Genomic DNA, 57,671 nt, shown 5'->3' with positions numbered 1-57,671 from the left:
CTTCTCACTGGCGGCCGCCCAGATGGCCATCGAAGATTCCGACCTCGACCTCGAACGCGAGGACCGTCTCGGCATCGGCGTGGCATTCGGCACCAGCGGCGCGGGGAACGGGAACATTGCCGACGACCATTATGTACGCTGGGTGGAGAGCGAATTCCAACGCGTGGACCCCACCGGGATCAACGAGATCCCAGCCCACGCCGCGAGCAGCCACATCTCAATCGAACTAGGGCTGAAGGGGCCCCAGTACTCGCTCTCAACCGGTTGTGTCACATCGGTGCTCACGGTGGGGCAGGCGATGGAGACGATTCGGCGCGGCCAGGCGACCTGCATGATTGCGGGTGGGTCTGAAGCGTGCCTTTCCAGGCCGATCTACCACATGCTCGCACGCCAGAGGGTGCTGTCAACTCGGAACGATGACCCAAAGGGCGCTTGCCGGCCTTTTGACAAGGACCGCGACGGCCTTGTGCTGGGCGAGGGAGCGGCGGCGGTTGTGCTGGAGTCCGCAGAGCACGCCATGAAGCGCGGCGCCCGCATCTATGGCGAGTTGCTGGGATACGGTGTGAACACGGAAGCATACCACATGGTCATCTCCATCCCCACGGGAGATGAGCTTGCACGTTGCCTGCGCGATGCGATGCGCATGGGCAAGCTCGCACCGAACGATATCGACTATGTCTGCGCACACGGGATCGGCAACAAAGAGTACGACATCGGCGACACCCTGGGCATCAAGAAGGCGCTGGGGCAGCATGCGTACCACATTCCGGTGACTTCCATCAAACCCGTGCCCGGCCAGTGCTTCGGGGCTGGCGCGGCGATGCAATTGGTGGCGGCCTGCATGGTTCTTCAGACGGAGACCGTGCCTCCGACGCTCAACCTGGTTGAGCCTGACGAAGAGTGCGATCTCGACTACGTCCCGGGCACTGCACGGCGGGGACGCATTGACACGATCGCGCTGAATGCCCACAGTTTCGGAGGTACACACGCGGCCCTGATCGTGCGCCGTTTCGATGAGCGGACAATGGGATAGCGTCCCGAACGAACCGGACGACTGGTGTGTAGTGAGAGCCGGATGGACCTCAACGCCGTCGCATTGATCGCAGTGGGCGTCGCTTCCGCGGCGCTCGGGCTGGTCATCTACCTGCGGGCACCTTCACGGCCGGCAAACCGTCTCTGGTGCCTGCATGCACTGCTGGTCACCGGGTGGGCTCTGCTGAACTACGGGATCGTCGTCGCCAAGGACCCCGTGGTGGTCGTCGCCTACCTGCGCCTGGTCCACCTGCTCTCCGCCTTCGTCCTGGTTACCTTCGTGGACTTCTGCTCGTTCTTCCCCGATCGTCTTGTCTCCTCCTGGTCTCTTCAGCGGGTCTTGCTGTACGGTTCGGCCCTGGTCTTCGGCGGGATAGCCTGCCTGCCGGGCATCGTGCGCAGCATCGAGATGACCCCCGAGGGCCCCAATGTGGAGTTTGGCTGGCCGCTGGCTCTCCTGGGACTGTACGCCATTGGGTTGCTGTCAGTGGCCAATGGCCTGCTGTGGACCAAGTCGCGCCAACTGCACGGCGTCGCCCGGGTCCAGACGGTCTACGTCCTCGCAGCCGCCATCGGCTTCCAGGTCATGGTGTTGATCACCAACGTGATCCTGCCGGTCATCACCGGCAATACCACGTACTCGCGCTGGGGCGTGGTCACGTACTTCTTCACAATCGCCACCGTTACTGCGGCGATGGCCAAGCATAGCCTGTGGGACCTTGGCTCAGCAGGCCGGCGCGCAGCAGCGGGAGTCCTCGCTGTCGGCAGTCTCGGTATCGCGGCCGGGCTCGCAGTCAGCGTGCTCCTGGGCAGAATGCGGCTCTATGTGGATGACCCCGCGCGGCTGACCGCCTTCTGGCTGGTTATCGGAACCGCTCTCGGTTTCACTTTTACCCCCGCGTACCAGTACTTCCGGGGACTGCTCGGACGCAATGCCGATGAGGACCGAGAGCGGACCGCCAAGCTCCTGCGCAGGCTCGAAGCTGCGGTGGTCCGGTCACCGGGAAACGAGACGTTACTCATGCCGATGCTGGAGGCTGCCGAGGAGTTCTTCGGGACCGCTTTCGTCGCGGCCTACCTGCGCCGGTCAGGGAGCGTGTACGAATGCGTTGGGCTCGTGGACCCGCACTCTTATGTGGCGACACAAGCGCCCTTCCTGGCGGCCGGAAACCTGAGCGGACCGGCGCTGCGGCTGCTCAACGTTGAGGGCTTGCAGGAGCCCCTGTACGCGGGCGATGTCCTGCGGTTTGATGCATCGCCGCACGCTGCCGAGCGCCTGAGCGCCATGGAGAGCCTGCACGCGAGCGTTGTCATCCCCATGGTCTGGCAGGAGCGGCCCCTGGGTTTCTTCATTCTTGGTCCGAAGCTGTCCAGGGACATCTTCACGGCCTTTGAGGCATCAATGTTTGCAGCGCTGGGCGCCCATGCGGCTGTTGCGCTGAAAAACCACGAACTGCGGGCCCAGATACTCGCTGAGAAGGAGCGCACCGAGAAGATTATCTCCCAGATGGCCAGCGGGCTGGTCGCTGTCGACTCACGCGGGATCATAAGCGTGGTCAACGCATCCGCCTGCGAATTGCTTCACCGCAAATCCTCCGACCTGGTGGGCAGGCACCTGCACATACTGCCGGCCTCGCTTCAAGCCAGCTTGTCGGACGCACTGCAGACCGGCCGCGGAAGCAACAACCCGGGGCTGCCACTTTTCTCGGACGGGGAATTGCGGGTTGCACTGAGCACTTTTGCCCTCACGAACCCCGAGGGGGGCAATGACGGAGCGGCAGTGCTCTTCCATGACTTGAGTACCGAAGATGCGCTGCGCAGGGCCCAGCAAGAGGCCGAGCGGCTGCGATTCATCCGGGCGATTTCCGCCGGCATGGCCCACGAGATCCGCAATCCGCTGGTGGCGATCCGGACATTCGCCGAACTGGCTCCGCGGCGTCTGGACGACCCTGAGTTCCGCGAGTCATTCCTGGATGTGGCGAGGTCCGAGGTGGGTCGCCTGGAGGATCTCGTGGAACAGTTCATGACCCTGGCGCGGCCTACCAGCTATGCCTGGGAGAACGTGAACCTGCGCCAGCTTGCTGAAGGGGCCGCGGCGGCGGTGAGCGCCAGTGCAGAATCGCGAGGGATAGGAATCAGCGTGGTGCTGCCCGAGGAACTGCCTGAGCTGCGCGGGAACGAGACGCGCCTGCACCAGGCTCTCTTGAACCTTCTGCTCAATGCACTAGACGCAACGCCGGCTGGTGGCCGCGTCGAGGTCCGGGTCCAGCCGCGAATTGCGGGTGGACAGGAGCGCCTTGGGATCGGCGTGTGGAATTCTCACAGTTACATTCCGCCCGAGCAGATGGTATCCTTGTTTGAGCCATTCTTCACGACGAAGGCTTCCGGCACCGGTCTGGGCCTCACCATCTGTCACACCATTGCCGAGGAGCACGGGGGGGAAGTCGCCGTGCGTTCCGACGAGCAGACGGGCACTGAGTTCACCTTGCTGCTGCCACTTACACCGGACCATCAAAGGCACCCAGTGACTACAGCATGACCACAGCACTCTTCATCACAGGTAGCGGGTCGCACTACGCCCGGGTGCGCGAGCTGGTGTCGAGCAGGCTAACCACCTTCGACGCCGACCCGGGAATGATGCCGCCGGGCGCGGCGCCATCCCGGGTGGATGTGGTCTTCCTGGACGCGGAGCATCTCACAGACGATCTGGTCTCCGACCTGCGTTTTGTGCGCGCGAACTTCAGGGATGCTACGGTTGTCGCGGTGGCGTCTGAGCACGTGGCACGCCAGGTGCAGGTCGAGCGTATTGAAGCGCCGGACCAGTGGATCCTCATCCCCGCCAGCGATGTACGTCTCCAGGCAGCGGTGGACAGTCTGCTGGCCTACCTGTCGGCCAAGGCCGTGCGCGCTCCTGAGCCTCCAGTTACCGGCGCGACCCATTTTGGCGGCGTCCTGGACATGGACAGCGCCCACCGGCCACGCGGCGAGAATACCATCTCCCGTGCGGTCTCGCGCATGGCGGGTTCGCTGGACATCCACAAACTCTATGATGCCTGCTGCGACGCCCTGTTGGAGCTCACCGGATGCGTGAGCTTCTGTCTCCTGCGATACGACCCCACCTGTCGGGGCTTCAAGATCGTCCGGGCGGAAGGCTTGCACCCGTCGGTGGAGAGCAGCTGTGTACTGTCGGTGACCGGGCCGTTGGCCAATCACCTGCAGCGGGTGCGAGGTCTTGTCACCATGGATGCCCTCGCCGGGGTGCCCGAGGGCTCCGAGGCGATCCGCGAACTCGAGCTATGTGGAGGCGTGCTGGCCGTGCCGGTCTTGAGCCGAGGGGTCTTGCAGGGGCTCATCGTCCTCGGACCCAAGGCCATTGGTGGCCCGTACCGTATGGATGAGGTGGAGTCCCTGCTCATGCTGGCGGCCAGCTTCGCATCGGCCGTTCGCGTCAGCGAGCTCCACAGTGAGCTGCAGTCGCGCAACAACTACATCGATCAGGTCCTGTCCACAATGGCCAGCGGGGTCATTACCCTCCAGCTGGACGGGACCATCGTGGTCTGCAATCCGAGTGCGGCGGAGGTGCTCGGCCTGGGCGCCGACAATGTGGTCGGGCGAGACATGCGGGTGCTGCCGGCACCCTTGGGAGACCACCTGTATGCCTGCCTGCGCTATGGGGAGGAACGGTCCCGCGAGGAGGTCACTATTCTCGCAGGCACCCGGGAGTTGCGCATCTGGACCCGGCGCCTGCTGGATGAGAACAGCCAGCTCATCGGAAGCATGATGCTGGTCGAGGACATCTCGGCGGAGAAAGCTCTGGCCCAGGAGAAGCGCGAGGCGGAGCGCAACGAAGTCATCAGCCAGATCGTTGCGCGGTTCGCCCATGAGCTGAAGAACCCACTGGCCACAATCCGCACTTTCACAGAACTTCTGCCCAGCCGCTATGAGGACCCCGAGTTCCGCGAGTTCTGGGCCGAGCACGTGCGGCGCGATGTGCATCGTCTGGATGACCTCGTGAACAAGCTGGTCTCCATTGCGGACCCGCCCGAGACGAAGCGCGAATTGACGGACGTCCCCGAGCTACTGCAACTTGCGGTGGAGCGTGTATTGCTCCTGGATGAACAGGCGGCCCAGCGGATTCAGACACTGGCGAATGGCGCCCTGCCGCCAGTCAAAGTGGACATCAACGCGATGGCCGCGGCGATAGCTCACCTTCTCAGATACAGCGTGGGCCCGAACCACCAGAACGTGACGGTGAAAGCGGAACTACAGGACGGCCCCGAGGGTGAGCAACCGGTGGCCATCTACATCCGCACACCCATGGAAGATATCGAGGGAATGGACCCGAGATCGGTGCTGGAGCCTTCCTACGTCATCGACCACCCAGATATCGACCTGGGACCATCGGCAAGCCAGAGGCTCATTGAGAGCCAGGGAGGGGCCCTGGACGCGTACCGTGACAAGAACGAGATGGTCTTCCGCATCTCTCTGATCCCGGTCGCTCAGGGCAGCGACCTAATGCTATACAAGAGGCCTGGTTGAAATGCGGGGTAAGATACTGATCGTCGATGACGAGCCGGGACCGCGCGAGTCATTGCGCCAGATCCTCAAGCAGGATCATGATGTGCGCACGGCGTCGTGTGGAGAAGAGGGGTTGCGCGAAGTTGAGCGAGAGCTTCCCGACCTCGTGTTTCTTGATCTGCGGATGCCGGGCATGGAAGGCACCGAGGTCATGAAGCGGATAAAGGCTGCACATCCCGAGGTCGAGGTGGCCATCATCACCGCTTACGCGGCGGTGGAATCCGCGCGCCTTGCTCTGCGGCTGGGGGCCGTGGACTATCTGATCAAGCCTTACTCCGTGTCAGACGTTGAGAAGATCGTTGAGAAGGCTCTGAGTCTGCGCCGACGCGATCACGACGCCCAGGTCCTGGCCGCACAGCTTGAGACAATGACGAAGAACCTGGTTGCGCAGGCGGGCGCAATCGCGGGCTCCCAGGACAATGGCGTCGGGGAAGCGATCGCGACACTTCAGCGCTTCCAACAGTCCTTCGGTGACGACATCGCCTCGTTCCAGCAACTATGCGAGCTGGGTGAGGTGACGGCGGAAGTCAGCCACGACCTGAACAATCTGATCACCGTCATCCTCACCAGCGCCCAGTTCCTCCTTGAGCGCGTTCGCACCCAGGAGCAGACCAACCGCGAGGACGTGGACCACTGGGCCTCCAACATCGTGCGCGCTGCCCAGGACTGTACGTCCACGCTCCAGCAGATCCGCAACTACGTTCGGGCCAACATCAACAAAGAGCCTCAGGACGTGCGGGTCAACGACATCGTCCTGGCAGTGGCGGACCTCGTCCGGGACAAGGTCGAGGCGCACCCGGGCAAAGTAGAGTTGGTCACAAGCCTGCGCTCGCTGCCGGTGGTCAAAGGCGACGAGATCGCGATTCGCAATGTGCTCATGAATCTCGTGCAGAACAGCCTGGATGCTCTCCAGGGATCCGGGCGCATTGAGATACAGACCGAGGCCACCCAGGACCATGTGTGGATCCGGGTCAAGGACGATGGGCCCGGCATGCCCGAGGAGGTGCTGGCACAGGCCACTCAGGCCTTCTACTCCACAAAGAGCGAACGCGGGACGGGCCTGGGCCTGAGTATCGCCCAGAAGGTGGCCCGCAAGCACGAAGGCGAGCTTGTGATTGACAGCGAGCCCGGCCGAGGCACCACTGTCAGCCTGAGCATCCCCCTTGTACCACCAACGCCGGCGCAGACCACGGCTTCTCCTGAGCCCAAGGTCCAGGGGGGCATCGTTGTGGTTGCCGATGACCAGGAGGCTATGCGCGACATCATCGTGCGGCTGCTGGAGACTGAGGGATTGCGTGTTCTCCCGGCGCGGGACGGGACCGAAGCTTGGGAGATCATCGATCGCGCGCTGCGAGAGCAGAACGGCGAACCGCTGATGGTCGTGACGGACCACGAGATGCCCGGGATGACCGGTCGGGCGCTCGCTGAAAAGGTCAAGCACAGGGACCCACGGGTGCCGGTTGTCTTGGTGTCGGGATACAGTGTCCCTGGAAAGGGCCCCGAGGACGTGCTGGTGCCCAAGCCCTTCAATATCAGCGACTTGCTGGATCCCGTGAGACGGTTGATGTCCGAAGCACGTCGAACCTGCGCACAGCAGGGCCCTGGCGAGTGACCCGCAGAATCTGCCGTACAGCCTGTCAGACGGTCGCCGCCCGGTTGTAAGTGCTGATGAACTGCTGCATGGCGTCAGCCTGACCGGTGCTGCACCACAGTCGCGCCATGTCTCTAAACTGACGCGGCGCAATGCCCGCCAGCTCCGCCATCAGCAGCATCTCATCCGGCACTCCGGTGAGGATCCCCTCGGCCTCAAGCTGCCCAACGAACCGCGCCGTGATTGCCGTGAACTCCTGGAAGCTCATCCCATTGACCGTGTAGCCGGGCGCCTTCCAGAAGGCTGGTGGGAAGAGCATCTTGAACTTGTAGTCCAGGTGCTGTTCGATGAAGTGCTCCTTGTCCACCGCGAACCCGAAGCTTTGGGGTTCATCAAACCAGCGGGTGCCCGGCAGGAGGCCCGGGAACTGGATCGGCACGGAGTCAGGGCGCAGGTCCAGAAGCAGGCGCAGGCTCTCGGCGAGGGTCTCTTCGGTCTCGAAGGGCATCGGCACGATCATGCTGCAAACCGTCTTGATGCCGGCTTCCTTCGCAAGGGCCACAGCACGGCGCACGTCCTCAACTCGCACGGCCTTCCCACACGCACGTCTCAGCAGTTCCGGCGACCCCGTCTCAAGCCCAAAGAACAAAGCGCGCAGCCCCGATGCTCGCATGCGTCGGTAGTGGTCCGGCTCAGCGGTACTGAAATGCGCGAAGCTGGTGTATGCAATATCGATTCCCCGACGACTGATTTCATCGGAGACTTCGCCCATCAAGCGACCGGGGGTGGATGATCCCGCGAACCGGAAGGCGCGAACGCCTGTGGAGGACATGAGTTGCTCGATGTCATCCACGATCCGCGCGGCCGGCCGGATCCTTAGCGTGCGACCGCTCTCATACGAATGCATGCAAAACGCGCAGTTGAAGGGACAGCCGCGGCTGTCGTCCAGCACCAGCATTTTCAGCTTCTGGTCGCCCGCCATGGCCGGGTACACGTCGGGGTCGTACAGCGCCACCGGTGTCTCGCCGATGTCCACGGATGTGGTAGGGGCAGCGGGCACATCCTTCCCGGTGGACACCCCGGCGGACGGGTCGATCCTTCCACGGCTCGCAGCCTGCTCCACAAGCTGCACGATCTTGTCCTCTGCCTCGCCAGTGACAATTGCGTCGAAAACGTCGGTATAACGGAAGATAACATTCCCCGCCCAGGTTGCCTGTGGTCCGCCAGCGATGATGGGCACACCGGGGAGAGCCTTCCGCACCTCCTCAGCGATGACGACCGAACCCGTAAAACCGTCCCCGTTCCAGAGCTTGAACCCCACGATTGCGGGGGAGAGAGACCTGATCTCCGCTGCGATCTGTCTCGCCATCTCCCCGGTCACATTTGCCTGGACGGACTCGAGTTCAGCATCCAGCGTCGCCAGCTCGCGCACGAGAGACGGTGACGGCTGGCCCGATGCGGAGGCGAGCTCCATGACGATGGGCACCGCGCGTTGTGAAAGCTCCGGCGGGTAGAGGCGGCGCATGGTGTCCACGGTGCCAAAGTCCAGCACGCGAACATCATGGCCCGAGTCGCGCAGGATCGCAGCCAGCACGCCCAGCCCGTTGTCCGGGCAAAGGCTGCTGGGCGTATAGGGGTAACCGGCGAAACTCACGAACACACAACTGGCCATGGAGACGGCCCCCCGGAAGTTGCCCGTGCGGCCGGTGCGTTGCCCCGCACATCAGCCGCGGCGGCAGAATGTTCAACAGCCATCACGCATTTGCGAGTACGGAAAGGAGGCGAATTGCCGCGTCCACAAGGGCCCTTTCGGCGCCCACGCCGGCCGGACTCCATTCGGGCTCATAGCCGCCCTCATCATGGGCCTTGTCGGTGGACACGTAACCGATGGAGTCGTACGCGCAACTGATCACGGCGGTGGACACGAAGGGCGAGTGCTGCTTGATCTGCAGGCCGATCTCAACCATGATTTCGCCGGGCAGCGCGACAGCCGCCCAGTCGCCAATCCGGCAGGCCCAGACCTGGGTCTCGATGCCCGACGCCCCCTGGTATTTCTCGGCCATGGCGACCTGCTGACGGTGCCCGCAGGCAGCCGGGCTTTCAGGGTCCTCGCAGGCAGCGAGAGCGGCCCGCGCCTCCTCCAGATCCGGCAAGGGCTTGAGCGGGAGCGTCACGTTCTCGACTGCTGTAGCGACGGGTGCATCCCTGGTGCAATCACGAATCTGATACCACGCCCGGGTCAGCGCCGCCCCGAGTGATCTGCCCACTCGCTCGCGGCTGTCGCCCCCGCGCCATGCTGGGACCTGATTGCCCGCGCAACCCAGCGAGAAGACCAAAGGAGCGCCCACCACCGGTTCGAAAGCGCGACGGGCCTCACCGGGGTAGTCCGGAGAGATCGCGTAGAAATTGCCCTCGCCGCCCACAACCGGGTGGCAGGCGAAATTCGCCAATCCCGCGAGGGGCTTCGCGTCCGGCCCCACCACCTTGAGCAGCGGGGCCTCGGGGTCGGAGACACCGGCGCGCAGCCCGTCAAGTTCCTTCAGTGGCGGACTCAGGCGCGGGCCCCCGTCGCCTCCTTTGCGCCAGGCGCGCCACAGGGTGAGCCCCTCCCGCGCCGCGACCGCCGCCTGCTGGGGCTGAAGGACGAGACTCATCACGACCTTGCCGTCGGTGCCCACCGGGCGGCGGCTGAAGCTGATTCCGTCTGCGAGTGCCGCTCCCGCGCCGGCCCAGGCGGGTTGTCGCCTGCGCCACGCCTCCACCGCGCAGCCCGCGAGGGTGCGCGCCAGGCAGTCCAGATAGGGCTGGGGGATCGCCTCGCGCAAGGCGCGGGGCATGTAACCGGAGGGCCGGATCTCCGGGCCCCAGTGGGTGTGGCTCCCGCAGACGATGATCGCCTCGGCCGGGATATCCGTCTGTTCAGCGACCGACTCGCGAATCGAGGTAGTCAGTTCGCGGTGGGTGCTGATCAAATCGGCGCAGATGAGCGCCGCGTAACTCCCGGAGTTCTCGAGCACCAGCGCCCGCGCAATCAACGGGGTCTCCACAGACTCGCACCCGTGGTCCCGTGCGCCGTAACCTGCCATGGGGCTGCCCACGGGCGGGGTGATGTCGCAGGAAGCCAGACCTGCAGTGAGCTCAGACATGGCAGCACCTTCGTCTTGCGGGGTGTATAGGACCGGCGCCTGCGGTCAGTCGTCCACGGCAGGCCGGCTCACGATGCCCCCGCAGTCCGGGCAAATGGTGACCTGCGCATGGATCGTGGGGCGCCGGCCGCAGAAGCCGCAGTCGGAAACCTCGGGCTCGTCCATCAGCGGGATCTCGCCTGACTGTCGCGGCTGAATGTGCGGTTCGCTCTTGGCACGCAGCGATCTCGCGGGCTGGTGTTTCCGCGTGGAGACCAGCGGGACCTCCAGGTCCAGCTCGAGTTGCCTTTCATTGCGTTTCACAGCAGGCGCCCGCAGTTCCGGCCCGAAGCGGTCAAGGCCTGTTGTTGCCCGACGATCAGATCAATTCGGCGTCGGTAATGATGAAGCGGAGCCCCGGCGTGATCGGATAGCTGTCGCGTATGGCGTGCAGGGTATCCACCAGCGGCTGGACGCGCTCGGGCTCCAGCGCCAGCAGGAAGACCTCGTTCAGGCCCGGCCATATTGGTGATCCCTGGCGCGGCCCGGTGCGTCCCACACCCTCGACGCCCGACCAGCGCGTGTAGTGTTGGATGTCGAGTTCCTTCAGGGCGCTCACCACATCATCCGACAGGCCATCGTCGGCGATCAGATAGACCAGTTTGACTTTCTGCATGGCCCTCACATTCCTGTCTGTACGAGCCGGAGCCCGATTAGCGGAAATGCTTGTCGCCTGCCTTTCGGGATTTGCGGACCTTCGGACGAGCCCTCCGCGCAGTGATCGTCGGTCGCGCCGGGGGTGGCGGCGGCATCTCAGACGGCCCGTCTGTTGGCGGCAATTCGGGCTCGTCGGGCGGTCCCGGCAGTGCGGGTGGCTCGGGCGGCTCGCCCTCGCCTCCGTCCTTGCGCCGGCCGTTGCGGAAGCTGGCTATCAGGCTGCCGAGACCCCTGGCGAACCGGCCCGCGAAAACCTCCACCTGGTCCCAGATGCAGTAAGACGCGGGAACCACCAGCAACGAAAGCATGGTGGACAGGAGCAGGCCACCGATGACCGCCCAGGCCATGGGTGAACGCCATTCGCTGCCCTCGTTCTTTGCAAGAGCGGTGGGCAGGATCCCCAGCACCGTCGAGGCTGTAGTCATGAGAATCGGGCGCATGCGCGTCGGGCCCGCTTCGGTGAGCGCCTCGAACCGCGACATCCCCCTGGCCCGTAGTGTGTTGGCAAAGTCGATGAGCAGGATCGCGTTCTTGCCCACAATTCCCATGAGCATGATGATGCCGATCATCGCGACGATGCTGATCACGTTGCCGGTGAGCTTCAAGGCAATCAGCGCGCCCACCAGAGCGATCGGCAGGTTGAGCATGACGTTGAGCGGCTGCAGCAACGAGTTATAGAGCATCGCCATGACCACGTAGACCAATATCACGGCCAGCATGAGCGCCTGGCCCATGAAGCCGAAGGACTCGCCCTGCATCTTCAGCGACCCGGTCCATGCAACATCTACACCCGGCTCCTTCCACTCCTTCACAACGGCGTCAACGGCCTGCTGTGCCGGACCGGACCGTAGAATCTCTTGGTCGAGGCTCGCGCTGAGAGTCACCTTGCGCTGCCGGTTGTAGCGCTCGATCCGGCTAGGGCCGGTGCTGAGGTACACGTCCGCAACATCCCTCAGCCGCAGCGGCTGGTGGTCTTTCGTCAAACCGATGAACAGGTTCTCGACATCCGACACGCTCTTGCGGTCGAAGTCGATGAGCTGCAAGCGGATATCGTACTCGTCGCCTTCTTCGCGGAACTTGGTGGAGTTGTCCCCTTCGAAAGCCGTGCGAACTACCGCGCCGATCTGGGCTACGGACATGCCCAGGTCGGCCGCACGCCAGCGGTCGATGCGCGCGTGCACCTCCGGCCGTCCGGGTTTTGCAGACAGGTCCACGTAGCGCAGGCCGGGTATCTGAGCAACCCGATGCATCAGGTCGGTGGAGGCGCGTGCCAGCTGTTCGCTGTCCTCGCAGAGAATGTTGAGTTGAAGATCTGCGCCGCCGGGACGAAGCCCTCCGCCGGCGGTGACCTTGATGATCACCCCGGGCAGGTCGGCCAGGTCCTTGCGCAGCCGGGCGGCAAGTTCCTGATCTGAGTCCAGGCCGGCTTTGCGACGCTCGCGCAGGCGCTTCATGGTAATCTGCATCTGGGCGTACTGGCCGCCAACGCTGCCGGCGCCGAACAGGCCCGAACCCTGTGACCCGACCACCGAGATAACGTGCTCGATTGCCGGATAGCGGCTCTCGTCCAGAAGACGGCGTTCGATCTCCCGCACCAGGCTGTCGGTCTCCTCAAGCCTGGTGCCCACTCCGGTCTCGAGAGTAATCGAGACCTCGCCTTCGTCGGTGACGGGGAAGAACTCAAAGGGCAGGCGCACCGCCCCGAGCACCAAAATCATCGCGGCGTAGGCCACAGCCACAGTAATGTAAGGGTGACTTACCGCACGGCGCAGAAGGGCGCCGTAGAAGATTTCGAAGCGTCCATAAATTGCTTCAGTCAGGTTGAAGAATGCCGCCCACAGTCCGCGGCCTGAGGGAGCGCCGGGGTCCACGCGCTGGTACCACCAGGACGCGAGCATGGGCGTGAGTGTGAAGGACATGAGGAGGGAGAAGGAAACCACGGTGGCCGCGGTGATCCCGAAGGAGAAGAAGACCTGACCCACTACGCCACCCATCAGGGCCACGGGAACATAGACCACCACGTCCACCATGGTGACCGCCACAGCCGCGCTGGCGATCTCACTGCGTCCATTGAGTGCGGCCACCTTGGGTGGCTCACCACGGTTGCGGTGACGGTCGATGTTTTCGATGATGACGATGGAATCGTCTACCAGCGTTCCGACCGCGAGGGACAGCGCGAGAAGAACCATCTGGTTGAGCGTGAAGCCGAAACCGATGCTCACCGGCAAGAACGCGGAGATGATCGCGGTGGGAATGGCCAGGGCGACGATGATCGTGCCCCGGAAGTTGTGCAGTGTCAGGAAGACTACGAGCGCCGCGAGCAGAGCGCCGAAGACGATGGCGTCGCGTACGTCCAGGATCGCCTCAATAACGCGTTCCGAGTCGTCGTCTGCCACGACTACTCGGATGTCCGCAGGCAGCTCGCCGGCCCCCTGTTCGCCTTCCAGGTCGCCGACCAGCTCCGTCAGCACCTTGCGCGCCTGGCGGACTACCTGCACTGTGTTCGCGTCCGACTGTTTGATCACGGCGACCCGAACGGTGGGCTGCCCGTCGATGCGCGCGTATTCGTCGGGCTCGACGACGGTATCGTAGACCTCCGCGAGGCTGCTGAGCCGAACTAGACCGCCGTTGGGCACTGCAATCTCCAGGTCGCGGATCTCCTGAAGATCCTCGAACTGGCCGATGACCCGGATGGCGTAGTCCCGTGCACCTTCCTTGATATTGCCGCTGGGGACGTCGATGCTCTCGGAGCGCAGGAGTGATGCGAGCTGCGCGATGGACAGGCCGACAGCGTCGAGCCGGTCCTTGTGGGCCAGGACTTGGATCTCACGTTCTTGGCCACCGGAAATAGTCACGGATGCCACGCCGTTGATCTGACCCAGACGCGGGCGCACCACATCTTCCACGAGCTTGCGCAGATCGCGCGGTTCCCGGTCGCCGCTGATCCCTACTGTCAGAACAGGCAGCGCGCCGATGTCGATCTTATAAACTGATGGGTCTTCCACATCGCTGGGGAAGGAAGCGCGTGCCCTCGCCAACGCGTCGCGCACATCAGCGGCGGCTACATCAACATCGATCTCGTAGTTGAAGCGAACGACGCACACGCCCAAGTTCTCATAGGCGGTGGCGTCGACTTCGTCCACGCCGTTGATGACACTGACCTCATCTTCGAGAGGCCGCAGAACTCGCTGCTCAATCTCCTCAGGACCGGCCCCGGGGTAGGGGAGGATGATGGAGACGCTAGGGATCTCCACATCGGGGTTCATTTCCCACGGCATCCGCGACAGCCCGACCAGGCCGAGAACCATGATGGCGAAAATCGCCATCGCAATCGTGACCCGGCGGTTGATTGCCAGTCTGGTTAACCACATAGGGCGAGTGCTCTCACATTGCGCGCGGCCTGTGGGCTGCGCCGGGAGTATGCGCCCGGGAGCTCAAATAGAGGGGCTTCCCGGGTGGGATTCTGACTCAGCGTGCACCGCGTTCCCCTCAGCGAGCGCGCGGCGCAGAACCGTCGGACTGCGGCTGTTTCCCATCCTGCGCGGGCATTGGGCCGATTATCTCCTCCCGGTCTGCACCGGGTCTGCTCCTTCCCGCTTCGCGCGGGGGCTTGGTGCCCTTTGCTGCACCGTCACCTTGGGCGCCTTCGCTGGTCGCAGAACTCTTGCCCGAACTTTTTCGGACAGCTTTGACCTTCTGGCCATCGGCCAGGATGGACTGGCTCGCGCAAACCACTTGATCACCCGCCCGCAAACCACTCACCACCTCCACCACGTCTCGGTTGGTGACCCCCACCTTTACCCTACGGATTTTCACCACCCCGTTCTCCACCACGTAGGCATTCTTCCTCGTGCCGCGTTCCACTAGGCAGTCACGGCTCACCACGATGACGTCCTGCTTCTCGGAGACGACCAGCACCACGCGCGCGAACATTCCAGCGCGGATCAGCCCTTCCGGATTGTCGATCTCCACCCGTGCGATGTAGCTGCGCCGGCCTTCGCGCGCCTGTGGGGCCACGTCAACCACTCTGCCGAAGAATTCCAGGCCCGGCAATCCATCGACGGTGGCCACGCCGCCGTCGCCCACACGCACCTTGGAGATATCAAGCTCGCTGACCTCGCAGTTCACGCGGATCGGATCGTTGTCCACAATGCGCAAAGCGGCCATGCCCGGGGATGCGCCTTCACCCGGATCAATGTTGCGCTGGGCGATGCGTCCTGAGATGGGTGCCCGGATGGTGTGCTTTTCCACGGTAGTGGCGGCAAGGTCGGCTCCCGCGGCTGCCTGGCCGATTCCCGCCCGCGCAGCCTTGACGTCGGCCACGGCCACGTCATATCGCCGCCTGGCCGCCCGGGCCATACGCAGGTTCTCCTCTGCCTGTCGCAAGCCGACCCGCGCGGCCTCAACGTCACGGGCCGCGATGTCCACTTCGCGCTTGCCCGATTGCGCCATGTTCAGCTGCTCCCGTGCCTGCTGCACCGAGAGCTCCGCGAGGCGCTTCTGCTCCTGTCGTGCGCCCTCGCGGGCGAGGCTCAGGGCCTCGCGAGCCTGGCTGAGAGATTGCTGGGCCACCTCGTACTGGGTGCGGTACTGGTCCAGCGTGGCCTCCGCCACAGCGCCCTGCTCATAGAGGCGACGGTAACGCTCATAGGTGGTTTTCTTGAGGGACAGGTCAGATTCGGCCTGACGCACGGCGGCCTCGGCCTGGGTGATCTCCTGGCTACGCGCGCCGGCGAGAACGTCGCGCTGCTGCGCCTGGGCGCTTGCAAGGCCGACTTTGGCCTGCTCGATGGCGCTTTCTGTTCGCTCCCGGGCTAGCTCGTAGGCCTGCTTGGCCTTGGAGAGCTGTTCGGCTGCCGCGGCCACTCCCTGCTCAGCCTGACGGATGGCGATCTGGGTCTCGTGGTCGGTCAGCTCTGAACTCTTCGCCGCCTGGGTGTACCGGGCCTGGGCTGACACCACGCCCTTTTCGGCCTGCACCCTCTGCTTTGAGGCGAGCTGGGAATCCAGGCGCGCCAGCACCTGGCCCTTCGTCACGGCGTCGCCCACGTCCGCGAAAACCGAGACGACCTTACCGGAGACCTCGGGCACCACGTCCACTTCCTGGTAAGCCTCACAACTGCCCGTCAGTTCAAGTTCCTCCGTGATGGAGCCTCGCTTGGCCACGACCACCGAAACAGGGGTCTCGGCAGAGGATTCCTGCTGGGCCTGAGCAGCCCCGAGCGGCTCCTTCCGGCCCTTGGGGCAGCCGCTCAACAGCAGGCTCGTGACTATCGCAGCGACTGCCAGCAGCCCGAGAGCAGTCTGCCCCCGCGGCAATAGACGTGCGGCTACAGAGGATGAGAACCGCATCTTTGCTCTCCTCACTCGTTTCCACTCCACAGGCCCAGGGACGACCTGAGCCTTACGATAGCCGAGTACAGAGCGTACTGGGCGTTGACGACCTCGGCCTGCGCCGCAGTGAGCGCCGTCTGTGCGTCCAATACTTCGACGCCGAGTGCCAGGCCGTTCTCGTAGCGAACCTGCGATATGCGCAGGCGCTCCTGGGCCTCGATTACCCCCTGCTGGGCCACTGCCAGGCGCTGCTGCCCGTCATCGAGAGCCAGATGCGACTGGGTGACCTCCAGCGCCACCTCCTGCTTCTGCTTCTCCAGTTCCAGCCTTGCGGCATCGAGTTGCGCCTTGGCCTGCTCAACCTGGGTCTTTTCCTGCTTGGCGTCGAGGATCGGCTTCTCGGCGCTGATCGCGATTTGCCAGCCGAATGGTTCGGAGCCGAAACTGGCCTGGGTCGCCGTCAGCCCCCCCACGAGATTGACCGACACGTTACGCGACGCGAAGGCCAGCCGCAGACTCGCCTCCGCCAGAGCCACGGCGGCCTCACTGGCGCGGATCTCCGGCCTGTTTTCCCACGCCTGCTGGATCAGATCGGTGATCGCGCCCGGCGGCGTGCGGGGGGGCTCGCCAATGTCAACTCCCACCGGCGTGTCCTGGGGAAGCGTCAGGACCCGGCGCAAGCTGGACTTGGCTTGCTCAACGCTGGTGCGCGCCGAGATCACCTCGCCCCGCGCCCGGGCAAGTTCGGTTTCCGCCTGGACCACCTCGAACTTCGGCACCACGCCGCCGGCCATCAGCTTCTTGCTCAGGTCTACGTGGGCCGCCACCGCATTGGCACGCTCCTGAGCAACAGTGGCCAGTTGTTCCAGCCGCAGTATCTCGTACACGACCTGCCGCGCAGACAGGTCCAGCGCCCGCTCGATCACGGCCTTGGACAGCTTGCGGGTTTCCAGGGCCTTGAGCGCTACCTGTTGGGTCCGCTCGATGCGCCCGTTGGTGTACAGGGGTTTCACGAGTTCGATGCTGCCCGTGCGGATGTCGGGGTCTCCCAGCTTGATCGTGGTGTCCTTGCCGCCCTCGCCGGCGGGGAAAGTTGCCGTCGCGATGGGCCCACGCCTGCCGATGGTCGCGGATGCGGTGACCCGGAAGTCGTCCAGGCCGAAGGTCTGGCGTACCTGGGCCTCGGCATCCGCGATGTTCGCGGCGGTGATCTGCAGGTCAATGCTGTTCGCGGCGGCGACAGAGGCTGCCGACGACGGGGTGAAACGCTGGGCGGCTCCCGCCGCCGTCGCCTGACCCGGTTTCGCATCATTGGGCTGCATTGGAGCGGGCTTCAGGAGATCGGTCACGGTTGGCGGCAGCGACTGGACGCCCGTGGGCGCGGCAGGCTGGACCGGAGCTTGTACGGGTTCCGCGGGCGACTGGGTAGAGGGCTCGATGCGAGTGCGGGGAGCGCCAGGCTGGGGTTGGGGTGCGGCAACGGGTGCCTGGGCCGGCACGGTCTGCTCGGACGCGGCGTACAGCGCCCTCGCGGCCACGCGCGCCTTCATGTCCGGGGCGGGCTCCACGGTACCGACCGTGGTGATGCCACTGGCAGTGCTGGCGGTTGCGGTTTCGGTTGAAGTCGTTGCGCCCCTTGGCGCGCCGATGACGAAGCGCTGTCCGGGGGCCATTACCGGGCCGGGCGCCGCGCTAATGCTTGCAGCCGGTCGGGGGGGCTGGGCGGGCTGGGGCTGAACCGTCTCCGTCGGGGAAACAACGACCGGTCCGAGAGCCGGCCTCGGCAGGCCCGACAGCATGGCGGGGACCGTGGTGCCCGGTGCGATGATGCGCACTCTCTCATCAGCTTTGATCAAGGCGCCCGTGGAACGGACCTGGGACGGCGCGCCCGCGGGCTCTGTTGGCTTGGCTTCTGCCTGACCGCGGCTCGCGCGGCTCAATCCGGCCGCATTCGCCGCCGGCGGAAGCGCCAGGGCAAGAAGTGCACAGAGCAATGCTGCGCGGAGTTTTACGACAGAAGATGCCCGAAGCACAGTGTGCCTCCTCAGCCTTTCCTTCGAATGTACCCTTATTCGCTTGCCTGCCGAGGTGACGAAACATCGTCCTCCGTCGCGACAGTCGTGGCCGCAAGCGACTCCACGAACGGCGCCAGGTCCTGGGCGAACCGCTGAAGATCCGCAAGTTTGACGAAGAACACACCGGACCCGGATGGGTGCACGAAAACCAGCAGCTTATCGCCCGCGGAAATCCGCAGCTCTTCGCGAGCACTTGCCGGTATCACCACCTGCCCGCGCTCCCCCACCGTGGCGGCGCCGTGGAAGGCTTTCTCGATGCCTGGGATGTGCATGAGCAGATGCCTCCGGAAATTACGGATCATCATGGAAGGATGATTTATATGATTCACCCGCCGATTCTATCGTTTCCCGCTGCATAGTCAAGTCAAGAGAAGACGTCCAGCTGCCATAAGAGGGAACGATAGCCTGCTGAATCCCCCCTGGCTCTCTCAGCGCAAGTTTCGGCGGACAGGCGCTCAGATTACGCTCATATTTCACGCAATACCATTGTACAGGTCGGACCTATCCTTATACTTACCATGGCTGACGCGGATGAGGGAGGAAACACCAAGCGCACCCCCCTGCGAGCGAAACGCTTGGGCTGCGGGTCGAGAAGTGAGAGCCGAAGCATGATAATTCGCGTGCTCGAGAAATGTTGCGACACGAAACACGAGATTCGCCCTGACATTACTCTGACAGCTGCTGTTCTGGCGGTCGGGACTGTCTGTGGAATAATCGGCATTGCCGAGACCATCACCGTGGCAGTCATCCAGTACCTGACCTGAGCGCCACGCGAATTCACCGATATCCGATTTTGCCGCCCGGAATGCCTTATCCGTGGCGGCATTTGCGTTTCTGCGGCCGCGCGGTTCAGTCGAAATCCAGCTTGCCCTGGACATCGGAAACCCGGGGCTTGCCCTCCTCCAGCAGCGCCACGAACCCCGCCTCATCCAGTGTCGGGATCCCAAGTTCCACCGCTTTGTCGTATTTGGAGCCGGGGTTCTCGCCCACCACCACAAAGTCGGTGTTCTTCGATACGCTCGATGTCACGCGTCCCCCTCGCTCCTGGATCGCACGGGCGGCCTCTTCGCGACTGAAACCTTCCAGCGTGCCCGTTACCACGAACTTCTTGCCCTCCAGCGTGTTGCCGCCAGTGCTCGGTGCGCGTTCGGCAAACCTGATGCCGTGATCCAGCAGGGCCTGAACGATCTCCCTGTTGTGAGGCTCGGCGAAGAACCGGTGGACACTCCGCGCGATCTCGGGACCGATCTCGTGGACCGCCTGGAGTTGCTCCTCGGAAGCATTCATGATCGCGTCGAGGCTGCCGAAATTGGATGCCAGCACATCGGCTATATGCTCGCCCACATGCGGGATGTTCAGGCCCACAAGGAGCCGTTCCAGCGTGGTTTCCCGGCTCTTGTCGATGGCCTCCAGCAGATTCTGCGCGGAGCGCTCGCCCATCCGCTCCAGTTCCACAAGCTGGTCTGCCGTGAGGTCATACAGATCCGGCAGATGCCGAACAAGCCCCCGATCCACGAGCACAGAGACCCATTTCTCACCAAGGCCCTCGATATCCAGCGCCGCCCGGGACGCGAAATGCTCGATCCGGCCTTCAATCTGGGCCGGGCAGTCGATTGACGGACAGCGGGTGATGGGGTCCCCGGGCTCTCGGTCAACGGGAGTGCCGCACACCGGGCAGTGATCCGGCAGGCGGTAGGGGACCGCGTCGTCCGGGCGCTTCTCCAGTACTACCTCAACCACCTGCGGGATCACGTCTCCCGCGCGCTGGACGACCACGGTGTCTCCGATTCGCACGTCCTTGCGGTCGATCTCGTCCTGATTGTGCAGGCTCGCGCGACTGACCGTCACCCCGCCGATGCCCACAGGTTCCAGCACGGCGATGGGGGTAATGACCCCGGTGCGGCCTACGCTGGCCAGGATATCGCGCACAACCGTGGTTTGCTTCCGTGGCGGGAACTTCAGGGCAACCGCCCATCTCGGGCTGCGGGAGCGCACCCCCAGCTCCTGCTGTGCGGCGAAGTCATCGACTTTGTAAACCACGCCATCGATCTCATACGGCAGGTCGTCCCGCCTGGCCTCAAGATCGTGGAAGAATTGAAGCATATCTTTTACAGACTTGCACTTCCGGGCCTCGGGGTTGATGATCAGACCCCACTGGGACAGACAAGCTCTCAGTTCAGTCTGCGACCTGATCTCAGCCCCCTCGCATCGCCCCAGCCCGTAGCAGAAGATAGAGAGCGGACGGCGCGCGGTGATCCTGGGGTCTAGCTGGCGCAGGCTTCCCGCGGCGGCATTGCGGGGGTTCGCAAACAGTGGCTCACCGGTTGCCGCGCGCTCACGGTTGAGCTCTTCGAAGCCCGCGATAGTCATGTAGACCTCACCCCGCACTTCGAGAAGGGATGGGGTCGGCAAGTCCTCGGTCTGCCGCAAGCGCAGGGGCACGCTCTTGATTGTTCGGATATTCGGGGTGACATCCTCCCCCGTGATTCCGTCGCCGCGTGTAGCGGCGGCCACCAGGATGCCCTCTTCGTAGACCAGTTCCACCGCGAGACCGTCGAATTTGGGCTCTGCGAGATAGACGACATCCTCGCCCACGGTCTGCCGCACCGAGGTATCGAAAGCACGCAGTTCGTGCTCCTCGAAAATGCTTTGCAGGCTCATCATCGGCACGGCGTGCCGGTAGGTCGGCAGGTCCGTGCGGGGTGCGGCGCCGATGCGCTGGGTGGGTGAATCCGGGGTGACGAGGTCGGGGTGCTGGCCCTCAATCTCCTCGAGCCGGCGCATGAGAGCGTCGTACTCGGCATCGGATATCGTGGGTGCATCCAAGACATAATAGCGGAAATTGTGCTCCTCGATTTGCGCACGGAGGGCCTGCAGTTCCTGTTCGAGATTCTGATCTGCCACTGGGGATCACCCGGTCTGATTCAGCCGGCAATCGAGTAGAAGTTCGCTTCCAAAAGTTTATCTTCCTTGCACGCTTTTCACCAGTGGCCATACAGAAAAAGCCGCGGCTCCACGCATGGACCCGCGGCTCTCAACTGCGTCATCTGCGGAATTACTGATCAGCGACCGCCGCCACGAGGGCCCCCGCCACGTCCTCCCGGCATGCCCGGACCGCGACCTTTCGGCGCGATGCCAACAGTCGCGGCAGTCCCTGCCTTGTCCTTCAATGGCGCGGTAAGCGCCACTGCAACAAGCACACCGGCCTTGATTCCCGCGGAGTTTGTCGGCTTGCGGTCGCTATCGTAGTACTTGGTAGCGCTGTTCACAGTGATCTTCGCCGTGAACGGGGCCGGGGGCTTCTGGGAGCTTCCTCCCCGGGGCCCCATGGGTGGCGGCGTCACCTTGACCTCGAATGACTGAAGGCTGCCCTTGGCGCTCCGAGTGACCTTCGTCACCGTCCCGAAGACCATCTTGCCGGGCTCGAACTTGGGCATGACGCCGATGCGGGAGGCGGTCCCGGTCTTGTTGGATAGCGGCGCCGTGAGCAGGATGAAAACGGGCTCGCCGACCTTCACGATGGAAGCCGAGGCCGGCTCCCTGCCTTTGGTATACTGGGTCTTGCTGGTTACCTTGATGGTGGCGGTGATGCGCGCCGGCGGAGTCTGATTCTGGTCTCCCTGTCTGAAGGGACGTCCCTGAAAACCTTCTACGATGATAGTTTTCAGGGCACCATTGGAGTCTTTGAAGACCTTGACGATTGTTCCAGCAAAGCTCTTGCTTGGGTCGAAATCAGGCCGATTGCCGTGGCCCTGCCGGTTCCCCTGGGCAAATGCCGACGCTGCAAGTGCTAGCAGAACAACCACGGTGACGGCGGGTGCCACGCGTTTCATGGCGAACCTCCCGGAAATCTCACTGGGCCCCGCGCGGTGCAGGAACCCGCACACACAAACGCACTGTCTCGGGCATAGACGTGCGTCGGACGGGAATGTTCAGGCGCGAGTTCATTCAGGCCATCCAGGCGAGCCCCGCGGCCTTCGGATCAGGAGCCCGTCACGACCTCAAAGGGCCACGCCAGCATGCCGCCGTCCAGCACTTCGATGTTATCGTAACCCTTTCCGGCGAGGAACCGCGCCGCCTCGTAGGCCCGCAGACTGGTCTTGCAATAGGCCACGACCCGGCGATCCCGCGGGACCTCCTCATAGCGGGCGCGCAGCTTGCCAAGCGGAAGCAGCGTCGACCCCGGGATGTAGGCTGCGTCATGCTCGTCGGGGGTTCGCACGTCCAGCAGGAAGACGTCCTCCTCCCGGGATTCCAGGATCGCCTTGAGATCGGTGCAGTTGATGCCCCTGTAGAGACCGTCGAGCTTGTTGCGCAGCGCATTGGCGCCGTGGATGAGAACGTCCATCGCCTCGGAGTACGGCGGAGCGTAGGCGAGGTCGAGGTTCGCAATCTCATCGACGGTCATGTTGCCGGTCATTGCAGTGACCGCGACGTCGATGCGCTTGATGACCTCGCCGAGCCCAACTCCCTGTATGCCCAGGACCTTGTGGGTGCCGTGTTCCGCAATGAGTTTCAGCACGACGGGTTTGGCGTCCGGGTAATAGTGGGGTTTGTCTGGGGCGGTGACAGTGGCGGTGAATACGTTGAAGCCCATTTGCTTCGCCTGGGCGAAGGTCAGCCCGGCGCGGCCCACATTGAGGTCGAAGATTTTCAGGGCAGTTGTTCCCGCAACGCCGTGGAACCGGTCGGCGATGCCCAGGGCGTTGCTGGCGGCGACGCGCCCTTCCTTGTTCGCCACCGAGCCAAGGGGTAGAATGCAGCCGGTGCCGCGCACGAAGCAGCGCTTCTCCGTGCAGTCGCCGGCAGCGAAAATGTCCGGGTCGGATGTGCGCATGAACTCGTCGACGAGGATCCCGCCCGACGGGCCGATAGTCAGACCGGCATCCCGCGCCAGACCCACATTGGGGCGGATGCCGATGCTCAACAGGACCAGTTGAGCGGGGATCTCTTGTCCATCCCCGGTAATTACACTCTTCACCTTGCCGTCGCCGTTGTCCTCAATCCGAGCCACCCGGGTGCTGGTTCGGACGGTAACGCCCCGGCTGCGCAAGTGTTTTTCCACCAGCGCAGCCATGTCATAGTCGAGCATCGGCAGCAATTGGGGGAGCATCTCGACGATGGTCACCGCGCTCCCACACTCGGTGACCGCCTCGGTCATCTCCATGCCGATAAGCCCGCCGCCGATGATGACCACGTAAGGGCAGGCTCTTGCCCTCATATGCTCGCGAAATCGATCCGCATCCTCAATGCGCTTGAGGTGCAGGACGTTGTCGAGGTCCTTGCCGGGAATCGCCGGCTCGAGCGGTTCGGCGCCCGTAGCCAGGATCAGCTTGTCGTACCCGATCCTGCGAATCTCACCGGTCTTCAGGTCTTTGACCTCGACCTCGTGCGCGGCGCGGTCGATGGACAGGGCCTCGGTGCGGTTCAGGACAGTGATGCCCTTGACGTCTGCGAAGAAGGCCGGGTCGCGCAGAACGCCGATGGGGGTTGCCATGAGGTCGTTGCGGTTGTCAACCATGCCCGAAATGTAGTAGGGCAGGCCACAACCGGCATAGGACATGATCTCATCCTTCTCGATGATGGTGATCTCGGCGTCGGGGTCCAGGCGTCGCGCCCGCGCCGCGGCTTTGGGCCCCGCAGCAACTCCGCCAATGATGAGTATGCGCTTCGCGTCGGCCATGATGGGCCTCCTGTACGCCCCTGTGATGTTTTCTCATTGCCCCGAGGACAGCGTCTAAATGAGATTATAAAGATATTCCGATGAAAAGCAAGCCCCGCAATCGCTCCACCAGAACAGCGAAGGGCCGCGGGAGGAGCGATGCACTCTCCGCGGCCCTGAATCAGTGTGTGCCCGGCCTCGCCGGGGCCTAGAGCTTCCCGGCTCTGCGGGGCTCGAAGACCAGTTCGCCCGGGTGCGTGTCGGCCTGCCAGTTCTTGGCGCCCTGGGAACCCATGTGTTCCAGCACCTGTTCGAGCTGACCGGTCTTCGTGGCGCGCTCGAAGATCAGCGCCCAGACGCAGTCCTGTTCCGGGTTCACTTCGCACTTGCCGTCGTCATAGCCGCCGCAGGGACCATGGAGCTGCCCTTTGGGGCATCGGGCCATGGGGCAGATTCCAGCATAGTCGCCGACAACGCAGTCTGAGCAGCAGACGCAGCGTTCATACACCTGCCCTTTGCGCTTGGTGATGGCGGAGAAGAGGCTGTTGACCCCAGGGAAGACCGGCTTGCTCTCCTGGGAATCCGCAACCGACTGCACCCCCGTGCCGCAGGAGAGGACCAGGAACGCGTCGGCCTCTTCCACCGCTTCTTTCTGCTGGCGCAGGACGCGGGCAGTGTCGAGCACATTGCAGGTCACATCCGGGACAGCCGTGCCGGTCACGGTCTTGCCTGCCGCCTCCAACTGCTGCTTCATCTCTTCGACCTCGACCTCGCCGCCCGTCTGGCACTGGGTCGCGCAGTCACCGCAGCCGATGACGAAAACCCGCTCATACCCCTCCAGCATGCGGAGGATCTCTTCAAATGCCTTCTTGCTGCTTGCAATCATCGCGAACACCCCACGGGGAGTGAATTGTATTCCTGCATTATATACTTTCGATTGGACCCGGACAAGCGGTTTACACCCCTGCCAGGTCCAGGATCGCCGGAACGTGCTTGTCCCAGCCCAGGGGCATCATGTGGACGCCCTGGCACATGGGCCTGAGGTCGCGGACGAGTTTCGCGTGCATCTCGATGCTCTTCTGCACGCGCGTCTCCTTGTCCTCAAGCTCCGCGATCATCCATTCGGGCACCTTCACGCCGGCCACGTTGGCGTTCATGTACTTGGCCATCATCGGGCTCTTCAGCACAACGATGCCCGCGAGAATCGGAATCGGCACGTCTCCCAGACGGGTCATGAACTCCTCGAAGAGCGCGGGGTCGTAGACCGCCTGGGTCTGGCAGAACTCCGCCCCGGCTTCGATTTTCTTGAGCAGCTTGTAGATCTGAGGCTCCATGGGCACCGCGCCGGGATTGACCACGCAGCCCAGACAGAACGAGGGCGGGTCTCCCTCCAAGGCTTCCCCGTCCACGATCTCGCCGGTGCGCGCGTTCTTGTAGTAGGCCATATCACGGCCTTCCATGAGACGCCGGGCAGCCTTGAGAAGCGAGACCGAGTCCAGGTCGAAAACGGGCTTCGCCTGGGGGTGATCTCCGAGGGTGGTGTAGTCTCCCGTGAGGCACAGAACATCGGTGATGCCCAGGGCGCAGGCGCTGAGGAGCTCGGACTGCAGGGCCAGCCGGTTCCGGTCCCGGCAGACCATCTGCAGCACTGGCGGCAGTCCGGCCTCCTTCAGCTTCAGGCAGCCCACGAGCGAACTGGCGCGCATGACCGAGGACTGAATGTCGGTCACGTTGATCCCCGCCACGCGGCCCCGGTAGAACTCGGCTTCTTCCACCATGTGCTCGAGATGGCAGCCTTTCGGCGGCGCCACCTCGCCGGTAATGATGAACTGACCACTGTCAATGGCTTCCCGCATTCCCACGGGCATCGTCCTCCTTGAACGGACACGGTGCCGCCTGATCCCGACACCGCGCTTGTTCCGGACGCCACACCAGCGCCGGAACCTGACTATTCGCGGGAGGCTGTCCGGATACCTTCCCGGAGGAGAAAGACCGCTAATCCACCGTCACAATTGCCAGCTGCCGGCCGATCTCCACCGACACCTGCGGCTGTCCTTCCACCTTCGTGATCGGCACCGCGCGCGGTGGGAGACCCGGCTCGTACAGCATCGCCGAACCCGCGCCATCGGGCAGCGTCAAGCGTGCGGTGCACATTTCTGGACGCAATGCACACAGTCCGAAAACCGTGCCTCCCTGCGGGCGGAGACGCTGAAACACACCCACCGGCGAGTCACTGGTAACACGCGCCGCCACGGCGGCTGAGACCGCCTCCGGTACCCCGGCATCACTCGCCACGCACACCACTCGCCCGGCACCCAGATCCTGACTGCCTGGCCGACTGACGTGAATTCCCGCGGCGCTGGACAAGGCGCTCTGGGGACGCCAGCGGCCGAACTCATCCAGCCAGCCGGTGTCGGGCCGGATGATCAGCGTGCCGCCGTTCCGCGTCCATGCCACCAGCTCCCCCGCCAGCGCGTCGGACATGCAGGCACAGGAAGTGGCCAGAGTCACGCGAGCGCTGTTTATTCGTTCCCCGCCGCCCGCGTGCTCCCAGATGCCGACCAGTGAATACCCCTGCGCGATGAGCGATCCAGTGACTCGCGCGGGCATGGGCTCGCCCGTGTGGTCTCGGCTGGAGGGAGACATGACCACCGCCACGTCGCCGCGATCCTCCCCCGTGAACAATTCGGGATAGTCGTCCCACAGCCGCATTTGGCTTTCGATTACCCCCACCGACGCCTGGTTCTCCGGGCCCTCGAAGCCGTAGAAGACAATCCAGGGGTTGGCTCCCACGGCGCTGGACGCGGCCATCACCCCACCCACTTCGCTCGGCTCGCGCAGTTTGGTGAAATCGTGCTCCTGAAAGGTCCCGATGTAGTTCCACAAGGGCCGATTCTGCGCCAGGGCCCTGCCCAGCAGCATCTTCGCGGCCATGCCCTCGGGCGTGTGGCCCCTGGATTCCGACAGAACCGCGTCCTCGTGGGCATACTGGCCGTCCACCGCGAGTATCCACGATCCGTACTGGTACTGGGTATTCGCCAGGACCACTATATCCGGCTTGATTGCGCGCAGCCGAACCCGGTACGTCTCGGTCGCCTCGGCCCAGACACGGTTTCGCCACGACAGCCAAAGCCCCCAGAGCGGGTCGCTGTCCACCTGCGGGATCGCGACCTGATCGGGCGTCAGGCCCGTTGTCGCGCGCAGTTGCTCGGGGGTGAAGCGCTCCCGGATATATCGCGCGAAGCCGGCCTTGCAGCCCTCGCAGTAGCAGGTGGGCGCACCGGCGTCGCTGTTGAGGAACTCGTTGTTATCGAGCATGACCGCGTCAGGGGAATACTGACGCACAAGCTCCTCGGTGTATCGAATAGTGTGCTCAAGAGCGCCCGTTGATGGGCACAGCCACGGATGGCCGTAGAGTGTGATCGGATTGCCCGCCGGATCGACCATCGACCACTCGGGATGCTCCTTCGCAATGCCCCCGAACTGCCACTGGGGGCTGTGCCCGCAGTGCATGATGCTGGTGTAGATGATGATCCGCATGTCATGGGCGCGATACAGAGCCAGCGCGTCGCGGAACTCCTGGTCCGTGATGCCGGGGGTCTTCGCCGTCTCCGGCGGCCCCACGGTGATTGCATTGTGGGCATCAGTCGGGAGGACAATCATGGCATTGAAACCGAAGTCCTCGTCGAAGCGGACGGACCACTTCGCGGCATCGCGGATCGCCACCGTCTGCGTACTGCCCCAAGGCTGGACGATGCGAGCGTTCAGGCTCCAGCCACCCGCGGGAGGCAGTGCGGGAAGGGGCAGGTCCGGCGGGTAGGGCGTGTAGTTCGCGGCCACAGGCAAGAGCGGCAGGAGCGGCCGCGGTTGCCCACTGCCTTCCAGTCTGACCCCGGCGATTCGCACCCGCACCGGGAAGTTGGTGACAGCCTTCTTCCCGAGCAGCCGGAATGCCAGCGTCCCCACTGACCGGGGCAGTTCGATCGCGATCCCCTCTGGCAAAGGCGTGCCGCCGGCCACATCGCGCTCCCACAGGACCTCGCCGTCCTGCACCACCTGGACGAAGTGGTATCCGGCCGTGGGACCCGTGAAATCGTCGGCGAGGTAGAAGTGCAGGCGGTCTTTCACCGCGGGCCCCTCAAGCCGGTATGACCACTGTGCGTAGTCTCCGGGCACGGATTCCGTCCTGCCGGGGAAAGTGAGGTCGAGGGAACGGCTGACAATCCCCTCTTCGGGAATCAGGACGGTGCCCCGGCCCGTTGAGTACCCGGCGCCCACGGCTTCCGGCGTCCAGTCAGCAGGCTGGGCGTTACTCATCACGGTCGCCATCATCAGAAGAAAGGGGGTCAGTGGCATCGGGCGCCTCCGTGTGGTTTTCAGGAGTTCCGGCCTCGCGGAAGAAAGAACCAGGAGAAGGATTCTCGTGCTGCCTGACGAAGTGAAGAAGGCTGGAGCGCATTATCAGACCTCAACTGAGAGGAGTGGGCGACCGATGCGCAAGGGATTCACACTGATCGAGCTGCTGGTGGTGATCGCAATCATCGCCATCCTTGCAGCTATCCTGTTCCCGGTCTTCGCGCGGGCGCGGGAGAAAGCTCGCCAGGCGAGTTGCCAGTCGAACTGCAAGCAGTTGTCCCTGGGTGTGCTCATGTACGTACAGGACTATGACGAGACCTTTCCAACCTGGGCGCGGTGGTATCCGTCACGCGGCAGTGGCGGTGATGGATTCGCGAACCCGTCGGTTTGCACCTCACCCCAGTCACCTCCGCTGGCAATCTACCCCTACGTCAAGAACTTGCAGTTGTATGTCTGCCCCTCTGGTGCGGCCGCACCCTCCGGTGGCTACGGGACCTACGAGACTTACTGGAAATTCCCGGGACCAGCCTCTCAGGGCTACGGCTTCTGGGACGGCATCTTCGGCCGGGCAGTCACCACCGCTCCGGTCCCCACAAGACTCGCCGAACTCAGAACACCTGCCACCACGGTCATGATGGGAGACTCCGCCCATATGTTCGGCGGCAAAGGCGCGCTGATCTGGTCCAATATCTGCTGCGACGGCGGGTCAACCACGAGCCCGCTGGATGGCCTGGGTGCGGGTGGCGTTCCGGTCAATGACAACAACGCCAGCCGGCACAACGGTGGCGAGAACTACGGCTTCGCTGACGGCCATGTGAAATGGGTGCAGCCGCGCAGCGCCCTGAATGAAGCCGCGTACTGGACCCGGTAAGACCCCGAACGGACAGGCCAACACGCGCCCCGCGAGAAGCCGTCACAGGCCCCGCGGGGCGCGTTCATTCGTCGGATCGATCCTTCCGGCCCATGCAATGGCCGCTGCTTGCCGCGCGAACACGCGGGCCCGGTCTCGGGCACGGGACTGCTGCCCATTGAGCGCGGGGAGCTGCAGCGCCGCGCAGTTCGCAGGCATCAGGGTTCGTCCCCGCCGGTCTTGGTCGCCCGACTTCTGCGGGCGCGCGGGTGCCGGGATTCATACACTTCGCGCAGATGCTCTACGGACACGTGTGTATAGATCTCGGTGGTGGACAGGCTGGCGTGGCCTAGCAGTTCCTGGATGACCCGCAGGTCTGCGCCGCCTTCGAGCATGTGGGTAGCAAAAGAGTGGCGCAGCGTGTGGGGCGATGTCTCGCGGGGCAGGCCGATGCCGGGCAGGTAGCTCTTGAGGATCTGGTGGAAACGCACCCGTGTCATGGTGCGTCCCAGGGCGCTAAGGAACACTCCGTCTTCCGCTGGGTCCCTGACCAGTTGCCCCCGCGCCTTTTCGACGTACAATTGCAGCAGCTCCATGGCCCTGCCCGCGATGGGCACCACCCGGTCCTTGTTCCCCTTCCCGCGCACCCGCACCGACCCGCGCTGGAAGTCGATCTGGTGCATCTTCAGCGACACCAGCTCCGACACCCGCAAACCTGTAGCATACAGGAAGGTGAACATGGCCGCATCGCGCAGGCCCGCCGGTGTAGTGCGATCAGGGGCTTCCAGGAGCGCCAGGCACTGTTCCACGGTGAGCACTTTCGGCAGAGGGTGGGCAAGCCGCGGGCCTTCCACATTGCTGGTGGGGTCCGCATCGGTCATCTTCTCGCGAACCATGAACCGGTGCAAGCGGCGGATGCTGGACAGGTTACGTGCCACCGTGGTCCGTGCCAGGCGGCGCTCCCGGGAGAGGATCGACAGGTAATCGCTCACGTCCTCCCGCGTCGCCTCCCCGAAATGCTCGCGCCCTCGCCCGAAGAGAAAATGCGCCCAGGCTTCGAGGTCCCTGGAATAGGCCTCAATGGTCTTGTCCGCGAGTCCGCGCTCGACGCTGAGATGGTCGAGGAGCAGGTCGATGGCCGCATGGAATGGCCGCAGGTGATCGGTCATGAGTCCTCGGGGAACGCGGCGGCATTACCGCTCGTTGAGGGCCTGCTGCAGCGCCTCGGCCTCCTCGGGCATGAGGTCGTGCTGGGTCTTGCCGTTGAGTATCCCGCGCACGAACACCCGGCACATTTCCAGGCTGTAGACGGAGGTGAGCAGCACGCCGTTGTCGCGATTGTCCAGCAGGCAGAGCGCGAAGCTCAGATTCCCGCGAATGTCGTCGCTGGCGTCGTAACGCACAAGGCCCACGCGGCGCAAGGATCGCGAGACCACGCGGTTGAGGTCCTTGACCTCCACCTTGACCTCTTCGACGCGTCGCGTCATTGCCTCGATCTGCGCGAAGATTGCGGCCAGTGTCTCTTCGGCACCGGCGTCCTTCACGCGTTGGGCGAGACCGCGAACATCCGGTGTGAGCTCGTTGAGCCGGCGGTTGGCCCTCCGGACCTGAATCACGCACCAGGCACAGCAGATGAGCGCCAGCACGGCGACCCCAAGGGATGCCCAGACTGCCACGGTCTCCACGTCAGAAGTCCTCCTGGCTCTGGAGCCGGCGGATCGCGCGGCGGTCCAGGGTGATCGTGGTGCCCTTCGCGATCTCAAGGTCAATAGTCTTGTCCCTCACCGATACGACTTTCCCGAATATCCCGCCCACGGTGATGATGCTGTCACCGGGCATGATGCCCTGCACAAGCTCCTGGTGTTTTCTCTGGCGGCCCTGGGTCGGGCGGACCACAATGATCCAGAAGATCACCAACATGGCGATCATGAACGCCAGCGGGATAAGCAGCTGACCAATGTTGCCTTGTTCCATGTATGCCTGTCTCCTTGATGGATCAGCCGATGGTTCGAAGATCCTGTGCCGTTGATCCCCGACCGCGCGCAGGCCGACCTTTCCACTCGACGGCTTTCGTCAGGTTGCTCAAACCGGGGGCACGCGGCGCGCTCGTAAAGGCGCGAACTCGCATGCCCGCCCATCTCTCCCCTATCCCACCCCGCCTTACCGTTCCGTCCCACGGACGACCGGCCGAAGGCCCGCAGACCCGTGCTTCAGCACGGGGCCACTCCGCGTCCCCTCCGCCTTGCCGTTCCGTCCCAAGGACGACCGGCCGAAGGCCCGCAGACCCGTGCTTCAGCACGGGGCCACTCCGCGTCCCCTCCGCCTTTCCGCCCCGTCCCAAGGACGACCGGCCGAAGGCCCTCAGACCCGTGCTTCAGCACGGGGCCACTCCGCGTCCCCTCCGCCTTGCCGTTCCGTCCCACGGACGACCGGCCGAAGGCCCGCAGACCCGTGCTTCTGCACGGGGCCACTCCGCGTCCCCTCCGCCTTGCCGTCCCGTGCCACGGACGACCGGCCGAAGGCCCGCAGACCCGTGCTTCAGCACGGGGCCAAACGCGTCCCGCATACCTACGGCATGATGACGCCCTTGATGACCTTGTCCTTGTTTTCGTCTACCCACGCCATGGCTTCCGGGGTCTCGTCCAGCGGGTAACGATGGGTGATCAGGGCCGCCACGTCTACCCGCCCTGTGGCAACCATGTCGATTGCCGTCGGGTACGTGTTGCAGTAGCGGAAGAGGCCCGAGACCGAAAGCTCCCGCTCCACCATGCGCTGGATCGGTATCGGCGGGTTGGTCTCCATGAAGTTCCCCACAAGCTGCACCATACCCCCGCGCTTCACGACCTCCACCGCGTCTCGCACCGCTGCCGAATTGCCGGAGCATTCCAGGACCACATCCACGCCGCGCCCGTCAGTGAGTTCCGCGACGGCTTCCTGGATATCGGCCTCCTTCAGATTGATGGTGGCCGCGGCCCCCAATTCTGTCGCAGTGCCCAGGCGCGATGCCACCATGTCGCTCACAAAGACTCGCGTCGCTCCGCTGGCGAGGGAAGCCTGCAGGGCACACAGCCCGATGGGGCCCGAGCCCGTGACAAGCACCCAGTCGCCGCCCTTGATCTGGGCCCTGCGCGCGGCGTGGAGGCCGACCGAGAAGGGCTCGATCATCGCGCCCTCCTCCAGGGAAACATTGTCGGGCAGCTTGAACAGGAAGTCCGCGGGCCAGGGGAGATACTCCGCGAAAGCGCCGTCGTATGGTGGTGCGGCGAGGAACACGACGTCCTTGCACAGGTTATAGCGCCCGCTCTTGCAGAATTCGCACTTGCGGCAGGTATAGCCGGGCTCGATCGCCACCCGGTCGCCGGGCTTGAGGTGGCTGACGCTCTCCCCCACTTCCACGATAGTCCCTGCAGCTTCATGCCCCAGACTCATGGGGCTTGTGACCACGAAATCGCCGATCTTCCCGTGGCGGAAGAAGTGAATGTCGGAGCCACAGATTCCACAGGCCCCGATCTTCACGAGACAGAAGTCCGGCCCGAGCATGGGCGGCACCGGAGTGGATTCGACCCGGAGGTCCTCCACACCGTGCAGGACAGCGGCTTTCATGGTTTCAGGCATGGTGAGATCACTCCCATCGGTAATCGTGAGGGGCCACTTGCGCTTGCTGGAGGGTTCGCCGCCATTGCCGGGGTTTCCTGCGAGGTCGATGCACAGTCTGCCGCGTCTGGGTGACGTTCGTTCCCGGCGCCGCCCGTCCCGGTCTTTGCCGTCTGCCTCAAAATCGCGCAGGCCGACCGTCCCGGCCGGCGCAAGGGCTCCCGTCCCGTCCCAGGGACGATCGGCCGAAGGCCCTCAGACCCTTGCTTCAGCACGGGGCCACTTCGCGTCCCCTCCGCCTTGCCGTCCCGTCCCAGGGACGACCGGCCGAAGGCCCTCAGACCCTTGCTTCAGCACGGGGCCACTCCGCGTCCCCTCCGCCTTTCCGTCCCGTCCCAGGGACGACCGGCCGAAGGCCCTCAGACCCGTGCTTCAGGACGGGGCCACTTCGCGTCCCCTCCGCCTTTACGTCCCGTCCCAGGGACGATCGGCCGAAGGCCCTCAGACCCGTGCTTCAGCACGGGGCCACTATCGAGCCGTGCCGGTGAGCGGCCGGGCGCTCACCACGTCGATCAACTGCGACAGGTGCTGGATCAGCTCATTGAGATCTCGGCGGTCTTTGATGTCCACGGTCATCACCAGCCGCGCGAGGTGTTCGTCGATGAGGTGCGCTTCCGCCGCCCGGATGCTCAGGCCGAGATCCGACACCACCGCGGTGATGTGGCTGAACAGCCCCACCCGGTCGACTGCGGTCACCTCGATGTCCGCGGAAACTGTCTTGGTGTCCTCGGTGTCCCACGACAGGGGGATCACCCGCTCAGGTTCGCGCTCCTGGCGATAGATGAGATTCTTGCAGTCGGCGCGATGGATGGCCAGGCCACCGCCACGGGTGATGTAGCCCACGATATCGTCGCCCGGGATCGGCGCACAGCATTTCGCGGGACGGGACCGGAAGCCTTTCACGCCCTCGGTGGTCACCTGCGGGCCGTTGCCTCCTGCGGGCCCCCGTGAGGGTGCGAACATCGCAACTTCCTCAGCCAGCGATTCCGGCTCCACCGGCTGCAGCAAGTGATTGACAACCGTCGTCGGGTCAACGTCGGCGTATCCCAGGGCGGCGTAGAGGCTTTCCACGTCCTGGTAATTGAGATGCTGAGCGACCCACTCTATCCTCGACATGTCCAGCTGGGATCGTTGCGATCCACGCAAGCCGGCGATCTCCCGCTCGAGGGCCTCCTTGCCGCGCGCGATGTTCTCATCCCGGGTCTGCTGACGGAGAAATCGGCGAATCTTCGAGCGCGCGTGGGAGCTGCGGGCGAACCGCAGCCAGTCGCGGCTGGGCTGGCTTCCGCGTTGGGTAATGATCTCGGCCACCTGCCCATTGCGGAACTCGTAGTCCAGCGGGACAAGCTGCCCGTCAACCTTGGCGCCTACGCAGTGGTGGCCCACGTCGGTGTGGATGCGGTAGGCGAAGTCCACCGGCGTGGCGCCTGCGGGAAGGTCGATGACGTCGCCTTGTGGAGTGAATACGAACACCTGGCTCTCGAACAGCTCGTGTTCCAGGCCCTCCCAGAACTCATGGCTCTCCTGCAGGTCCGTCTCCATCTCGGCGATGTGGCGGAACCAGGACAGGTACTTGTCCACATCAGGATCGCTCCCGCCCTCTTTGTAGCGCCAATGGGCGGCCACGCCGTATTCGGCGATCCGGTGCATTTCATAGGTGCGTATCTGGACTTCCATGGGGTGCTGGGTAGGACCGAGGACTTTCGTGTGAAGGGACCGGTAGTTGTTGCTCTTGGGCTTAGCGATGTAATCCGTGAATTGCCCGGTCAAGGGCATCCATTTTTCATGGACCACGCCCAGCGCAGCGTAGCAGTCGCTCACCGAATTGCACAGCACCCGCAGGGCCATGAGGTCGCCGATCTCCTCGAAATCCAGGTGCTGCGTCTTCATCTTGTGGTAGATGCTGAAGATGTGCTTTGCCCGCCCCTGCACTTCAGCCTCCACCCCGGCCGCATGCAGCCCCTTGGACAGGGCTGACCGCGCCGCCTCGATGTCACTTTCGCGCTCAGTACGGGTCTTGCCCAGCTTGTCTACGATCTCAAAGTAGGCCTCGGGCTCGAGGTACCGCAGGCAGAGATCCTCAAGTTCCCACTTCACCCGCCAGACACCAAGGCGGTGGGCCAGCGGCGCATAGATCGCCCGAGTCTCCTCGGCGATGTGCTTCTGCCGGTCCTCCGGCAGGGATGCCAGGGTGCGCATGTTGTGCAGCCGGTCGGCGAGTTTGACGATGAGCACCCGCATGTCCCGGGACATTGCAAGGAGCATCTTGCGCAGGTTGCGCACCTGCTCTTCCTTGGCGGTGCGAAAATTGAGATGCCCCAGCTTCGTCACCCCGTCCACGATCTGGGCGATCTCGTCTCCGAACTCACGTCTGATATCTTCCAGGTCGCAGTCGGTATCCTCGATGGTATCATGCAACAGACCCCCGGCAATGGACTGGGGGTCTGCTTCGATCTGCGACAGAATGTTGGCGACATTCAGCGGGTGAACGATGTATGGCTCGCCGCTTTTCCTGCGCTGCCCGGCGTGGGCAGAGTCGGCGAACTCGTAGGCGCGCATGATCAACTGGCGGTCGAGATCGGGCCAGTACACCGCGAGACGGTCAATTACCTGCTGGATCGTCAGTGGCATAAGTGGAGTATATTCTATACTAGACACGGGCTCTCGCCAACTTTCATGTGGGCGCGTGGGCGCGGTCTGGGGCATCGTCTGCCTTCCGCACGAAGAGCCACGGTCCCGCGGTTCGACGCAGCATCCCGGATACGAGTAGAGGCCATGCCCGCTGAACACACGCAAGACAACCGTCCCTGTTTCGGCCCTGTTGCAGTCGCCCTGTCCGGTGGGGTGGATAGCACGGCGGCGCTACTGCGCCTGATGGCAGCCGGTCTTCCCGTCTTCGGCATCTCCGCTGACCTGCACGAACCACACCGCGACAACGAGGGCGCTGACCGTGCGCGCGCCCTCTGCGCGCGCCTGGGCATCTGTTTTCATCGCGTCGACCTGCGCGAGCCTTTCCACAAGCGGGTGGTGGAACCATTTGTCGCCGAGTACCTTGCCGGGCGCACCCCCAACCCCTGCGTCCAGTGCAATGAGCACATCAAGTTCGGGCTCCTGCTGGATGCCGCGCTGGAACTCGGAGCCAGAAGTCTTGCTACCGGGCATTACGCGCGCCTGGAGCACTCCCCCGGCAGGTGTCCTTACCTGCTGATGGCCGCGGATCGACACAAGGACCAGTCGTATGTGCTGCACCACCTGTCGTCGCGGCAGCTTGGCCGGGCATTGTTTCCGAATGGCGAGTACACCCGCGCCGACAATGAGGCTCTCGTAGCCGCCGAGTTGCCGGACCTGCCACCCGCGCCGCAGAGCCAGGATGCATGCTTCCTCAGCGGCGTGGACTACGCGGACTGGCTGGCTGCGACGGCTCCCTCGCAGGCTGCACCCGGCCCGATTGTGGACGCATCCGGGCAGGTCATAGGAGAGCACTCAGGCCTGTGGGGCTACACGGTGGGCCAGAGAAAGGGGCTGGGCATCGGCGGCCCCGGGGGAAGACGTTTTGTGCTGTTTGTTGACGTGCCCCGCAACCGCCTTGTCGTGGGCGACGAGGATGACCTGTGGGTGCACTGGTGCGACCTGCGCGACGTGAACCTGATCGGCTGCGAACGAGACAATCCACTTGAGTGCCAGGTCATGACCCGCTACAACGGCCGCCTCGTCGCGGCGCGAGTCTCCCTTCACGCCGGTGGCGCGCGCGTGGAGTTTCTCGAAGCCGCGCGGGCGCCCACCCCGGGGCAATCGGCGGTATTCTACCGGGGCGAGTACTGCCTGGGCGGGGGGATTATCTGCGCGAGTGAGTTGACCGACCGCTACGGCGGACCGGACCAATCCAAGGAGTGACAGCGATGATTCAGGGCGACAGAGTGGTCCTGAGAGCCATTGAGGAAGCCGACACTGAGCTTTGTCACCGGTGGATGAACGATCCGGAGGTCAACCGGTTCCTGGGGATGGGAATGCCGCTGACCCTCGCCGCCGAACGCAAGTGGGTCACCAGCGAACGCGACCCCCTGAAGGACCTGGTGGTCATGATCCAGACTCTCGATGGCGTGCCCATCGGCACCTGTGGTCTGCATGCCGGCGACGAGGGCACCCCGAGCCGCTGCGCCGAAATGGGCATCTCCATCGGCGAGAAGGGGTACTGGGGCCAGGGCTACGGCACCGACGCCATCCTCACCCTCTGCGGATTCGGTTTCGGGCAGATGAATCTCCACCGCATCTGGCTGCGGGTGTTCGACTTCAACGCCCGGGGCAAGCGCTGTTACGAGAAGTGCGGGTTTCAGGAAGAGGGCCGCATGCGCGAAGCCGTCTACAAGCATGGCGCGTATCACGATGTGCACGTCATGGGGCTGCTCGACCGCGAGTACCGCGAACTGTTCCCGGAGCGCTGGGCGAGAATCTGCATCTGACCCGATCCCTCAAGAGCTCCCCTTCCGGGGCCGATGAGAGAGAAAAATGGGCCCTGTCATCCGGCCCGGGTCAGGTGATGTCGATGGTAGCCCAGCAGACACCCGAGGGCCGCTACGCAGGCACTGGATACACCTGCGTCTGCACTGGAGTTCACCCGCGCGCGGGAGGGATCTGCCGGGGCTGCCGGGCTTCCGATATGGGCCGCAACTGCTGGGAGATGAGCATCTCCCCTTGCTGCGACCTGCCTCGAAATTCCTGCGAAACCTGCCCGATCTACGGGGCGGGCATGAGGGAACTGGCGCGGGTGGAACGCGTCCGCGTGGTGATGGAAGGCGGCTCTGTCATCGAGGGCGAAATCTGCACGCGCCACGGGACCCGGGTCAGCGATATGATCAATGACACGGCCCGGACCCACATGGCCATCACCCACGCGGTCATCAGTCACCCCCAGGAACCGGGCAAGGCCTGCGAGGAGCACGAAGTAGTTCTCGTCGCGAAACGCTCCGCCTTGCTCATCTACCCGGTGTCGGAAGACTGAGCCCGTCACGCGAGGCGCGTCTCAATGATCCCGGCCCAGCCAGGCCCGCCCACCAGCCTTGAGGAGATCATGCGTGGACTGCGCCAGGCCGGAATCGTGTCCGGCGACATTGTCCTGGTGCACTCTTCCCTTGCCTCGCTGGGGTTCGTGCCCGGCGGCGCTGAGACCGTCATCGACGCGCTGGTGCAGTCCGTATCACCCGGGGGGACCGTACTCTTTCCCACCTTCACCGGAAGCCGCGAACTGAGCCGCGACAACCCGCCCGTGTTCCGTCCCCATGAGACTCCTTGCTGGACCGGGCTGATCCCCGAGACCGCGCGCAGGCGACCCGATGCCGTCCGCAGCCTGGGACCGACCCACTCCGTCTGCGCCATCGGCACCCGCGCGCAGTGGCTGACCACCGGCCACGAGAAATGCGCCACGCCCTGCGGAAGGGAGTCGCCTTTCCACAAGCTGCAGCAAGTCTACGGGAAGGTGCTGTTCATCGGGGTGGACCTGAGCTGCTGCACCCTCTTCCATCATGTGGAGGAACTCGCCGGAGCCCCGTATGTATGCGTGGATGAACCTGTCTGTGCGCGAGTGATTCTCGCCGACGGGACCGAAATCCCCGCACCCCTGCGAATTCACGTCTACGGATTCCCGCGGGATTACACGCGCTTTGAGCCGGAGCTTACCGCCCGCGGCATCCTCAGCTTCGGCAAAGCAGGGCAGGCCGAACTGCGCATCCTCCAGGCCCGACCCTTCTGCGACCTGATGGTCCCCCGGGTGCGGGAAGACCCGTCGGTCTTGCTGGTGGGGCATACGCCTCCAGGGTAGACCGACCATTCACTTGCCGTATACCGACAGCGCCTTGAGCATTACCCGGGCCTCAGTCTCGAGGGCGCGGAACTCCACCCTCGCCACAGTCTTCTCCGGCTCCGGGTTCACCCACTGCACCCCGTACCACGTGCGTCCCGACTCGTCCGTGTGGTAACCCACGGCATGGCATGCGAATGGCAAGGCAACGCCCCGGCAATCGCGCAGATCATAGCCGAAGGCGAGCGGCCGCACCGCCTGCGAGCCGTCCTCATAGCCCACCACAAGCTCGCCCACCGGCAGCCCTGGCCAGCTCCGCTTGTCCCGCAGGCGCTTGTAGAAGGCTTCTTGCTGATCGTCCGGCACATCCGCTGCCACCAGGGCGATGATGCCCGGCGCTGCCCGGCCCACTGCGATCTCCTCGTCTTGTCCAGGCTCCGGCGACAGCGGCGCCGCCAGCACCCGCGTGCCATCCGCCTTCTCGCCCACAACCGGGTTCTCGATAACATCCGCGCACGCCGCGACCGCCGTGACCTTGCCGATCGGCGCGTCCATCGCAAGCCGCGTGAGAGCGCCCATCCGCGCCGCGAAAAACTCGGGCGCCACCGGGACGCCGATCACCGTGGGGTCCGGATAGATGTTCCAGCCATATTCCGCACCCACCAGTTGCGGCAGGAAGGAGTATGAGACCGCTTTCCCCGGTCCCACTGCATTGTCGGTGAGCCACGGCAGCTTGTTCCACACGCCGAACATATTGCCGATGACATCCGGGGCCTGCGCCGGGGTGACGCCCTCCGAATTGGACTGGATCACCTCGAAGCCCAGCTTGCGGAAGGTGTGGTTGGAGACCGGGTCCAGCGTCGTGGACCAGTTGGTGATGATGATCTCCTTCGGCAGTTCGGGGAGCGTGTCCTCCAGGTGGAAGGGAGTGCCGCCACCGTGACGCGGCAGGACCATGTCGCCCCACATCATGGGCCGGATATCGCGCTCCTTCAGGAACGCGCAGAGCATCTCCACCCACTCGCGGAACACTTCGCGCTTGTCCAGGCCCTTGCACAGCGAGCAGCGTTCGGCTTCGGGCTTGTTGTAGGTCTGCCAGCGGATCTCGTCCAGCCCCATGTGGAAATGCCGGGGTTGAAAAACGTCGATGACCTCTTCATAGCAGTCCAGCAGATACGGCTTCGCGTCGGGGTGGCGAGTACAGAGCGTGTTGGTGTCCCCGTCCTCCCGGAGCTGCCTGGCATTGATGACCAGCCAGTTCGCGTGCCCGAGGGAATCCAGAAGCGGGATAGGCTCGATGTCATGGGCCTTGAGGGTGGCCACGATCCGACGCACCGTGTCCTGGTCCCAGGCCGCGGGACCGTCCAGTTCCGGGTGCCTTTGGTACTTCATCCCCTGCCGCACCAGGATCACCACGGCGTTCAGCTTGTGCTCCAGGCAGGTGCGCAGGAGGTACTGCTCCCAGAAATCCGGGTCCACCGGGGCATCATTCGGGTAGCCCCAGCGGTCCGTGGGCAGGGGAATGCTGATGGCGCGCACCGGCAATGATGGCCAGTCGGCCACCCTGCACGCCGGAACCGGGTGCCCGCCCGGGGCCACCGAATTGCAGAGCAACTGCAGGAGCGTAATCGCCCCAAATCGCAAGCCGGGCCGGGCGCTTGCTGCGACAGTGGCGCAGTTCGGGCCAACCCGCAGCGCGTAGGCTTCGGGGCCCTTGTCGGCAGGCACGTCCAACTGTGCGGGGAGTGGATCGGCGTTTTCTTCGGCACTCAGCCAGACCAGCGCGGGATCGCCCGGCGGAGATTTCCTGGGCGCAGGCAGTTCGCAGGGGATGCCCACCCGCTTGGCAAGCTGTCCCGCGAGGTACTCCCGCACCGGCTGGGTCACTTCCTCGGGTCCGGCGGCGTGCAGGAACATCCGCGGCGCTGTTCGGAACGTGGCGCCGCCCTGCTCATATTCGAACCGCTTGGGCGCGGGCAGCAAGGCCTCCGCGGGCTCCGGCGCGGGCTGGGTTGTGGATGCACGGAACTGGAGACCCGTTTCCTGTACGCGCGGCGCTTCGCCTCCCCAGATCATGGTGAGCACCGCTTCGGCCATGCCCGTTTCCGGGGGATAGGGCACCGAGAGGATGCAGTCATCACTTGGCGGCCGGGTAATCTCCTGCCGGGCCCTGCCTGCGCTACCCGACGGCCAGGTGATCTTCAGTTCGACCGCCTGGGGAAGTGCGTCCGTCGGCGTATTCCCGGGATCCCACCGCGCCGTGAGCCACTCTGCCGACCGCGACAGACTCACCTGATCCGGCCCCATCTCCAGGGGGACTTCCACCTGCGGGCCCTCGAGGGCGACCTGGTCCACCGAGATCACGCGGTTCGCGGTGCTGCTGAACAGAATCCGGCGCAGCACTTCCGGCTTATATGGGATACCCTCGCGGTTCCAGAAGGTGCGGATATCCAGGACGAAATGCCGCCATTCCTTGCTGTCCAACGGGACGTTGGCCGAATAGACCAGCCCCTTGCCATCCGGTTGCTCGCCAAGCACCTGCAGCGTGCAACTGCCCCGCTCACCGTCGCCCCTGAGCCAGAAGGTGATGGTGGTCCAGTTGCCGTCTCGCCAGTGGGGCAGGTCGCGCACCATCCCGCTCACCAGGTTCCCGGCGCCCGGAACATCCTGCCACGTGCCCTGGATCGCCTTGCCGTACCGGCCTTCGACGCCTCGGGTGACGATGATCTTCCCACCGCTCCACGGGTTCGCCCACCAGTCCGGGGCATCGTTCTCGAAGTCCCACAAGATCAGCCGCGGGTATTCGGCGGGATAGGAGGCGGACACCGCCAAACAGATCGCCGCGATGATGAGGAGCGCGCGCATCATAGCACCTCCAGCTGACAGGAATGCCCGAGTTTCGCCGGGCTTGCCAGCCGGGGCTTGGTTCCCGACGGACCGCCCTGAGACCTGCATAGGAAGTCGGTGCCGATCGGGACGGTCGGCCTGCGCGACAACCCCGCTGCCATTGAAATCCCCCGGGTTTAGTGCTATGCTGATTGACGGGAGTGAGGGCGGCGGGCCTTCCGGGCATGAAGTCAGGCCCGTTTACCCCCGAATCACCCTCTGCGGCCGTGGAACGCCGCACGGTGGCGACGCCTCGACTCGCGAAGACCGTCTGCGCCACATGCTTCGTGCTTTCTGTTGCACACCGTTCCGTGGGAGTGATCAAGCTTGGACGAAATCGTGGTCACCGGTGGACGTCCTCTGACCGGCAGTGTCCGGGCGAGTGGCTCAAAAAACGGGACCCTGCCTCTCCTTGCGGCCGCCCTGCTGGTCGATGGCGAAACTGTCCTGGACAACATCCCGACGATCAATGATGTCATCATCATGATCGAGATGCTTCGGGCGCTTGGGGCCAAGTGCGAGTTCGTGGACCGGGCCACCCTGAAGATCGACGCAAGCACGGTCAACTCCGTGAGCGCGCCGTACGATCTCGTGCGCCGGATGCGCGGCTCCTTCTATGTCGCTGGCCCGCTCCTGGCCCGGTTTGGCAAGTGCGAGGTTCCGCTTCCGGGCGGCTGTGTCATCGGCTCGCGACCGGTGGACTTCCATATCGCCGGCTTCAAAGCCCTCGGGGCCGAAGTGGATGAGCGCCACGGCGTCATGCGCGCCGAGGCATCACGACTCAAGGGCACCCGGATCTTCATGGACCCTCGCAGCCGCAGCGTGGGAGCCACGGTGAACCTCATGCTCGCGGCTTCCATGGCCGAGGGCACCACCATCATCGAGAACGCCTCCCGCGAGCCCGAAGTGGTCTCCTGCCAGAAGATGTTGCAGGCCTGCGGGTTGGACATCCAGGGCATCGACACCCCCACTGTGACCATCAGGGGCACCCGACGGCTGCACGAGACGTCGGCTCGGGTCATCCCAGACCGGATGGAGGCCGGAACCTTCCTGTACGCGGCGGCTGCGGCAATGGGTGATATCACCGTGGAAGCCGTTGTGCCGAGGGACTTGGAGCTGGTGCTGGACGTCCTGCGCCGCACCGGCGCCGGAGTCACCACCGGCGAAGACTGGATCCGACTGCGTTCGCTCAGCAGGCCTTTGCCGGTAGACATCATGACCGCCCCGTTCCCCGGGTTCCCCACCGACCTGCAGCCAACCCATGGCGCTCTGGCGTCCATCGCGCGGGGCACCACTATCATCGAAGAGACCATTTTCGACGCCCGGTACAATTACACTGACGAACTCGCGCGCATGGGCGCACATATCCGCATCGTGGACAGCGCAGCCATCATCAAGGGCCAGCCCAAGCTCTACGCAGCGCCGGTTGAGGCCACCGATATCCGCGCTGGAGCCGCGCTGGTTGTGGCGGCTCTCGCAGCCGAAGGCCAGACAGAGATCTCCGGCGCCACCTTCCTGGACCGTGGCTACGAAGACCTCGTGGGCAAGCTGCGCGGCCTGGGTGCGGAAATCGTGCGACGCGGCGCGGGAGCCAGCGAGCGTGCGGTATGTTTGGGATAGCCGATCGCCTGGGCATTGACCTGGGCACTGCGAACATCGTGGTTTTCGCCCGCAAGCGCGGGATTGTGATACGCGAACCTTCAGTAGTTGCGGTGGAGCGCCGCAGCCGTCGGGTTCTGGCTGTGGGCGAGGACGCCCGCGAGATGCTGGGCCGCACGCCCGGGAATATCGTGGCCATGCGCCCCCTGCGCGATGGCGTCATCGCCGATTACACCATCACCCGCGACATGCTGGCCCACCTCATCCGCCGCGCCTGTGGCAGACCCGGCCGGTTCTTCAAACCCCTCGTGGTCATCTGCGTCCCCTCGGCCGCCACGAGTGTCGAGAAACGCGCAGCCCTCGACGCCGCCCGTTCAGCGGGTGCGCGCGAGGCCATTCCCATCGAAGAGCCCATGGCCGCCGCCATCGGTGCCGGCTTGCCCATCGCCTCCCCCGGCGGGAACATGGTGGTGGATATCGGCGGCGGAACCACCGATGTCGCTGTCATCTCCCTGGGCGGCATCGTGGTCAGCGACTCCCTGCGCGTCGGCGGCAATCACCTCGACGAAGCCATCATCCGCCACATCAAGCGTGTCTACAGCCTGGACATCGGCGAGCCTACCGCTGAGCGCATCAAGATGACCATCGGATCGGCGTACGATCTCGACGAGGAACTGGACATGGAAGTCCGGGGCCGGGACATCATCACCGGCCTGCCGAAAACCATCGAGATCAGCTCAGTTGAAGTCCGCTCGGCCATCTCCGAGCAGGTGTCCCAGGTGGTCGGCCGGGTGAAGACCATCCTGGAGCAGACGCCTCCCGAACTGGCCGCCGATATCATCGAACGCGGGATCACTCTCACCGGCGGCGGCGCATTGCTGCGCGGCCTGGATCACCTGCTGCACCTCGAAACGGGCATCCCGGTGATGATCGCCGACGATCCCATCAGTTCAGTGGCCATGGGCACCGGCAAGGTGCTGGACGAGTTGGAGAATCTCCCCCTGGGGCCCCGCTCCCTGTTCAACTGACGTCGGAAGAGATGTGGACGCCAGACCATACCCTCCCCCGGAAGGACCTTCCTGCAGCTGCCTCGAACACTCTCGCCACACGCACGGGCCTTTCGGAAGCGGCCCACGGAGGCGAATGGAATGAGACCGTCCTTTGCATGCATGCTTCTCCTTGCCCTCGGTTGCGGCATCTCGGGGTCGGCCGAAGTCATGGGTGTGCCCCGGGTTGCCCTGGTTTACAGCGACTACGGCGACTTTCGGCACCGCGATGACTACGACGGCCGCATGGCCGATCTCGCCTGGCCCATGGACAAGTACGAGAACAGGGATTTCGGCAAGCTCGTGGAACGCCTGGGCGAATACGACATCATCCTGGGCAGCGCCCTGTTCAACTACTCCAACGTTCAGGACTTCTCCCAGTACCGCGAGAAGCTCCTGGCCTTCATGGACCGCGGCGGGGCGATGGTCTGGACAGACGCCAATTACGAGCAGCACGTCAACTGGCTCAAGGGCCTGGGTGATGACTGGGTCGTGACCAGTCACAACCCAGGAAAGGTGGGCATCCCCGTCGGGTACTGGGATGCCGCGCACCCGGTGTTCAGCATCCCGAGCCGCATCCCGGCGCATGGCGGCACGTGGTCTTACATGGAGGCGGGCAATGCCTGGCAGGTAATCTCCAGGGACGAGGAGGACCGTGCCACGGGCCTGTTCCGCACCCACGGCCGCGGGTACATGATGCTCACCTGCTACTGGTCCTACTCCCGGCAGCTATTGGAGAACCTGTGGGGCACGCTGCGATGCCATCGTGCCGGGCTGCTGCCCACACTCCCCGACTTCAGTAGCTTCGGTCTCGGGGAAAATGAGGCCCGGGCATCCGTGCGGAACATCACCGGCGATCCCCTGCCATTCACACTGGAAATCACCGTCAACCCGCCCCAGGGCCAGGCGCGAACTTTCGCGGCCGGCGCCCACATTGCCCCCGGCGCGACCGCAGACGTGACGGTGACCGTGCCCCTGGAACAGCGGGGCGCGCATACCATCGTCGCCGGCCTCAAGGGACCGCGAGGCGAGTTCCTGAGCCTCAAACACAGCGGTCCGGTGATCCCCGACCTGCTCACGGTGGACCTGATCCGTCCCCTGTACCGGCAGTCCATTTACCAGGGCGACCCGCCGCCCGAAATCGAGTATGCCGCCCGGGTGCATCCGTGGAAGGAAGACGTCGCCAATCTCCAGCTTCGCGCCCGGGTGCGGCAGGGCGACCGATCCGTCCTCGCGGTCGACCCCGTGGATGTCGCCGGTCTGTCCGTCTTCCAGCCCTCGCTCAAGATCGGCAAGCCCACCGGGGAACCGGTTACAATTCAGGTGGACCTCACCTCCGCGGGATCGGCCGAGCCGGTGACTTCGAAGACCGTGGAAGTGCCCGTCTTCTCCGAGAAGTCACCCCGGGTCACCATCGACGACAGCCTCGCAACGCGCATCGACGGCGAGCCCTACTTCCCCATTGCCATCTACCATGTGGGTATTGAGCACCTGCCGCGCATCCGCGACCTGGGCTTCAACAGCTTCCAGGGCTGGGGCTCGACCCTCGAGGGCGCCGGCAAGAATCTGGACGCAGCTCAGAAACTCGGTCTGAAAGTGCTCCTGGAAATGTCCACCCTCCTGCGCGGAGACGAGTTCCGGCGAGATGACTTTGTGCGCATGGTGGAGGCTTACCGCGATCATCCGGCGCTGCTTTGCTGGTACACGGTGGACGAGCCCGACGGCGAGACCATGCTGTCTCGTTGCCGAGAGGCACGGGAAATCTGTATGGCGCTCGACCCGTACCACCCGGTCTACCTCGTGATGTGCAATCCCGGCTCCTTTGAACGCTTCGGCACAACCACCGATATCCTCGCGGTGGACCCGTATCCGATCCCGCATTCGGTAACGATGGTTTCTAATTGGATGCGCGTCGCGCAGGATGCCGTCCAGCAACGCCGGCCCATCTGGATCATCCCACAACTGCACAATACCGCGGCCTATCGGGACAAGACCGCCGGGCGTTACCCAACCCCCGAAGAAGAGCGCAATATGGTCTATCAGGGGCTTATCTGGGGCGCGAAGGGCGTTGTCTACTACCCGTGGGACGACTCCGTGACGGGACTCGTGCATGACCCGGTCCTCATGGAGGCCGTCGGGAAGATCAACCGCGAACTGGCCGTCGTCGGTCCGGAGATACTTCTTGCCTCGCGCACGATCACCGCCGCCAATGACGAGCAGAACCCGAACCTGTATGCGGCGGTATTTCACGGCGACAAGCGGACCCTCGTGATTGCCGCCAGTATGGCGAACGAAGCCCAGGCAATCCGTGTGCCCGTGCCCGGTGTGGGAGACGGCCCGATGCAGGTGCTGTTCGAGAATCGCGCTGTGGCCTGCCAGGCCGGCGCGATTCAGGACCAGTTCGGCCCGCTTGAGGTGCATGTCTACGCGACTGCGCTGGCCGAGTAGCCGGGCTCCCTCGCTCTCTGGGGGCCGTTTCAGCTCTGCAGGCATCCGCGCGTCGAGGTAACCGCGGCGTCTCTTTTCGTTGCGGGGTACACCCGCGGAAGGAGATAAGGCACCGCCTCGACCGAACTCCCCTGTTTGCGAGGAACGCGCCCGGCTGCCGGTCGTTGTCCCTTTTTCTTGCGGGCTTTGGACTTATTACGTCACGGGCACTGTATTCCGCTGGAATGTGTTTTCCTGTATACTGCTTCCCAAATCCCATACATAGGGTTACGACTCACGGAAAGGGATGTGAGCTTAGTGACGAAATCCGCGGCGCTGGCACTTCTGCCGGTGTTAGCTCTGCTCATCGTGATCACAGGTTGCCCCGGCCCGAAGACGGCGGATTCATCGCCCCCCCCGGTTTCCTCCGATCTGGCTCCGAAGGCAGCCGGTACCGACAGCTCAAGAGCGCAAGATGCGCCCACCACGGAAGAGGCGGCGGAGGTGCCGACCGACCTTGAGGGCAAGCTTGTGGTTGGCTCCCCCTGTGGACTGGCCATGGCTTATCTGGAAGTGCGCAAGCTCCTCAAGGAAGCCAATCCGAAGCTGGAGTTCGTAGATCACATCAAGAACGTGGAGCCGATGGTCAAGGAGCTCCTGGACGACAAGGCCGACATGGACGTCTTCTTCGCGCTGGGCGACATCGAGATGAAGCGCCTCGAGGAGAAAGGTGTCGTCGAGGGCGAGACCGTGCCCTTCCTGAAACAACGAATGCACCTCACCGTGCAGAAAGGCAACCCGCTGAAGATTGAGAAGCTCGAAGACCTGGCGAAGCCCGAAGTGAAGACAGTCGCAGTCTGCATCGACGGCTTGTCCATCGGCTATTACGGGCGCAAGGCTCTCGAAGCCGTCGGCGTCTGGGAGAAGCTCAAGGAAGCCGGGAAGATCGTACGGCCCGATCAGCCTGCCAAGGCCAAGCAGATGGTTATCGATAAGAAGGTAGACGCCGCTTTCACATACGCGGCCTGCGCCAACGAGGAATGGCAGAAGAATGAATCCGCCAAGGATCTCAGCGTGATCGGAAAGGCTGATACGGTTCTGCTGGTTCCCGAAGAGCTTTACGGCGGGATGCACGCGGTGGCGGCAGTTACGAAGAACGCCAAGAACCCGGAAGCTGCACGTAAGTTCCTGGACTTCCTCCTGTCACCTGCAGCCCAGGACGCCTTCGAGAAGCTAGGCTACGGCAAGGCTGAGACCACCCCCGAGTTCGGCTGCAGCGCGGACAGCGGGGACGAGGACGCGCCCGTCTCCTTTGGGTGAGGCGGCGAATAGCCGAACTCCGGTCGGAGTTCACGCCTGAAGCCTGATCAGATGTCATATTGCGAAGGAAAGCCTCCCTTGCGGGTCGAATGACACACCGACTCCGCCCACAAAGGGAGGCTTTCTGCATGCTCGCAGCAGTGGTTGAAAAGCCCGGCGAACTCATGGTGCGCGAAGTTCCTAAGCCCACCATCGACGAAACGGAATGTCTCGTCGAAATCCTTGCATGCTCCATCTGCAACAGCACGGATCGGAAGATCCTGGACGGCCATTTCCGCTATAAAGGCCCTGACGCCTACCCGGGGATCATAGGCCACGAGAGTGTTGGGCGAGTTGTGGAGTGCGGCAAGGCCGTCCAGACCTTTGAAGAGGGAGACCTCGTACTGCGCCCCGGTGCCTCGTATACGCCGGAAGACAACGTGCCGATCAGTTGCATGTATGGCGGCATGGCTCAGTTCGGCAAGGTGAAGGACCCGGCCCTCGGCGGCTCACCCATGCACCAGATCGTGCCCCCCGAACTGGACCCACTCGACGCCACCATGCTCATCACCCTCAAGGAAACCCTTTCCTGGCTCCAGCGCTGGGACGTCGGCCCAGGCCGAAGCGTGGTGGTGCTGGGGAGCGGCCCGGTGGGCCTGTCCTTCGCATTCTTCGCGCGGCTGCTGGGGTGCCATCCGGTCATCGTGCTGGGCAGACGAGATGCCCCGCTGGCACGGGCCATGAAACTCGGCGTGGATGCCGTCATCAACGCCGAACGTGATGATCCTGCCGGCGTGGTGCGTCACTGGACCGGCGGCAAAGGCGCCGACCGGGTGATCGAGGCCGTCGGCGACGACGCTCTGGCGGAGCTCGGCCTGTCACTCCTCGCGCCCGACGGCAGACTGGGCATCTACGGCATCGCGCCAACGCGGCAACCGGGCGACATGGAGCGGCGAGCCCTGGACATCGGGCTGGGCCGGTCCACGTGGGCAATCGAGTTCTTCGGCCCACGAGAATGGGAACCCCACGAGCACCTGCTGTGGCTGGTTCGCCAGAATATCGTGAACCTGCGCGCCTTCTACACTCACGTGGTGCCCCTCAAGGACGCCGCCAAGGGCTTCGAGTTGCTGGAACGCAAGGAAGCCTTCAAGGTTGTCGTGAGCATGGGCTGATTTCCGCGTCAGAACCCTTCGTCGGAGGCGAACCAGAATGCGTCCGGCACTGATTGCCCTTGCACTGCTGACAGCCGCACTCGGATATGCGCAGCCCGAACGGGGGGCAAATCTCCTGGTGAACCCCGGCTTCGAACAGACGGACGGGGCTAAGGCCTCGGGCTGGGGCATGCCAGGTAAAGGCTACCTCCTCTCCCCCGGACAGGGCCGGGACGGGGGCACGTGCATCACCTGCGTGTCTGACGATCCGGAAGCATATTTCGGCGCCATGCAGGAGGTCGTGCTGGATGAACCCATCAACCACCCCTTCAAGGTGAGCGGCTGGAGTAAGGCCGAGAACGCGAACGGCCGCGATTACTGCCTGTACATGGACTGCTGGTACGACGACGGCACCAACCTGTGGGGCCGGCAGAAGTCCTTCACCCGGGGCACTCATGACTGGGAGTACATCGAGTACGTCTTCCACCCCGAGAAGCCCATCGTCAAGATCCAGTACTTCATTCTCTTCCGCCGCTGCACAGGGCAGGTGTGGTTTGATGACGTCTCCCTGAGTCTCGCGCCTTTCGAGGTCCAGCGCAAGCGCGCGGTCCCCGGCCTGTACGGCGGCAACAGCATCGACTTCTCAGCGTCCCTGTCCCTCCCCGCCAAGTGGAAGGCCGAAGTGCTGCGCGCGGGTCAGCCCGTCTTCGAGTCCGCCGGAGAAGGCCACGCCGCTTGTCTCAACTGGGGCGGGCGCGATGCCTCGGGAACGCTTCTGCCCGGCGGCGAGTACACGGTCCGCCTCACCGCGACTGACGATCTCCTCGGCAAGACCCTCACAGACGAGACACCCGTGCGCACCCCGGACGGTCCTGGCATGGGCTATGTGGCGTGGACTGAAAACGCCCTGGTCCGGGTGCTCAGGCAGGATGCGCCTGAGAAGCCCTCTGCTGACCTCACGTCGTCTATCTCCCTGGCCGGGAATGAGTATGAGAGCTTCCAGGTGTGCCTGCGGGCCGCTCCGGGCCGTGATCTGAAGGACTGCGAAGTGCGCATCTCCGACCTCACCGGTCCCAGGGGCGCGCGCATTGAAGCGAAGAACGTGGAATGGCACCAGGTGGGCTTCGTACACCTTGCCAAGCTCCACGAGCACCCTGCTCTCCCCGATGCCATGCCGGGCTGGTGGCCGGATCCGCTGTTGCCCGTACCGGACTTCGACGTGGCCGGCGGAGTGACCCAGAGCCTGTGGTTCACACTCTACGCGCCGCCGGGGACGCCCGCCGGGAAGTACTCGGGCACGGTCTCAGTCAGCCCCGGCAATGCGCAGGGTTTCGACGTGCAGGTGACGGCCAATGTCTACGGCTTCAGCGTTCCTGATCAGCCCCATATCAAGACCGCTTTCGCGCTGATGGATGGGTTCCTGGAGAAGCTGTACGGCCCGCTGTCACCCGAATTGCGGCGGCAGTACGGAGACTACGTGCTAAGGCACCGCCTCAACCCCGACGACATCTCGCGGACCGACCCGCCGGACCTGGATGACCTGGAGCATTACGACAGCCGGGGCCTCAATGCCTTCAACGTGCTGAACATGGTCAAGCACCGGGGCAAGGCCACCTGGGTCTGCTGGAGCCCGCTGGAGGTCTACACCCCGGCGTTCAAGCAGAGTCTCATCGACCGCCTGGACCCGTATGTGGCGGAACTGAAGCGGCGCGGCCTCGCGGACAAGGCGTACGTGTACACGTTCGACGAGCGCGGCGAGGAATTCTGGCCGGTGATGCGCGAGTATTTCGGGATGATCCGCGAGCGTTACGGCATTCCCACTCTCACCACTGCGTACGTGCCCCAGAAGCCCGAGATCATGCGTGACCTGAACATCGACTGGAACTGCCCGCTCACCGCCGCATACCGCTTCGAGCAGGCCGAAGAGTGCCGCGCCCACGGCCTGCAGGTGTGGGGCTATGTCTGCTGCGGTCCACGGCACCCGTATGCCAACTGGCTCGCGGATGATCCGCTGATCGAGGCTCGGGTGATCTGGTGGCAGGTCTTCCACCAGAAGATGGACGGGATGCTCTACTGGGGGCTGAATATCTGGGGCAGACCGCACAATGATCGGCCTATCGATCCGGAACGCGACGGACCTGACCTCAAGTGGAGCATTACCACGGGAAGGCCAGGGGACGGCTGGACGGAGACGCTGCACGGCGACGGGGAACTGCTCTATGCGGGCAAGGACGGTCCTATCGGCTCCATTCGCCTGGCGGCGATCCGGGACGGCATCGAGGACTATGAATACCTGTACCTGCTGGCGGCGCTGGAGGGGGACCTGGAAGCTGGCCGCGAGGCGTGCCTGCCCGTGACCACGGACCTCACCACGTACACGCGCGACCCTGGGGATGTGCTGGCTCAACGAGAGCAAATCGCTCGCCGCATCGAAGCCCTTATGGGGACGCATCGGGACTGACGGCGTCGTCGCCGGATCGTTGGCCTCTGACCGCGTGGGGTGGGCGTCTCGCCCGCCGCCGTTGTCACGCCGGGGAATGTACGGACACCGATGCCGTCCCCCGGTTCTGTCGCCCTACTTCTCGTGCCCCTCTGTCCCCGTCGCAACGGGGGCCATTTCCGTTTGCTTCGCCCGGTCCGCTGCCAGCAGCCACGCCTGGACCAGGCACGCCGTAATCAGCACCCCCGCCGCAATCGCGAAGGGCGCCCGGAAACTCAACTCCTGCGCGGCGATGCCTCCCAGTAGCGGCCCCAGCAGAACGCCACCGCCCAGCACCGCTTCATGGAACCCGCTGGTCTTCCCGCGACCATGATTACGTCCGTGGAGCGCGTAGAACAGGCTGCTCACGTAAGTGACCCCCGCCGAGACGCCGACCAGCGCGAAGCCCGTCGCGAATACGATGGGCTGCCGGCCGAAAGCTGCCAGGACCATTCCCACCGCCGCCCCGGCCTGCGCGGCAACCATGGGCCAGAGCTTATACTGCCAGCGGTGCTCCCAGGATGTGTACGCGAAGATCAGGATCTGCCCGGCGCCAACAGAGAACAACAGCCAGCCCACCAGCGGATGGCTGAACTGCATCTCGGCGCCGAGAGCCGGAAACATTGCCGAAACGGTGCGGGTGGAGAAAAAGCTCGCGAAATTGCCAACCCAGGCCAGTTTCAGGAACAGCGCAGTGTTCTCGTGCGCCCCGTTGGGCGGCGGAAGGGCCTCAGTGGTGTTGGTTGATGGCCTGGCTGTGAAGGCCACCAGCAGCACAACCAGGAACATGAGCGCCGCGGGGATGTAGAAGGTGGCGCTCCAGTTCCAGTCCCAGATGTATCCCGTGGCCACCGGCCCAAGCATGAGCCCGGCGCACCACAGGATGTTGAACTGCCCGATGTACGTGCTCAACTTCCGGCGGTCCGAACCGGCCAGTTCCGCCAGCCATGCCTGCACCGAGGGCCAGAACATGGACAGCGACAGGCCGGGGACGATCACAAGGAGCAGCACGAAGCGCCAGTCGGGCGCGTGAGGCATGAGACTCCAGGCCGCCGCCGCACCGACGCAACCGATCAGCGCGCAGCGACGCCGCCCGTACCGGTCGGAAATCGTCCCCGAGATCAGGCAGCCCACGGTGTACGCGATAGAGCCTACCGTCGCGAACAGCCCCAGGATGACCGGGACGACCTGCATCACATAGATGCCCAGGTTCTGGGTGGCGAGGCTCACCATCGCGACGTAGAAGTCCACGAGGAACCCGCACCCGATCAGGATAATCGCCGGGGCCACCGGCAGGCTTCTGCGCACTTCCTTACTCCGATCCGCCGGTCTTCAACAGCCGGTCCCAAAGCTCCCGATACGCAAGGTCCATGAGGCTCTCCAGGTTCTCCACGTCCGCCCGGTTGTACGCCACCAGCAGGTCCAGCGCTTCCTGACTGCCCCGCTGGTATTCATGCCACAGGCGCACCGCATCGTCGCCGCTGATGTCGGCGATCTCGTCCCCGCGGCTGATGCCCAGGGAGCGCTCGATGCTCTTCAGGCCGCCATGATGCCCCAGCCGGCCCAGTGCGAAACGCAGGTCAATATGCAACTGGTCGAAAATCGGGCCGAAGCGGCGGCGCAGGAAGGGCAGGTCGAAGGAGCCTCCATTGAAGGTCACCAGCAGACCGTACCGCTGGATATCCTCGGCGAAGGCTTCCATGTTATCCCCGGCAACGTAAGTGTGCGTGGACCGCCCGTCATACACGCCGATGACCGTGACCTTGCTCCAGGCCGACATGCCGTCGGTCTCAATGTCCAGGTATGCCACACGATTGCGGAACTCGGGGAACGCCCGCCATTGGTCCCGGCTGCGCAGCAGGGACGCGAAATACTGGTGATCCCGGGCCTCCAGGCTCGCGCAGGAACTGACGCAGGTGTCGCGCACCAGTGCCCATCGCGCGGCGCTGAAGCCCTTCGGGCAGACCTCGCACGCCACCGCATCCTCCCAGGAGCCGATTCCGGCCTCCCAAAGACGGCGCTCAACCACATAGCCGATGGATGGAACGTGGACGAAGGTGCGTGTCAGCATGGGGCGCCCTCTGCGGAGGGGCAACGCCTCTCAGCCAAGAATATCCCGCAGTGCCGCGCAGACCGTTTCCGTGTCCGCGGCCGAGACGTCGCGATGTGTCACGAAACGAATGCTCGTGGCATTCCGGGCAGACGCCTTGACCGCATACTGCGCCAGACGGTCACAGAGCAAGGGAGCGTCGATGTCCGGACGGCACACGTCGAAGAAGATGATATTGGTCTGAACGCTGTCCAGATCAATACACACACCCGGCAGCGCTGCGAGGGTCTCCGCGATCTTGCGAGCGTTGGCATGGTCCTCGGCGAGACGCGGCACGCCCTGTTCCAGGGCAACGAGACAGGCCGCCGCGATGACCCCGGCCTGGCGCATCCCGCCGCCGACCACCTTGCGCGCGCGTCGCGCCTTGTAGATGAACTCCTCACTGCCCACCACCATGCTGCCAACCGGCGCACCCAGACCTTTGGAGAAACAGAACTGCAGCGAGTCCACGGATGCGGTGAGATCGCGCACGCTCATGTTGAGCGCGGTGGCGGCGTTGAAAATCCTGGCTCCGTCGATGTGCACCGGAATCCCGTGTGCGTGGGCAACTTCGGCAACCGAATCGATCTGCTCCTTCGTGAGCACCGTGCCGCCGCAGTTGTTGTGGGTGTTCTCAAGCTCCACCAGCCCTGCCTGGGCTTTGTGGACTTCATCCTCGGGCACTGCAGCCTCAAGCTCGCAAGGGTCCAGTGCCCCGTACTTCCCGGGCAGCGTGTGAACCAGCAGCCCGCAGATTCGCGCGAGACCGCCCTGTTCGTATACCAGCACGTGGGCCTTCTCATGGCAGATGATCATCTGCCCCGGGACGGTGTGAGCCATCATCGCCACCAGATTGCCCTGGGTGCCGGAGGTGACGAAAAGCCCGGCTTCCTTCCCGGTGATCTCGGCGCAGAGCTCCTCCAGGCGGTTGACCGTCGGGTCCTCGCGAGCCACGTCATCGCCCACAACGGCGTCCATCATTGCCTGGCGCATCTCGGGTGTCGGGAGGGTCTTGGTGTCGCTGCGCAGATCGATCATTGCGGGGCATCTCCCATCTGGCAGAATGGCCGCGGACAGTGGTCCGCGGCCATGACGGTCATTGGACGCTATTGCGCCGGGTGCGCTGAACGTCAGATCTTCAGATCTTCCGGGGCTTGCGCGGAATGCGGGCCAGTAGCCTGGGCAGCACAACGATCAGCTTCACCACAATGAACAGGAGCACATAGGCCAGCAAGATCACATACGACCAGCGAACTGACTTCGATTCCGCAGTGAAGGTCTGCGGCTGATCCGTGACTTTCACGGTCCACTGCGCCTTGTTGCCCTCAAGTTGCGCCGGCGGGCTCGTGGTGGTCACTGTACCGGGCATCCGCACGATGTACGTCATCTCGGCCCGGTCCATGCCCTCGATCTCGATCTCCGTAGCATCGCCGCGGTCAAAGGAGAGGGTCTCTTTCCACGTATGAGTGCTGTAAATGGACAGGGGCGACTGGATAATGCCGGTCCTTGTGGTCTCCACCTCGCCGACATTGCTCATGTCTGCGAACTGCCCGTCGCGCCAGACCAGGACGCGCTTCCCTTCGGCCTCTCGCACGGTGCGCGCCAGGTCAGCGCGGGGCATGGCGTCGCGCAGCAGGCCGGCAACTTCTGGCGCGCGACCGGCTGCGGCGCGGGCATACGTGGCCCGTTCCCCGGAACCGTCCGGGTACAGGTGCGTGACAATGCCTGCCTGCTGGGATGAGGAAAGCAGGAGGTAGGGGATCGCGGCGACGGTGAACAAGCCCAGCGGTCGGCGGTGTCTCAAGGGTATCCCCCACGGCATGACGAGCTTTCAAATCTTCGGCTGGCCGGGCTCTCCACGACGGCGGAAGGTCAGCCACGCTACCCCAAACCCCAGGCCGAATGTAACCAGCAGAACCACGGATTTGGGAACATCCACATGCAGGCCGATGAAATTCAGACGCATTGCCGGCCAGTTCTCGGCAAGCAGCACCAGAACAACGAGCCCGATGAAACCGAGCAGGAAAGTTTTCAGGCTCCAGCCCGTCGGCGACGCTTTCGCGGCGCCTTCGGCAACCGGAGTGGCGATGCGCTCGAAGACGTTGGGCTTGTGCGCAGGCACGACCTCAGGCTTGCGGGCCTCGGCTTCGCCTTCCGCCCCCTTGTCTTCAGCCGGTTTGTCCGGGGGCTTGGCTCGCCCGAACAGCCCGCGCTTTTTCGGGGGATCCGGCGGCGAATCCAGGTCGAGATCAAGATCAAGATCGTCGTCAGACACAGAAACACATCCCCCTGCTCGTGGCAAAGTCCAACTCGGTGGAGCGCACTACACTTGTTCCGCGAGGCGGATTATAGGCGACGCTGTGACGGCAAGTCAAGGAAACCCGCGCCCGCCGTGCTCGGTACCACCCCGGCCAACAGATCACTCCGGCCCTTGGGCACCCCGCATGAGCAGGGGCACCCACTCGCCGAAGGATTCCGCGTGACCCCAGTACGCCATGAACCCGATGAACGCCCAGATCGCCGCCGCACCCAGCATCGCCAGCATCCCAGCGATGCGCACCAGCCGGTGCTCCCTGAACCAGAGCCAGACCGGCAGAGCGCACACCCCACCCATACCCGACAGGATGAACCCGGCACCGGACAGCAGCGGCATCTGGGTCATTTTCAGGTCGATCATCCGCACGCCCAGCAGTACGGCGGCCGCACCGGCCAAGACGCCGTACCCCGCAACCGCGGTCAGGTCCCAACCCAACGCCATGCACAAAGCGGCGCCCAGGTAGACCGCGCCGAAAAGCACGGACATCTCGCCGTACATGGAGCTATACGCGCCCGGCAACAGCCAGTTCACAGTCAGGTGACCGCCGAAGGCCGTGGCTACCAGCCCAACAACCGCGAAGCCCCCGGCCCAGACGCGCTTGTCGGGCGCGTCCAACCCCTTCAGCACGAACCACGCCAGAAGCGCATAGCCCGCGCTCATGTTGACCAGCAGGAGTGTCAGGTAATCGATCAATCCAGTTCCCTCCCGTCGTCCGGCCGGTTTCCAACCTGACTGCAGCTATCCTCCGGGGTTCTGCGTGTTCCGGCACGGGCAGTCGTCGCCCGAGTCCTTCGGCTGGTAGCGTGGGTCCAGAGCGAAACCCACCGCCACATTGAGCTTGCCCACCAGGTTGCCGGTCTGCGGCGCATTGAGCGCCCAGCGCTTGCGTAGTCTCCCCTGGTACACGAACCAGCAGTTAGCCTGGAAAGAATCCACCGGCTCCCACTTCCGTACCTGGTCCCCATCGGGCAACGCAGCCAGGGACGTCTTGGCAAGTTTCGCCGATGCGTACAGACCCTTGCCCCACTCGGTCTCCGACGCGGCCTCGCCCACCAGCACCACGCAGCCCCGGAGTCTCCAATCGGGATGAGCGGCAACCAGCGCGTCGAACTGCTTGATGAACGCTTCCGCCTGGGCATCCGCCTTGTTGAGGAACACCACCACATACGGGGAGCTTCCCTGGAGCTCCGCGAGGGCAATGGTTTTTCCGGCATCCTGCCCGGCCAGGACACGGACAGACAAAAGGGGTGGCGTACTACCCACGGGGAGCGCGGCATAGGCCGTGGCGGCAATCAACAGGAGCACCGGCGATATGAGATATCGACCCATCACATCGACCTCCGATTTTCAACCCCCACGCCTACAGTATACCATATAGCCGAATTATATAGACGTGCCTCGACATACAAGAGCAAGATCAGATAGCGAAAATGCCCGCGGAGGCCGTAACGGGCCATCTGCGGGCATCGTTGATATCCCTTTCTGGTGCCGGAGGAGGGACTCGAACCCTCACGCCCTTACGGACCTGGGATTTTAAGTTGAGCCGGAATCCCCGGTTAGCACCCGAATCGCCATCAGCCCCATTGCAACCGCTGTACGGGGGATTCTAC

Annotated in this window: 43 protein-coding genes (1 of these 43 running past the window's edge); 16 read left to right on the top strand and 27 right to left on the bottom strand. The window is 64.2% G+C overall.

The features are described from left to right. The 4 genes in view from HPY44_00215 to HPY44_00200 are tightly spaced (at most 42 nt apart) and all read left to right on the top strand, a layout consistent with a single transcriptional unit that may run on beyond the window. Window positions 1-1,033, top strand: the 3' portion of a protein-coding gene (locus HPY44_00215; GenBank protein NSW54406.1) for a beta-ketoacyl-[acyl-carrier-protein] synthase family protein. The gene continues 242 nt to the left of window position 1, outside the view; the window shows 1,033 of its 1,275 coding nt (coding positions 243-1,275); its start codon lies beyond the left edge, outside the window; it ends in the stop codon at window positions 1,031-1,033. A 42-nt stretch (window positions 1,034-1,075) separates the two neighbouring features. Continuing rightward, window positions 1,076-3,571 carry a PAS domain-containing protein gene (locus HPY44_00210; protein ID NSW54405.1) on the top strand — a complete coding sequence of 832 codons (2,496 nt, stop codon included), beginning with the start codon at window positions 1,076-1,078 and terminating at the stop codon, window positions 3,569-3,571. Continuing rightward, entirely contained in the window at window positions 3,568-5,571 is a 2,004-nt protein-coding gene (locus HPY44_00205) for a PAS domain-containing protein (protein NSW54404.1), read from the top strand. The genes HPY44_00210 and HPY44_00205 overlap by 4 nt, the downstream gene beginning before the upstream one ends. A gap of 1 nt (window position 5,572) precedes the next feature. Continuing rightward, entirely contained in the window at window positions 5,573-7,222 is a 1,650-nt protein-coding gene (locus tag HPY44_00200; protein ID NSW54403.1) for a response regulator, read from the top strand. Between the two features lie 25 nt (window positions 7,223-7,247). Here the strand turns inward: HPY44_00200 and HPY44_00195 are convergent, their stop codons facing one another. From HPY44_00195 to HPY44_00160, 8 genes are all read right to left on the bottom strand, one after another. Further along, window positions 7,248-8,873 carry a radical SAM protein gene (locus HPY44_00195; GenBank protein NSW54402.1) on the bottom strand — a complete coding sequence of 542 codons (1,626 nt, stop codon included), beginning with the start codon at window positions 8,871-8,873 and terminating at the stop codon, window positions 7,248-7,250. A gap of 82 nt (window positions 8,874-8,955) precedes the next feature. Further along, window positions 8,956-10,347: a hypothetical protein gene (locus tag HPY44_00190; protein NSW54401.1), complete on the bottom strand. Its 1,392-nt coding sequence runs from the start codon at window positions 10,345-10,347 to the stop codon at window positions 8,956-8,958. Between the two features lie 45 nt (window positions 10,348-10,392). Continuing rightward, a complete protein-coding gene (locus HPY44_00185; GenBank protein ID NSW54400.1) occupies window positions 10,393-10,650 on the bottom strand; it encodes a hypothetical protein in 258 nt (85 codons plus the stop codon). A 55-nt stretch (window positions 10,651-10,705) separates the two neighbouring features. After that, a complete protein-coding gene (locus tag HPY44_00180; GenBank protein ID NSW54399.1) occupies window positions 10,706-11,002 on the bottom strand; it encodes a hypothetical protein in 297 nt (98 codons plus the stop codon). A gap of 37 nt (window positions 11,003-11,039) precedes the next feature. After that, entirely contained in the window at window positions 11,040-14,414 is a 3,375-nt protein-coding gene (locus tag HPY44_00175; GenBank protein ID NSW54398.1) for an efflux RND transporter permease subunit, read from the bottom strand. Window positions 14,415-14,532: 118 nt separating this feature from the next. Further along, the gene (locus HPY44_00170; GenBank protein NSW54397.1) at window positions 14,533-16,395 is read right to left on the bottom strand and encodes an efflux RND transporter periplasmic adaptor subunit; all 1,863 of its coding nucleotides are present in this window, start codon (window positions 16,393-16,395) and stop codon (window positions 14,533-14,535) included. 11 nt (window positions 16,396-16,406) lie between these two features. Continuing rightward, entirely contained in the window at window positions 16,407-18,212 is a 1,806-nt protein-coding gene (locus HPY44_00165) for a TolC family protein (GenBank protein NSW54396.1), read from the bottom strand. A gap of 233 nt (window positions 18,213-18,445) precedes the next feature. Beyond that, complete coding sequence (locus HPY44_00160) at window positions 18,446-18,757, bottom strand: AbrB/MazE/SpoVT family DNA-binding domain-containing protein (protein NSW54395.1); 312 nt, start codon at window positions 18,755-18,757, stop codon at window positions 18,446-18,448. A gap of 303 nt (window positions 18,758-19,060) precedes the next feature. Here HPY44_00160 and HPY44_00155 point away from each other — a divergent pair, with 303 nt between their 5' ends. Further along, window positions 19,061-19,216, top strand: a complete 156-nt coding sequence (locus HPY44_00155) for a hypothetical protein (GenBank protein NSW54394.1) — start codon at window positions 19,061-19,063, stop codon at window positions 19,214-19,216. Window positions 19,217-19,301: 85 nt separating this feature from the next. Here HPY44_00155 and ligA read toward each other — a convergent pair whose 3' ends face one another. The 6 genes from ligA to HPY44_00125 form a co-directional block, all read right to left on the bottom strand. Next, a complete protein-coding gene (ligA, locus tag HPY44_00150; protein NSW54393.1) occupies window positions 19,302-21,356 on the bottom strand; it encodes an NAD-dependent DNA ligase LigA in 2,055 nt (684 codons plus the stop codon). Between the two features lie 158 nt (window positions 21,357-21,514). Further along, on the bottom strand, window positions 21,515-22,285 hold the full coding sequence (locus tag HPY44_00145; GenBank protein ID NSW54392.1) for a hypothetical protein: 771 nt from the start codon (window positions 22,283-22,285) through the stop codon (window positions 21,515-21,517). Between the two features lie 149 nt (window positions 22,286-22,434). Beyond that, the gene (locus tag HPY44_00140) at window positions 22,435-24,135 is read right to left on the bottom strand and encodes an FAD-dependent oxidoreductase (GenBank protein NSW54391.1); all 1,701 of its coding nucleotides are present in this window, start codon (window positions 24,133-24,135) and stop codon (window positions 22,435-22,437) included. Between the two features lie 187 nt (window positions 24,136-24,322). Continuing rightward, entirely contained in the window at window positions 24,323-25,000 is a 678-nt protein-coding gene (locus HPY44_00135; GenBank protein NSW54390.1) for a methylenetetrahydrofolate reductase C-terminal domain-containing protein, read from the bottom strand. Window positions 25,001-25,070: 70 nt separating this feature from the next. Continuing rightward, entirely contained in the window at window positions 25,071-25,982 is a 912-nt protein-coding gene (locus HPY44_00130; protein ID NSW54389.1) for a methylenetetrahydrofolate reductase, read from the bottom strand. A 127-nt stretch (window positions 25,983-26,109) separates the two neighbouring features. Beyond that, window positions 26,110-28,470 carry a beta-galactosidase gene (locus HPY44_00125; GenBank protein ID NSW54388.1) on the bottom strand — a complete coding sequence of 787 codons (2,361 nt, stop codon included), beginning with the start codon at window positions 28,468-28,470 and terminating at the stop codon, window positions 26,110-26,112. Between the two features lie 136 nt (window positions 28,471-28,606). Between HPY44_00125 and HPY44_00120 the strand changes: the two genes are divergently transcribed. After that, complete coding sequence (locus tag HPY44_00120) at window positions 28,607-29,341, top strand: DUF1559 domain-containing protein (protein ID NSW54387.1); 735 nt, start codon at window positions 28,607-28,609, stop codon at window positions 29,339-29,341. A 197-nt stretch (window positions 29,342-29,538) separates the two neighbouring features. Here HPY44_00120 and xerD read toward each other — a convergent pair whose 3' ends face one another. From xerD to HPY44_00095, 5 genes are all read right to left on the bottom strand, one after another. Then, the gene (gene xerD / locus HPY44_00115; GenBank protein NSW54386.1) at window positions 29,539-30,489 is read right to left on the bottom strand and encodes a site-specific tyrosine recombinase XerD; all 951 of its coding nucleotides are present in this window, start codon (window positions 30,487-30,489) and stop codon (window positions 29,539-29,541) included. Window positions 30,490-30,513: 24 nt separating this feature from the next. Next, window positions 30,514-31,005, bottom strand: coding sequence for a DUF4446 family protein (locus tag HPY44_00110; protein NSW54385.1), 492 nt, complete (start codon window positions 31,003-31,005; stop codon window positions 30,514-30,516). Window position 31,006: 1 nt separating this feature from the next. After that, on the bottom strand, window positions 31,007-31,294 hold the full coding sequence (gene yajC / locus HPY44_00105; protein NSW54384.1) for a preprotein translocase subunit YajC: 288 nt from the start codon (window positions 31,292-31,294) through the stop codon (window positions 31,007-31,009). A 594-nt stretch (window positions 31,295-31,888) separates the two neighbouring features. Continuing rightward, entirely contained in the window at window positions 31,889-32,935 is a 1,047-nt protein-coding gene (locus tag HPY44_00100) for an NAD(P)-dependent alcohol dehydrogenase (GenBank protein NSW54383.1), read from the bottom strand. Window positions 32,936-33,442: 507 nt separating this feature from the next. After that, on the bottom strand, window positions 33,443-35,605 hold the full coding sequence (locus HPY44_00095) for a bifunctional (p)ppGpp synthetase/guanosine-3',5'-bis(diphosphate) 3'-pyrophosphohydrolase (protein NSW54382.1): 2,163 nt from the start codon (window positions 35,603-35,605) through the stop codon (window positions 33,443-33,445). A gap of 144 nt (window positions 35,606-35,749) precedes the next feature. Between HPY44_00095 and mnmA the strand changes: the two genes are divergently transcribed. The 4 genes from mnmA to HPY44_00075 all read left to right on the top strand — a co-directional run bounded on the left by mnmA (window position 35,750) and on the right by HPY44_00075 (window position 38,789). Then, window positions 35,750-36,868 (top strand): tRNA 2-thiouridine(34) synthase MnmA, encoded by a 1,119-nt coding sequence (gene mnmA, locus HPY44_00090; protein ID NSW54381.1) that lies wholly within the window; start codon window positions 35,750-35,752, stop codon window positions 36,866-36,868. A gap of 5 nt (window positions 36,869-36,873) precedes the next feature. Further along, window positions 36,874-37,434, top strand: a complete 561-nt coding sequence (locus HPY44_00085; protein NSW54380.1) for a GNAT family N-acetyltransferase — start codon at window positions 36,874-36,876, stop codon at window positions 37,432-37,434. Window positions 37,435-37,517: 83 nt separating this feature from the next. Next, window positions 37,518-37,973 carry a hypothetical protein gene (locus HPY44_00080; protein NSW54379.1) on the top strand — a complete coding sequence of 152 codons (456 nt, stop codon included), beginning with the start codon at window positions 37,518-37,520 and terminating at the stop codon, window positions 37,971-37,973. 24 nt (window positions 37,974-37,997) lie between these two features. Continuing rightward, window positions 37,998-38,789, top strand: a complete 792-nt coding sequence (locus HPY44_00075) for an AAC(3) family N-acetyltransferase (GenBank protein NSW54378.1) — start codon at window positions 37,998-38,000, stop codon at window positions 38,787-38,789. Window positions 38,790-38,798: 9 nt separating this feature from the next. On the opposite strand, the gene HPY44_00070 is transcribed toward HPY44_00075, so the two are convergent. Continuing rightward, a complete protein-coding gene (locus HPY44_00070) occupies window positions 38,799-41,636 on the bottom strand; it encodes a family 20 glycosylhydrolase (protein ID NSW54377.1) in 2,838 nt (945 codons plus the stop codon). Window positions 41,637-41,981: 345 nt separating this feature from the next. Here HPY44_00070 and murA point away from each other — a divergent pair, with 345 nt between their 5' ends. The 6 genes from murA to HPY44_00040 all read left to right on the top strand — a co-directional run bounded on the left by murA (window position 41,982) and on the right by HPY44_00040 (window position 51,637). After that, complete coding sequence (gene murA / locus HPY44_00065) at window positions 41,982-43,274, top strand: UDP-N-acetylglucosamine 1-carboxyvinyltransferase (protein ID NSW54376.1); 1,293 nt, start codon at window positions 41,982-41,984, stop codon at window positions 43,272-43,274. Continuing rightward, window positions 43,262-44,281: a rod shape-determining protein gene (locus HPY44_00060; GenBank protein NSW54375.1), complete on the top strand. Its 1,020-nt coding sequence runs from the start codon at window positions 43,262-43,264 to the stop codon at window positions 44,279-44,281. The genes murA and HPY44_00060 overlap by 13 nt, the downstream gene beginning before the upstream one ends. A 120-nt stretch (window positions 44,282-44,401) precedes the next feature. Then, window positions 44,402-46,747: a hypothetical protein gene (locus HPY44_00055; protein NSW54374.1), complete on the top strand. Its 2,346-nt coding sequence runs from the start codon at window positions 44,402-44,404 to the stop codon at window positions 46,745-46,747. 483 nt (window positions 46,748-47,230) lie between these two features. Further along, the gene (gene modA / locus HPY44_00050; GenBank protein ID NSW54373.1) at window positions 47,231-48,046 is read left to right on the top strand and encodes a molybdate ABC transporter substrate-binding protein; all 816 of its coding nucleotides are present in this window, start codon (window positions 47,231-47,233) and stop codon (window positions 48,044-48,046) included. A 128-nt stretch (window positions 48,047-48,174) separates the two neighbouring features. Further along, a complete protein-coding gene (locus HPY44_00045) occupies window positions 48,175-49,197 on the top strand; it encodes a zinc-binding dehydrogenase (GenBank protein ID NSW54372.1) in 1,023 nt (340 codons plus the stop codon). 37 nt (window positions 49,198-49,234) lie between these two features. After that, on the top strand, window positions 49,235-51,637 hold the full coding sequence (locus HPY44_00040; protein ID NSW54371.1) for a DUF4091 domain-containing protein: 2,403 nt from the start codon (window positions 49,235-49,237) through the stop codon (window positions 51,635-51,637). Between the two features lie 114 nt (window positions 51,638-51,751). Here HPY44_00040 and HPY44_00035 read toward each other — a convergent pair whose 3' ends face one another. From HPY44_00035 to HPY44_00005, 7 genes are all read right to left on the bottom strand, one after another. Beyond that, a complete protein-coding gene (locus HPY44_00035; protein NSW54370.1) occupies window positions 51,752-52,963 on the bottom strand; it encodes an MFS transporter in 1,212 nt (403 codons plus the stop codon). 4 nt (window positions 52,964-52,967) lie between these two features. Next, on the bottom strand, window positions 52,968-53,726 hold the full coding sequence (locus tag HPY44_00030) for a ribonuclease H-like domain-containing protein (GenBank protein ID NSW54369.1): 759 nt from the start codon (window positions 53,724-53,726) through the stop codon (window positions 52,968-52,970). Window positions 53,727-53,756: 30 nt separating this feature from the next. Beyond that, the gene (locus tag HPY44_00025; GenBank protein NSW54368.1) at window positions 53,757-54,782 is read right to left on the bottom strand and encodes an aminotransferase class I/II-fold pyridoxal phosphate-dependent enzyme; all 1,026 of its coding nucleotides are present in this window, start codon (window positions 54,780-54,782) and stop codon (window positions 53,757-53,759) included. A gap of 100 nt (window positions 54,783-54,882) precedes the next feature. Next, complete coding sequence (locus HPY44_00020) at window positions 54,883-55,548, bottom strand: hypothetical protein (protein NSW54367.1); 666 nt, start codon at window positions 55,546-55,548, stop codon at window positions 54,883-54,885. A 27-nt stretch (window positions 55,549-55,575) separates the two neighbouring features. Beyond that, entirely contained in the window at window positions 55,576-56,019 is a 444-nt protein-coding gene (locus tag HPY44_00015) for a LapA family protein (protein NSW54366.1), read from the bottom strand. A gap of 144 nt (window positions 56,020-56,163) precedes the next feature. Further along, entirely contained in the window at window positions 56,164-56,754 is a 591-nt protein-coding gene (locus HPY44_00010; GenBank protein NSW54365.1) for a DUF981 domain-containing protein, read from the bottom strand. 45 nt (window positions 56,755-56,799) lie between these two features. Further along, window positions 56,800-57,390 (bottom strand): hypothetical protein, encoded by a 591-nt coding sequence (locus HPY44_00005; GenBank protein NSW54364.1) that lies wholly within the window; start codon window positions 57,388-57,390, stop codon window positions 56,800-56,802. Window positions 57,391-57,671 lie beyond the last annotated feature (281 nt).

Source organism: Armatimonadota bacterium, assembly GCA_013314775.1.
In the GTDB taxonomy this organism is placed as follows: Bacteria; Armatimonadota; Zipacnadia; order Zipacnadales; family JABUFB01; genus JABUFB01.
The sequence above is the reverse complement of the archived record's forward strand: the minus strand, read 5'-3'. Positions and strand labels throughout refer to the sequence as shown.

What these genes read in the sequence shown, in the direction of transcription:
- HPY44_00210 (NSW54405.1), top strand. Translation starts at nt 1,076, where the DNA reads ATGGACCTCAACGCCGTCGCATTGATCGCAGTGGGCGTCGCTTCCGCG.
- HPY44_00205 (NSW54404.1), top strand. Translation starts at nt 3,568, where the DNA reads ATGACCACAGCACTCTTCATCACAGGTAGCGGGTCGCACTACGCCCGG.
- HPY44_00200 (NSW54403.1), top strand. Translation starts at nt 5,573, where the DNA reads ATGCGGGGTAAGATACTGATCGTCGATGACGAGCCGGGACCGCGCGAG.
- HPY44_00195 (NSW54402.1), bottom strand. Translation starts at nt 8,873, where the DNA reads ATGGCCAGTTGTGTGTTCGTGAGTTTCGCCGGTTACCCCTATACGCCC.
- HPY44_00190 (NSW54401.1), bottom strand. Translation starts at nt 10,347, where the DNA reads ATGTCTGAGCTCACTGCAGGTCTGGCTTCCTGCGACATCACCCCGCCC.
- HPY44_00180 (NSW54399.1), bottom strand. Translation starts at nt 11,002, where the DNA reads ATGCAGAAAGTCAAACTGGTCTATCTGATCGCCGACGATGGCCTGTCG.
- HPY44_00175 (NSW54398.1), bottom strand. Translation starts at nt 14,414, where the DNA reads ATGTGGTTAACCAGACTGGCAATCAACCGCCGGGTCACGATTGCGATG.
- HPY44_00170 (NSW54397.1), bottom strand. Translation starts at nt 16,395, where the DNA reads ATGCGGTTCTCATCCTCTGTAGCCGCACGTCTATTGCCGCGGGGGCAG.
- HPY44_00160 (NSW54395.1), bottom strand. Translation starts at nt 18,757, where the DNA reads ATGATGATCCGTAATTTCCGGAGGCATCTGCTCATGCACATCCCAGGC.
- HPY44_00155 (NSW54394.1), top strand. Translation starts at nt 19,061, where the DNA reads ATGATAATTCGCGTGCTCGAGAAATGTTGCGACACGAAACACGAGATT.
- HPY44_00145 (NSW54392.1), bottom strand. Translation starts at nt 22,285, where the DNA reads ATGAAACGCGTGGCACCCGCCGTCACCGTGGTTGTTCTGCTAGCACTT.
- HPY44_00140 (NSW54391.1), bottom strand. Translation starts at nt 24,135, where the DNA reads ATGGCCGACGCGAAGCGCATACTCATCATTGGCGGAGTTGCTGCGGGG.
- HPY44_00135 (NSW54390.1), bottom strand. Translation starts at nt 25,000, where the DNA reads ATGATTGCAAGCAGCAAGAAGGCATTTGAAGAGATCCTCCGCATGCTG.
- HPY44_00130 (NSW54389.1), bottom strand. Translation starts at nt 25,982, where the DNA reads ATGCCCGTGGGAATGCGGGAAGCCATTGACAGTGGTCAGTTCATCATT.
- HPY44_00125 (NSW54388.1), bottom strand. Translation starts at nt 28,470, where the DNA reads ATGCCACTGACCCCCTTTCTTCTGATGATGGCGACCGTGATGAGTAAC.
- HPY44_00120 (NSW54387.1), top strand. Translation starts at nt 28,607, where the DNA reads ATGCGCAAGGGATTCACACTGATCGAGCTGCTGGTGGTGATCGCAATC.
- xerD (NSW54386.1), bottom strand. Translation starts at nt 30,489, where the DNA reads ATGACCGATCACCTGCGGCCATTCCATGCGGCCATCGACCTGCTCCTC.
- yajC (NSW54384.1), bottom strand. Translation starts at nt 31,294, where the DNA reads ATGGAACAAGGCAACATTGGTCAGCTGCTTATCCCGCTGGCGTTCATG.
- HPY44_00100 (NSW54383.1), bottom strand. Translation starts at nt 32,935, where the DNA reads ATGCCTGAAACCATGAAAGCCGCTGTCCTGCACGGTGTGGAGGACCTC.
- HPY44_00095 (NSW54382.1), bottom strand. Translation starts at nt 35,605, where the DNA reads ATGCCACTGACGATCCAGCAGGTAATTGACCGTCTCGCGGTGTACTGG.
- mnmA (NSW54381.1), top strand. Translation starts at nt 35,750, where the DNA reads ATGCCCGCTGAACACACGCAAGACAACCGTCCCTGTTTCGGCCCTGTT.
- HPY44_00085 (NSW54380.1), top strand. Translation starts at nt 36,874, where the DNA reads ATGATTCAGGGCGACAGAGTGGTCCTGAGAGCCATTGAGGAAGCCGAC.
- HPY44_00080 (NSW54379.1), top strand. Translation starts at nt 37,518, where the DNA reads ATGGTAGCCCAGCAGACACCCGAGGGCCGCTACGCAGGCACTGGATAC.
- HPY44_00075 (NSW54378.1), top strand. Translation starts at nt 37,998, where the DNA reads ATGATCCCGGCCCAGCCAGGCCCGCCCACCAGCCTTGAGGAGATCATG.
- HPY44_00070 (NSW54377.1), bottom strand. Translation starts at nt 41,636, where the DNA reads ATGATGCGCGCGCTCCTCATCATCGCGGCGATCTGTTTGGCGGTGTCC.
- HPY44_00060 (NSW54375.1), top strand. Translation starts at nt 43,262, where the DNA reads ATGTTTGGGATAGCCGATCGCCTGGGCATTGACCTGGGCACTGCGAAC.
- HPY44_00055 (NSW54374.1), top strand. Translation starts at nt 44,402, where the DNA reads ATGAGACCGTCCTTTGCATGCATGCTTCTCCTTGCCCTCGGTTGCGGC.
- HPY44_00045 (NSW54372.1), top strand. Translation starts at nt 48,175, where the DNA reads ATGCTCGCAGCAGTGGTTGAAAAGCCCGGCGAACTCATGGTGCGCGAA.
- HPY44_00040 (NSW54371.1), top strand. Translation starts at nt 49,235, where the DNA reads ATGCGTCCGGCACTGATTGCCCTTGCACTGCTGACAGCCGCACTCGGA.
- HPY44_00030 (NSW54369.1), bottom strand. Translation starts at nt 53,726, where the DNA reads ATGCTGACACGCACCTTCGTCCACGTTCCATCCATCGGCTATGTGGTT.
- HPY44_00025 (NSW54368.1), bottom strand. Translation starts at nt 54,782, where the DNA reads ATGATCGATCTGCGCAGCGACACCAAGACCCTCCCGACACCCGAGATG.
- HPY44_00005 (NSW54364.1), bottom strand. Translation starts at nt 57,390, where the DNA reads ATGGGTCGATATCTCATATCGCCGGTGCTCCTGTTGATTGCCGCCACG.